The sequence below is a fragment of the Candidatus Centipeda massiliensis genome, from assembly GCF_900290285.1.
Taxonomy (GTDB): domain Bacteria; phylum Bacillota; class Negativicutes; order Selenomonadales; family Selenomonadaceae; genus Centipeda; species Centipeda massiliensis.
In genome coordinates, this window is record NZ_LT985756.1 from 288,357 (window position 1) to 343,639 (window position 55,283).

The following is a 55,283-nucleotide window of genomic DNA, read 5'->3' on the forward strand; positions in this document are numbered from 1 at the left end:
ATCAAATATACCTGCCTGCCATTCCCAATCGGAGGGACGCCAAAGTCCCTCATCCGTCGCGCTTCCCCCTCGTCGTATATAGGTGCTCAGGATTTGAGTTACTGCTGTGGAACGAGTCACAGAAAGAAGCTTTAAAAAGAATGCCGTATCTTCAGAGTTTGGCACGTCAAAAGGGAACGACAATTCGTATTCTTGAATCAGTGTACGTCTTATCAGCATTGCACTGATATGAAATGTCAAGCGAAGTTCCGTTCCTCCATGAAGATAATCTTCCACAAAACCTTCAACAGCCGACACCGGACCAACGAGAGCAGTTTTCCCATCCGGAAACCGCTCCTCTGTGCGCCCATAGACAAAATCCGCGTCTTTTTCCTCTGCACGCAGAAGAAGTCGCTCAATGGCATACGCATACCACAGATCGTCTCCATCCAAAAAAGAGATGTATTCTCCTCGCGCTGCCGCAAGACCTGTATTACGAGCTGCAGAAACGCCGCCATTTTCCTGACAGATAAGGCGAATACGCGGATCCTGTGTGGCGATCTCCACAACAATGGAAGCGGTATCATCCGCAGAACCGTCGTCTACAACGATCAGTTCCCAGTTCGAAACAGTCTGTGCCTGTACAGATACAATCGCCTGTTCAATCGTCTGCGCGACATTGTATGCAGGCATAATAACAGATACACGAGGGGACTTGCATCCTTCATACATTCTGTTTTCCATGTTGTATTTCCTCCACAGGACATCCGGTCATCGATCCTGTAAGATTGCCTGTATCCGCTCCGCAATCTGTGCATCGACTTCATCGAGAAACGCAAAGCGACGCCGATAGACGGCACGCTTGCGCGTCGGTACTTCCTCCATCGTCTTGCGCGGCAGTGTGAGAGGAAGTTCATAAAACCTCTTATCTTCGGTCTGCCAGCCGCCCGCCTCCTCCCAGAACCTGCCAAAATCCGTCTTAAGCTTGCGGTCACGGCGAATGTGGTTATTCGCGTAATACCCTGCATTCGATACGGCAAGGATACGCTGCACGCCGAGCGCACGCGCAACCGCCTGCGTCATGTAGAGGATAAGATTCTTTGTGCGGAAGCGATGTGCACGCTTTGTCATCTCACGGACAAAGTCCTGTGCGTCCTCGGTGTTCGGTCCCTGCATTGCACCAATGACCAGCGTTGGCTGTCCATCCCGCTGCTCAATCCAAAAGACGATCTGGTAAAGGGTCACATGATTGACCTCCATCATGACAGAGAGCAACCCTTCTTTGCGCTGACCGGGTGCGAATTTCAGATAAGCACACCAATCCATATCCGCATCTGCAGAGCGCCAAATCTCGTGTATGCCATCGTACCCAAGGCTGACAAAATCCTCGGGGTTCAGCCTGTCTTCGAGATAGGCGTAGTGTTCCCGTATGAGCTTCATGCGCGTGCTCACGGTAGACCCTGCATAAAAAAAGGATCGTGTCGCCTGCTCCAGAGGAAATGGATTGCGCGCATAAAGCTCTTTGCGCGCCTCCGTCTTCTGAAAGAAATCGTAGAGTTCGCGCAGCTGTTTCCGGTGCAGCAGACCGCGCACCATAAAGACGACGGCGCGGTGACGCTCGCGCGGATTTTCCCAGCGATAGGCACGACGCGCGACGGCACGGATCTCAGCAATCATGAAAAATCTCCCGTATGGCGGTTTGTCTTGTCAAGATAATACAGTTTTACATACTTTGCCATCGTATAGAAATAGTGGAACACCGCAAGAATAAATCCGATACGTCCATCGAGGAAGCCGCGTTTCAAGAAGTACATGCGAAAACTTGCCCACACAGGATGCAGAATCATATCGGCAAGATTCGCACGCCGCCCCGCATTGTAGGATTTCTGAGCTGCGAGGGTTGTATAGGTATTCAGCTTGCCTAGATAGTGTGTCCAGTCACGATAGGGATAGTGAACAAGATACTCTTCCCGCGGGAGTTTGACCTCCTGATAGGAGTGACATATCTTGGGATGAACAAGTCCCGTGACGCTCGTCCCCGCACGCGGCAACAGACGGACGACATAATCAGGAAACCAACCGCCATGGTGCAGCGGCTGCTCAAAATAGTAGCTCAGACGCGCGTTCGCGTACGCATATCGCCGATCATCCGCTGCAACAATCGACTTGATGTGCTCTGCAAGCCTCGGTGACACACGCTCATCCGCATCCAGAAAATAAATCCAATCGTGCGTCGCCTCTTGAATTGCAAAGGTCTGCTGCGCCCCCCAGTCGCCGGCGAGCGCACGCTGCACAACACGCGCCCCGAGGGAACGTGCAAGCTCCGCTGTCCGATCCGTGCTAAAATCGTCGATGACAATGATCTCATCAGTAAAGGAAACGCTGCGAATACAGTCCTCTATGTTCTGCTCCTCGTTCTTTGCGAGGATCAGTACCGATAGATTCAGAGCCATAATGCCGTCCTTTCCAGCCATCAGCTTCATTTCCCCGCGTTTCCGTCGATGATCTCCATAATGCGCACAGCAAAACGCGCGGGTGCATATTCATCGGCGGCACGTTGAAGCGCTTCATGCCAATGCAGTGCACGGCTGTCATATTCGTTAATAAAGGTCTCAAGTGCCCCCCCAAGCGCCGCCAAATCTCCGCTTGGAAACGTCATGCCGATCGAAAAACGTTCAAACACCTCAGGGTTCATGTCATCACTTGTAAGGACAGGTTTCTTAAAACCGATTGCCGTGAAGAGCATCGCCCCCCAATGATAACGGTAGCGTGGCGCAGAGTAAGGCAGGAGGAGTGCATCCACCTCAGAAATGGCACGCTGCCAGTCCGCACCAATCAGTCCGCGATGCAGAAATGTAATCCCCCGCCCCGCATAAGCGGCAATGATGCGCTCGAACTCTGCTGCATCCTCCGCATGCATCGTTGACCCCTGCACAAGCAGACGAACGGGACGTGTATAGTTCCCTGCAAGATAGACCTGCAGCAGATCCTCAAGGCGTTTCTCCCTACGGAACTGGCCGAAAAAACCGATCGTAATGGGTTCATCCGCTTTCACGGGGGGAGGCGGCACGACCTCGATATCGCGCGGAATAAAGGTCGGCGGCGGCATCAGGCGAATATTCGACCGCTGTTCACCAAAAATATTGTTGCCAAACGTAAGTACGACAGGATGGATATTCGTATGTTCGGAGAGACCGTCTGTAGCGCTGAGAAATTTCGGTGCCTCGCTCGGATTGATTCCATGCTGAATAAAGAGAACCGGCACAGGTGAACGCCGCAGGACACTCTGACGCAGCGCACGCAGATAGCGGTAGGTTGACGTGGGAATAATGAGTGCATCAAACGCCCCAGTCAAAGCCTCCTGATAGAGTGCGCGATACCAGCCGAAGCGCCGCCGCTCACGCTGCACAGAGAGAAACAGCTTGCGAATGCCACGCGCATTCGTATAGAGTACAGGAGCGCCTGGAAGATACCGCACAGGCACATGATAATCCATGCCGAACTGAAATTTCTCCGGCACATAAAAGATCACTTCATGTCCGAGCGTCTTCAGTTCATCCACAAGAATGCGGTCAAAGTCCACCTCATGTCCGCCGGGGGTCATGATATTTTCAAAGATGGCAATCTTCATGTATCTGTCTCCGTCCGTTCAGGCGCTCTCGCCTCCTGCGGCTCCCCTCACACAATCTGCCAGACTCCCGCCCTCATAGCGCACGCCCCTTACCCCTGCATTCTCTGCGGCCGCGACATCGCTCTCAGCGTCACCAAAGAGGAAAGAGGCGGCGGGGTCGATGTTATGCTCTGCGATTGCCTTTAGGAGCATGCCGGGTGCCGGCTTGCGGCAGTCACAGGATTTCGTATAGACGGGAATTTTCCCTTCTATATGGTGGGGGCAGTAGTAGAATGCATCGATGCGTGCACCGTGCTTTGCAAGTTCCCCATTCATCCAGTCATGCAGACGATGCACCGCCGCCTCGTCGTAGTAGCCGCGCGCGATGCCGCTCTGATTTGTGACGACGATGACGAGATATCCGTGCGCATTTGCCCAGCGGATTGCCTCGACCGCGCCCTCGGTCCACACAAAGTCCGCAGGGTCGTGGAGGTAATGCACATCGACGTTGAGTGTGCCGTCACGGTCAAAGAAGATCGCCTTATTCCGCATACGAAAAATACCCGCCTGCATGGAGGAAGTCGCAGTACTCCTTGACCGCCTCCTCCATCGGCGTGAAGCCGCCGTCATAGCCCGCCGCAAGAAGTGCGCTCGTGTCCGCCTGGGTATAGTTCTGGTACTTGCCGCGCAAAACCTCTGGAAAATCGCGGTAGACGATCCTGCCCTTGCCGAGCGCTGCAATGACGGCGTGCGCTGCCTCATTGTAGCTGTGCGCGACACCGGTACCGCAGTTGTAGATGCCGCTCACACCGCCATGCGTGAAAAAGTGCAGATTGACGCGCACAACATCGCCGACATAGACAAAGTCACGGCGCTGCTCGCCGTCCTCCAGACCGTCTGTCCCACGGAAAAGACGTGCTTCCCCCGTCTCCATGATCTGATGATAGAGCTGATAGAAGATCGATGCCATCTTCCCCTTGTGATGCTCCTGCGGCCCGTAGACGTTGAAGTAGCGGAGTCCGACGATGGGACTGCGCGCCTCGGGGATCACCTGCCGCACATAGCGGTCGAACGCGAGCTTCGAGAACGCATACGGATTGAGCGCGTCCTCCGAGTGGTCGCCCTCGGTGAAGCCGTGCCTCCCACCGCCGTAGGTGGAGGCAGAGGAGGCGTAAAAGAACGGAATACGCGCCCCCATCGCGAAGTGCAGAAGCGCCTTCGAGTAGGAGTAGTTCACCTTCATCATGTAGTTGACATCGTACTCCATCGTATCCGAGCACGCACCCTCGTGAAAGATCGCGTCGATGTCCGTACCGTCGAAGTCATTTTCCTCGATCAGATGGAGAAAGTCGTCCTTCTGCTGGTAGTCGATGAAATGGAGCCCGCGCAGGTTCTTGTAGTTCTCGCCGTCCCCCAAGTCATCGACGATGAGGATATCCTTATGTCCGCGCTGATTGAGCGCATGAACGAGATTGCTGCCAATAAAGCCGGCACCGCCCGTAACGATAATCATAGATGTTCTCCTTCCTGCCGGTCGAGCACCTGCAAGAGTTCCTCGCGGTTGACCGCATAGGTTCCAAGCTTCGAGACGACGACACTCGCCGCGAGGTTCGCCAGATACGCCCCATCTGCCGGCTTCAGGCCGCCCGCAAGCGCAAGGCCGAATACGGCGATGACGGTATCGCCCGCACCCGAGACATCAAAGACCTCCTGCGCCTTCGTCGGGATATGGACGACCTCCTCGCCGTGAATCAGAGAAAGACCTTTGGACGAACGCGTGAGGACGACGTTGCGCAGACTGAACTTGCGCATCGCGTAGCGTGCCGCCTTTTCAATCGCAAAATCCTCGTTTGCAATCGGTTCGAGCAGAATCTCATTGATCTCCTTGATGTTCGGGGTGAGGTAGTCTGCATCCTTGTACTTCGCCCATTGTGCCCCCTTTGGGTCAACGATGACGGGTACGCCATGATCGTGCGCCGCGCGGATGATGTGCTGACACGCGAACTCCGTACACGCGCCCTTGCCATAGTCCGAGATGATAACGCAGTCCATGCTCTCGTTGAGCTTTTGGTCAATGTAGGAAAGATACTGCTGTGCATAGTCGCCGTCAATCGGGCTGGCATCCTCAAAGTCAAGGCGGAGCATCTGCTGATGCCCTCCGATGATGCGGATTTTTGTCGTGGTCGGGCGATCGGTACGGATCAGTCCTGCATGATCGATGCCGCGCGCAGCAAATTTCTCAAGCAGACTCTTGCAGTGCGCATCGTCGCCGACATAGCCTGCGATGCTGACATTCGTTCCGAGAAGCGCGAGGTTGTGCGCCACGTTCGCCGCACCGCCAAGGGTCTCGCGCGTCCCCGTGACGTGCGTGATCGGCACAGGCGCCTCGGGGGAGATACGCGTGACCTCACCCGAGTAATACTTATCGAGCATGACATCACCGACGACGAGGATGTTGCTGCGCACACTCTTCTCCGCGACCGTTGCGCGGATCTTTGCCATATCCATGAGAACTCTCCTATCATTGAAATTATTGAACCATGTCAGTCAAATCCGTGCGCCTTGATGCCATCCGGCAGGACAGGGCGGACGAATCGCTCCGCCGCGCCCTTTGGCGTAAGAACAAACGCTCCATCCACCTGCTCCACAACGCGTGTCTCAAAATCCTTCGGGCGTGCAATCTCGTATGCCGGTCTCTCCGCGTTCTCCGTGAGCATCTGATCCGCGTATTTCAAAAGCAGTGCCGGCGGCATCCGCTTCATACACTTCATGTTCTCCTCACCCGCAAGCGGGCATTCGTGGAGGCGGCAGGGGTGGCACGGGACAGGGGCACGGACGGAGATACTCTTTGCGTCGTAGGGATAAAACCCCGGAATGGGCGACGCGCCAAACATGCAGAGGACGGGCACATTCATCGCCACGCCGACGTGCATGGGACCAGAGTCCGTCGTGATAAATAGGATACAGCGGCGAAGCAGTCCCGCGAGGACACCAAGGCTGACCTGCCCCGTAAAGATGTGTAGGCGCGGGTGATCCTTCTCCCGCATCTGTGCGCGGCACGCCGTGACCATCTCCACGTCCATTGGGCCGCCCATGACAGCGAGATGATAGCCGCGTTGGAGATATGTATCCGCAACCTCTGCAAAATAGCTGTCCTCCCAACGCTTCGTCCGCCAGCTTGCGCCGATGTTGAGTGCAATCACCTTGTCCCCCGGGGCGAAATGCTCCGCCCAGAGACGCTGTGCCTCCGCCTCGGCGGTGGGCGGCAGCCACATCTCAAGTCCCGCATCGACAACCTCGCCGATGACCCCCGCCGCACGCAGCGCCGCGTAGTGCGAGTGTACCTCGTGCATGATGGGGTGCTGATCGGGGCTGACATGATCGAAGAGCAGTGAGAAGCCGGGCTTGGCATAGCCGATGATTTTCTTCCCGCCGCTGAGCGATGCAAGCGCAGAGGAGCGCTCGTTGCGGTGCAGGTTGACGACGAGATCGTATTTCTTGCTGCGCAGCCGCCACGCAAAGCGCAGGGTACCGAGGAACCCCCGATCCTTCCCCTTCTTATCGATCAGCAGACATTCGTCGATGTGCCTGTTTTCCTGCACGATGTCCGCGAGAATCCGATCTGTGAGGAGGGTAATATGCGCCTTCGGATAGTTGTGCCGCAGCGTGTGCAGGATAGGCGTAACCAGCATAAGATCTCCGAGGTGCATGAGGTTGATGACGAGAATGTTTTGATACAAAGTCACTGTCCCTCCAACGAATCCCCATGCTCGATCAGCTGCCACGACAGCGTCCGCAGGATAGCCATACGCGTTCGCAGCAGTTCATAAGCGTCTGCATCATCCCCCGCAGCCGCCCCCGGCAGGAGTTCCGTACGTGTCCCACCGACCTCTCCCATAACATTCCGCGTCAGGAAGTAGTCACGGTTGAACGCTGCGCCCATATTGTCCTCCGTCAGCGGCGGGGCTATGGATACGTAGGAAAATCCTGCGGGTGCGATGAGTTCGATCAGGGTTGGCACAATATTCGTATGTCCTCCCACCACATCGGGCGGCAGGATCGCAGACGTAACGCCCTGCCCATAGAGGACAAAGGGGACACTCTGATACTCATACATCGTCGGTGTACGCGACGGATTCATGCGCACGGCATGATCCCCCGTAAGGACGAAGAGGCTGTCGGGGTACTTCGCCATCGTCTCATGTACGAAGTTCGTCACAATCTTATCCATGTATGCGTAGTGCCCCAACTCAAGCGCAAGCTGATCCGGATCGTCCACATTCGGCAGCTTCGCTGTCTCCGCACGTGCGTTTTCGAGATCGAATCCCTCCCCAGCAACGTCGATGTCGTAGGGCGGATGATTCGACACCGTCATGATGAGATGCACCGTCGGCGGCTCCTCTGCGAGGTGTGCCGCGAGTGCGGCAAAGAGCTGCGCGTCCGACGTGCCCCACGCATTCACCTTTTCCGCATGAAAATCCGGGTAGCCATAGAAATGGTCGAAGCCCTGCGCACGCGAAAAACGATCCATGCCCTCCCACGAGGGTACGCCCCCATACCAGAAGTCCACTGCATAGCCGAGCTGCTTGAACTGCGGTGCCATTGCCGTCGGATAGACCTCCTTGAGGCTGCGCGGCACATAGTTGACGTGCTGATTGACCTCGGACAGCCCCGTCACGAGTCCGGTAATCGCTATGGACGTAAAGTCCCCGTTCGGCATGAAGCGACGTGAGTAATACGCATTCGGCTCCGCCGTCAGTGCCTTGATCCCGTCCGCTGCGTGAAGGGCTGCATACTTTTCAAGCATCGGCCACTGCGCATAGGTCTCGCCGAGCACGATAAAAATGTGGCGCGGCTTCGGAATGCGTGCCCCCTGCGCCGTACGTGTGAGATACGGCGTGAGCGTATCCGTCGCGAGATCGGCGTGTCCCGCCGCCGCGCGTGCAAGCTCACGCACATGAGTCTTGTCCACACCCGCGATGTCACCGCCTTTGATCCGTTTCTGCATGGAGTATACGCGGTAGAGCGCCTGCCCATCATCGAGAATGCACTCGTTGAGGAACGCATCCCCCGTTCTCCCAGCATTCTCCCAGTTGATGCCGCCCCCGTATGTAAAGCTCCCGCCGAAGCGCACAAAGAGAAAGAACGCTGCAAAGATGAGAACAAGTCCCGACGAGAAAAGAGCGCGCTGCCCCCATGTGTGCAGCGTGGGGAGCGGGTGGGTTCCACGCGTACAGAGGAGATACCGCAGTGCATAGAAAGACAGCACGGTCAGGATAAGCGCGACGCCAAAGCGCCAGATGAATCCATACTCCTGCACCATCATCAAGAAGATGGCAGTGGTATCATCGTTCAGCCCCGCCGTCACCTGCAGGTGAAAGCCCGTCTGATACTGGCGATAGAACGGAAACCGCGCCTGAAAGAGTACGGCAAAGACAAACGCTGCGAGCGTTCCCCAGCCAAGACGAAGACGATGCAGCGCAGACGCAAAACGCGGCGCAATGAGGAGCGGCAGCGTAGCCAGGACAAATCCCGTCAGGGTGACGATGCCCGCTGTCTTGAGTGAGAGCCTGAGCCCCGTGACGAGCGCAAGCACGATATCCGCCGCGCCCGTCGAGGGTATCATATAGCTCGACATATACAGCATGAAGTACGCACGATAGACACAGAGCGTCAGCAAAATAAACGCAAACAGTTTGATATCGCGCTGTGCGGCATCATAGAACGCCTCCAAGCGTCCGCATGAGCGCCCGCCATATCGTTCGATACGCATTCTTCCGGTATACTCCTTCCCCACTGTATAGCAGCGGAGTCCTGTTTCTCTTTATCGGTCAAGCACCGCACTGATCTTCGCCGCGACCTCATCCACCATAATCGCCGCAAGGCAGTCCAGCCCCTTCGGGCAGGCGCGCTTCCAGCAGCCACGGCAGGGACGGTCGGCCTCGATGGCATTTTCAAGCTGTCCGTAGGGACCGTTGCGGTTTGCATCGGTCGGTCCCATCAGCATGACGGTCGGACGGCGCAGCCCTGCCGCGAGGTGGACGGGTCCCGTGTCGCCGCCGAGGACGAGTGCAGCACGTGTGAATATATGTGCGAGCTGCTTGAGATTCGTCCGCCCGACGAGATTGACGGGTGGGATCTCAGACGCGCGCATGATGTCCTGTGCGATGGTCTCATCCAAAGCGCCCCCGCCCACAAGCACAGGAACGTAGTGTGCGCGGTAGAGCCGATCACTGAGTGCCGCAAACTGCTCCGCCGGCCAGCGCTTGTTCGGCCAATTCGCACCGATGGCAAAGGCGACAAACCGCCGCCCCTCCTGCACGCCCTCACGCATGAGCAGCGTATCTGCCGCCGCTGCGTCCCGCTCGGAAACAGCAACGGGGAAGCGCACCTCGCGCACCACGCAGCCGAGCGCACGCGCGACATCCAGATAGCGCTCAACGATGTGCCCCTCGGCGTGCGCTCCGCGTACGGGTCGGCTCACAAGATGCGCGCCCTCGCGCATATTCGCCGTACCGATGCGCAGCTTTGCCCCCGCATTGAAGGCAATCGCCGCCGACTTAAAGAGCCCCTGCAGATCGAGCGAGGCGTCATAGCGCCGCGTGCGCAGGCGGCGGCGAAAGGGACCGATCTCGCGCAGAAATCCGCCAAAGCTGCGGAACTTCGCCTTCTCAAAGAGGATGATCTCGTCGATGTACGGATTATCCACAAGGATTGCGTGTGCCGCCTGCTCAACCACCCACGTCAGATGCGCCTCTGGGAACTGCTCCTTGATGGCATACGAAACGGGCAGGGCATGAATCACGTCGCCGATCGCGCTCAGCTTGATGACGATGATATTCTTCATGCCCTGCCCCCCTTTGTTGGTCACAAGTTTTCGTTATGCGCTGAATATAGGTGCCATTAAGATGGTGCGATACCCGGAGCGAACCCTAGTGGAGCAAACGGAGATAAGCGCACGTTCTGCCCCCTGCGGATTTCTTTCGTTCAAGCGAAGCGCGTTTGAAATCCGCAGGTATTTAGGCAGATAAGTGTGCGACCGTTTGCGTAACTAAGCGTTCGCGATGGGTATGCACCGCAGGAACATGACACAACACACCCTAATTCCGCCCTGCCCGCTCAATAATCCCCGTCGTCGACTTGCCCTCTACCAGCGGGATAAACGCCACCTCGCCGCCGTAGCTCTCGACAATGCGTGCCTCGGGAAGCGTCTCACGTGTATAGTCGCCGCCCTTCGCGTAGACCTCAGGACGCACCCTCGCAATCAGTTCCTCCGCCGTATCCTCACCGAAGATCACGACATAGTCCACGGACGCGAGTGCCCCCACGACCTCCGCACGATCCGCCTCACTGTTCACGGGGCGCATTTCGCCCTTCAGCCGCCGTACGGAGGCGTCGCTGTTCAGTCCGAGGATAAGCACGTCGCCAAGCGCCCGCGCCGCTGCGAGATAGCGCACATGTCCCGCGTGGAGGATATCAAAGCAGCCGTTCGTAAAGACGACGCGCGCCCCCGCCGCACACAGCGTCGCGGCGAAATCCTCAATTCTCTCATTTGGAATCAGCATATCCGTCTCCTCCTGCCGCAAGAACCGCCGCACGCAGCTCCTCCTGCGCCACCGTCGCCGTCCCGCGCTTTCGGACGGCGATACCGGACGCGATATTGCTGAGACGCGCCGCCGTCCGCGCATCGACGCCCGCCGCAAGTCCGAGGATCATCACGGCAACACAGGTGTCACCCGCACCCGATACGTCAAAGATCTCGCTGTGGTCGCTCACGGGAATATGCGTCGCCGAACCGTCTGCAAGGAAAAGCGTCATGCCGTCCGCACCGCGCGTGATGAGTACGCCATCCGCCGAAAGACGCGCACGCAGTTCATGCCCGGCCGCATAGAGTTCTTCCTCCGCATGAAATTCGCGCCCCAGTGCCGCCGCAAGCTCTGCATCGTTCTGCTTGACATAGCCAATGCCCTCATAGGCGAGAATATCATAGCGTGAGTCCACGATGCTCGGGATCCCAGCGCTCCGTGTTTCCTCAATAACCAGTTGGCGCACGCGCGCCGTCACCGTCCCCGACCCGTAGTCCGAAAGAACAACGCCGCGCACCTGCGGCAGCAGTGTGCGGATACGCGCGAGCAACGTCTCCTCCTCCGCCGCAGTCAGCGGCGCATGCCACTCGTGATCCACACGCACAATCTGTTGACTGACCGTCGCCCGCCCGCCCGCAATGATGCGTGTCTTCGTGATCGTCGGGCGCTTCTCGGCGCGGACAAACTCCGTACGCACCCCATTTTTGCCAAGCACAGCGCACAGCGCATCCCCACTGCGCTCCGTGCCGCAGACGCCCACGGCGTATGCGGTGCCGCCGAGCGTCGCTGCATTGTTCGCGACATTTGCCGCACCACCTGCAACGACGCGCTCCTCCCGCTGCCGGAGGACGAGCACGGGCGCTTCGCGTGAGATGCGCGCGATGTCACCATCGAGATACACATCTGCGACCATATCCCCGATCACAAGGACGGGCGTGCCCGCCATCTGTGCAAGCGCGTTTACCATGGCGTGAACTCCCACTTGATCTTCCACGAATCCTGCTCCGAACGGTAGCGCAGAATGATCTGCGAACAGTGCAGATCGTGGAACCAGTAGTAGTCCACGTCCGTCCACTTATGCGGATCCATCGCATACTTCGTCCCCACCCCGATGCGGTTGCGCTCATCGAGACGGTAGCTCATCCCCATCAGCAGCACCTTCGCGTAGTCCTCCTGATCGAACGCAAAGAGTGCATTTTGCTTGGTGCTCTTCGTATAAACACCGCCAATGTATGCGGCAAAGCGATCATTGAACTTCTTCGTCAGATAGGCACTCGCATTGAACCCCTGCACGCGTGAATGGTTGTAACTCTCGCGCGTAATCGAGTAGCCTGCAGCAAGATCCAATCCAAACCCATGGAACGGGATCGTATCGTGCGCTGCCGTTATGCCGTACTGCCAGTGATTGCTGTGGATCCCGCCGCCATACCAGCGCCCATACTCGGAGTAAAGGCGATAGGTGACCGGCGTCTGTCCGAGCCTCTTTGCGTAGCTGAGAGTGAGCGACGGCTCCTTCTTGATCCATTCGTCGTCCCCATCATCAAATACGCCATACGTCAAAAGGGCACCCTCCCCTTTATTGTTCCAGTCGAGATCATAGTGACTGCGCCAGCCCTTGTTCGACGTCACATAGAGATTCGCACGCGCCGCGACGCGCGGAGCAAGATCGTAGTCAAAGGTCTGCTCCAGCCAAAGCCCGTCATCGCTGTCATACCCCGCGCTTGGGAAATTGCGCTGCATGGGATTCGACGCGTCCACCTCGTAATGCTTCTTTGTAAAAATCACCTTGTTCTTGAGCCAGAACTTCACATTCGTCAGCACCATGCGGTTTCCGGGGTACAGCTCCGCGACATCCGCACTCAGATGGTAGTCGGGCTTTTCGGCGGGGCATTTCGTCTGCGTACCGTTGTAGACAACGATCTTGTCCGGATAGAACTCGAACCGCTTGCCCGTCATATAGTAGCCGCCGACCTTGCCGCTTGCCTCCGCCATCGTGCCCTCGCGCGTCTTGTAGTTATAACGGACACGGCAGCCGTCGAGCGTCACGCGCGACTGCCCCTCCGTGAGCTGAAGGACATGCGCACGGTCGGGAACAGAAACCTCGCCCGAGACCGTATTCCCCTCCACATAGTCGCCCTGAAAGCGCCGCGCCGCAAGCTGCACAATGTCCACATGCCCCTTTGCCGTGAACTCACCCGTGCGCTCGTCATAGGTCAGATCATCGCCCTCAAACGCGATTGGTGACGGGGCATCAGCCGTCACGGGGTGCCGCAGATACTGCTCCATCGCCGCCACATCCGCAAGCAGCTTCTTCTGCTCTGCTGTGAGCCGGTTCGCACGCTCCTCCCGCCGCTGGTTCTCGATAAAATCCAGATGCTGAAAGCCCGTATCCGTGTCTCCGCGATAGGCGGCATGAACCTCCAGCGGGAATACGGTACAGGCGGCAGTCAACGCGAGTAGGATGCGGGTTTTGATCGGCTCGGTCATCGGCGCGTTCTCCTGTCTTTGTAAAGTAGTTTGACGTTCTTATACTACATCATAAATGGAATTTTCGCAACTGAAAAGAACACAGCCCCAACGTCCGCCTGCAATCTCATACAAGATAAATTTGACGCAAAAAAATTTTTCTACTATAATGAATCCGAATCGAAAGGAGGCAATCAGCGTCATGCAGCGTTTCACGGTAGGCGGTTTCCTGCTTGCTGTACTTGTTTTTCTCACGAGTTTCAGTCTGTGCGAAGCAGCGGAGGATATGCGCTTCGTCGATGCGGAGGACGACACGGGCTACTATGTCGATGCCGCGAGCATTGTCCGCGTTTCCGATACGGAGCGCGATGCCGTCGTCGCCGTTGTCAAGGCGGACGAAAATCGCCGTTATCTGTACCGCACACGCCTCAACCGACAGGCGGGGACGTATCAGTTCGTCTCAACGCGCGTCGAGGTCTATGACACAAAAGAAGTTCTGCGCACGTCGCAGGGCATGGATGTACCGCAAAAATACACGCCGGCTTCGCCCCTTCGAAGCATTGCAGACTTTATCGAGGAGCTGCTGAACGAAAAGAAGCAGCCGTCCAAGTAGAGGAGGATCGCCATGCGAAAAAAAATCTGTGCGCTCGTACTGACCTTTGTACTTGCGCTCACATCCTTCGGCACGGCACTTGCGGCAGAACCGCCCAACGCCGTCCAGTCGAAACTTGCACTCATCGAGCAGGACACCTACGGACAGGAACAGACCGGTGCGCTCATTGACCGCATCAACCGACTTGAGCGCGACTACGACGGCAGCCACCGCACGGGCAGCCTGATGGCACGCATCGACGCCATCTACGACGAGGTCTATACGAACAGCACGACCCCGTCCGTCCTCATGAACCTCAACGCGATCGAGTGGAACATCAACCACGAGACAAGCCTGCGCCCCGTACAGGAGCGCGTCAGTGAGATGGAGGTCGCGCTCCTTGGAAAAACCGCCGAGGGCACCTTCAAAAAGCGCATCTCCGCGCTCTCGACGGCATCCTTCGGCACGAAGGACATCCCTGTCACGCCGGTCTCCGTTCCCGCGAACACCCTCGTCAAGATCGCACTCGTGACCCCCGTCAACGCCAAGAACCTCAAGGTCGGCGACACAATCGAATATCAGGTTGCGGAGGATGTCTTTGTCGGCGATGTCCTCGTCTTTACAAAAGGGTCGCGCGGCGAGGGCACGGTTACAAAGGTGAAGCAGGCAAAGAACTTCGGCCGCAATGCTGCCGTCGATATCGACTTCAAGAGCACGAAGGCGCTCGATGGCACCTACGTCACCACCTTCATCGGCGAAGAGGCGAAGAAGGAGATGCAGCACCTCGCCATGGCAGCGGGTGCATCGCTTGCGGGCATTGCCGTCCTCGGTCCCCTCGGCGTCGTCGCGGGCGCATTCGTCCACGGCAAGAACATCGACCTCCCTGCCGGCACCGAGCTATACATCCAGACACAGGGCGAGGCGACCGTCTACGGTGTAAATACCACCTACGACAGTGCCGCTCCGTTCCAGAGCACGGCGGCAGCCACCTCACACGATGGGATCTACGACAACAGCGTCTATAACGATAAAGTGTAAAGGAATCGCTGATAGAAAAAAGCTCACGCGCGGCGTGAGCTTTTTTCATGCACAGAATCAGCGGACGAAGAAGCCCGCGAGCCTCATATTCTCATCGTAAGTCATGCGGTAGATAACGGCGGTCGCCTTGTAGCCCACGGCAATCTCGCAGATGACATACCACTTGTCACCCTCCTTGCCCACCGTCATATACGGCTTGCCGACACCGCCGCGCGCGCCCCACTTCGGTGCGAACTGCGCCTTTGCACCCGTGACCTGCTCCGCCGTCAGATGCGGGCGAAGTTCCATTGTCGCCTCCGCCTTAAGTCCCGCAGCATCGTCCTGTTCAAAGCGCGTGATTGTCGCCATCATGTGCTCCTGCACGACTGCCGCGTCAAACGGTGTCTGTACCTGCTCGGCCTGTGCTGCGGCAGGTGCATCGGGTGCCGCAGCCCCCGCCGGTGCAGCAGCGGGTGCGCCCGCAGCATAGACTGTGGGCGCAGCAGTAAGTGCACCGCCCGCAATGAGTGCGGCGGCAAGGAAACGGGAAAGCATACGGAATTTCATAAACATCCTCCTCGCAAAAACATATCAACGGGAAATAAGATCCCCTTCATAGACCAACAATATTACTTCACGCACGAGAAGCACGCAAGCGACTCCACGCACTCGACAGTCACCTCACGGTAGAGATTTTTCAGCCGTACTTCGAGCTGTTCCTTCGTATCATACGGCGGTGTAAAAAAGCCCATCCTCGTATAGAGATGCTTCACGACGAACTCCGTGCGCGGGTTGCCGCCGAGCACAAAGACCGAGCCGGTCAGCCGCCCGCCGGGACGCAGCACGCGGTGCACCTCGCTCCACGCCGCCTCCTTGTCGGGGAACGCGTGAAAGCCGTTGATCGAGACCGCCGCATCGAAAAAGTTATCTTCGAACGTCAGCTGTCCGACATCGCCCTCCACGAACGCAACGTTGCGTACGCCGAGTGCGTCCGCACGCGCCCGTGCCGCCGCGAGCATCGCGGGCGAGTAGTCGAGACAGGTGATGTCCGCGTTCGGCAGCTCCGCATACACGGGCAGCGAGAGGCAGCCTGTCCCCACGGGCACTTCGAGCAGCCGCCCGTCAAAGCCCTCATGCGCCGCACGCAGGGCAAGCCCGACATAGCGGCTCACACCGTTTCTGTCCAGTCCCCACACGAGCCGCGAGACGAACTTCCCCGACCACGTCGAGTACGTCATCATCCCATCATAGAGATTCGCGAGCCGTCCCACCGAGTGATACGCCCCTCGGATCTTCTCATACCGCCGCAGTTCTTCGTCCATTGTGACATCCTTTCTCGCTGCTCATCAAAATGTATTCTATCATAAAATGCGCGTGGGTTCAAATCATAGAAAGAGCCTTGCGAATGTCTACCAAACGTGATACAATTTTATATAAGGAGATGATTCACATGGCAAAGACAGAAACACTGCATATCCGTCTCGAACCGGAACTCAAGTCTGCTGTCGAGGAGACCTTCCAAACGCTTGGACTCTCTGCTTCCGAAGCAATCAACATCTTTTTTCATCAGGTGCTGCTGCATGACGGTCTGCCGTTCGCCGTCCGAAAGCCACGTTTCAATCCGGAAACACTTGCTGCACTCCGTGAATCCGACGCGATTGCAAGCGGCAGCCATCCTGCAAAGTCCTACCGCAGTGCAGCCGAACTCATTCACGAGGCGCAGGAGGAAATTCGTGCTGAGTATTAAACAAACCTCGCAATTCAAAAAGGATTTGAAAGCCGCCATCAAACAGGGCTGCGACCTCGACCTCCTCGCCCACATCATCGACACACTTGCACGACATGAGCCGCTGCCGGCGCATCACCGCGACCACGCGCTGTCTGGCAGGTATCGCCATCATCGCGAATGTCACATCACCCCAGACTGGCTGCTCATCTACCAGATTCGCGAGGACACACTGATTCTCTCGCTCACCCGTCTTGGCAGCCACGCCAAACTCTTTCGACTCTGACCGCCCACTGTGCGGTCTTTTTTTCTGTGTGGGTTCAAATCCACGTGATATAGACACGCCCCTCATTCAGTGGTAAAATTTAGAAAACTACGGACGAAAACAACCGAAAGGAAGATGCACCATGCACGCGCGTTCCTACCTCACACTCATCCTCGCTGCAGCACTCGCAGCACTCACGGGCTGCGGCACGGACGCGGCAAAGGAAGCACCGCCGCCCCTCGTGCGGACGATGACGGTCGGCGATGCCGCCGCGTCGGAGGGCGGCTACACGGGCACAGTGCGCGGACGCTATGAGACGCGGCTCGCCTTTCAGGTCGGCGGACAGATCCTCTCGCGCAACGTCAACGTCGGCGCACACGTCCGCGCGGGCGACGTGCTCATGGTGATCGACGCACGCGACGTGCAGCAGCAGGCGAATGCAACGAGTGCCGCCGCCCAAGCCGCACGTTCGCGCTACGAACTCGCACGCACGGAACGCGCGCGCTACGAGCAGCTCTACGCCGCACAGGCAATCTCGGAGGCGATGCTCGACCAGTACCGCACAAACGAACGCGCCGCCGAGGCGGCGTACCGTCAGGCAGTCGCGCAGGACACGGCAAGCCATAACGCACTCGGCTACACGAACCTCGTCGCGGGTGCGGACGGCGTGATCTCGAACATCACGGCGGAGGAGGGACAGATCATCGCCGCAGGGCAGACGGTCATGACGCTCACGCAGGAGGGCGAGCGCGAAATCGAGATTGCCGTGCCCGAGAGCCATCTCGCAGAGGTCTCCGTCGGTATGCCCGCTGCCGTCGCCCTCTGGGCGAACAGTGCCGCCTACACGGGCACCCTGCGCGAACTCTCGCCCGTCCCCGATGCGGCGACGCGTACCTATACGGCGCGGATCGCCCTCACGGATGCGCCCGCCGACCTCCCGCTCGGCATGACGGCACGCGTCCGCCTCGGTGCATCCGTCCAAGAGGGTGCCGCCATTCCCCTCTCCGCGCTGTACCAGACGGGCGATACGGCGCAGGTCTACGTGGTCGAGGACGATGCGGTGCATCTCGTTCCCGTCACCGTCACGGCGTTCCGCACCAATGACGCCCTCGTCACGGGACTGCCGCAGGGCGCACGCATCGTAACGGCGGGTGTGCACCAGCTCCATGAGGGAGAGAAGGTGCGGACGAAATGAGAAACCTCACAGAGCTCTCCCTGCGCCATCGCGCACTCGTCTGGTACTTCATCATCGTCTTTGCCGTCGGCGGCATCTTTGCCTACAATGCACTCGGGCGCATGGAGGATCCCGCCTTTACCATCCGCCAGATGGTGATCTCCGCCGCATGGCCGGGCGCAAGCGCGGAGGAAATGCAGGAACAGGTCACGGACAAGCTCGAACGGCGTTTTCAGGACACCCCGGGGCTGAAGCAGATCCACAGCGAGACGCGCGCGGGACAGACCACGATCTATGTCCAGCTGCGCGACGATGTGGATGCGTCGGAGATTCGCCCGACGTGGCGCGACGTACGGAACTTCGGCGAGGACGTAAAGCGCGACCTGCCCGCAGGAGTCTACGGGCCCTACTACAACGACCGCTTCGACGACGTGTACGGCTCGGTCTACGCCATCACGGGCGCGGACTACAGCGATGAGGAGCTGCGCAGCATGGCGGAGGACGCGCGCCGCCGCATTCTCGCCGTCCCAAGCGTGCAAAAGGTCGAGCTGATCGGCGTGCAGAGCGAGCGCGTCTACGTCGAGATCGCCCTCGAACGGCTCGCACAGCTCGGCATCCCCCCGACCGCCATCACGGACGCACTCGCCGCGCAGGATGCGATGGCGACGAGCGGCAGCATCGAGACGGAGAGCGACACCGTACAGCTGCGCGCCTCGGGTGTGTTTGAAAACATCGAGGACATCCGTGCGCTCCCAATTGCGGCAAACGGAAAGGTATTCCGCCTCGGCGACATCGCAAGCGTCGAGCGCAAGGCGGTCGACCCATCCGAGCCGCGTATGCTGTATAACGGTGCGCCCGCCGTCGGCATCGCCGTCTCCATGGAGGCGGGCGGCAACATCCTTGCCCTCGGCGAAAACCTCAAAGAACTGACCGCCGCGATCCAGCAGGATCTCCCGCTCGGTGCCGAGCTGCACGAGGTATCAAACCAGCCCGCCGTCGTGCAGCACTCCATTCATGACTTCGTCGAAACGCTTGCACTCGCGATCCTCATCGTCCTCGCCGTCAGCTTCCTCTCGCTCGGACTGCGTACGGGACTCGTGGTCGCGGGCTGCATCCCGCTCGTCCTCGCAGGCACGTTCGTCGCCATGTATCTGCTCGGCATCGACCTGCACAAGGTCTCCCTTGGCGCCCTCATCATCTCGCTCGGCCTCTTGGTCGACGATGCCATCATCGCCGTCGAGATGATGAGCGTCCAGCTTGAGCGCGGCATGGGACGCTTTGACGCCGCATGCTACGCCTTTACCCAGACGGCGAAACCCATGCTCACAGGCACGCTCATCACCTGCGCGGGCTTCATCCCCGTCGCATTCTCCAAGGGCATGGCGAGCGAGTTCTGCGCCGCACTCTTCCCCGTCATCGGCATCGCCCTCGTATTAAGTTGGGTAGTCTCCGTTATGGTCGCGCCGCTCTTCGGCTATTATTTGATTCGCGTCCAAAAAATGGAGGGGGGCGTGCACGATCCGTACACAAGCCCCTTCTATCGGCTCTTTCGCCGCGTGCTCACAGCATTTCTCGCGCACCGCGCCGCCGTCCTCGTCGGCACCGTCCTCCTCTTTGCCGTGAGCCTTGCGGCATTTCCGCACATCAAACAGACCTTTTTCCCGCCCTCACTGCGCCCCGAACTTCTCGTGCGCCTGACCCTGCCGCAGGGCGCATCCATGCAGGCGACAGCGGCGGAGGCGGACCGTCTCGCGGGTCTCCTCGCCGCGCACAGCGACAAGATCCAGAACTACGCTGCCTACATCGGACGCTCCACACCGCGCTTCGTCCTTACCGTCGATCCGAAGGCGGATGCGGCGAACAGCGCCCAGTTCGTCATCACCGCGAACGATACCGCCGCGCGTGAGGAGCTCGCCGCCGTGATTGCCGCCGCACGCAGCGACGAACTCTCGGGCGTGCGGGTATCCACGCAGTACATCCAGACGGGGCCGCCCGCCGACTTCCCCATCATGCTGCGCGTCTCTGCGCCCACGACGGACGAAGTGCGCCGCGTCGCCGAGGAGGTCGCCGCCATCACCGCCGCCGATCCCGCCGCGACGAACGTCCATCTCGACTGGACGGAGAAATCCAAGACCGTCCGCATCGACTTCGACAAGGACAAGCTGAAACTCTACGGGATCAGCGCAAAGGCGGTCAAGCAGATGCTCTACACCGAGCTGACGGGCGCACAGGCGGCAGAGTTCTACACGGGCGACCGTACCATCGGCATCGTCCTGCGCCTTGTGGGGCGCGACCGCACGAACATCGAACGCCTCGGCGAGCTGCCGATTGCCACGGCGGGCGGCAGCGTCCCGCTCGCACAGATCGCCCACCTTTCCTATGGCGCGGAGGACGGCTTTATCAAGCGGTACAACCTGCGCCCAAGCATCATGGTACAGGCGGAGGTCAGAGAAGGCGAGGGCAACGATGCCGCGCTGCGCATTTACAAAGCGACCGAGGAGCTGCGCCGCAGCCTCCCCGCCGGCACGACCATCGAGACAGCGGGCGCGCTCGCGGACTCTGCCGACTCCATGCACTACCTCATGCAGCCGCTGCCCGCCATGATCTTCATCATCATGACCCTGCTCATGCTCCAACTCGGCAGCATGGGCAAGATGACGCTCACCCTCCTCACCGCACCAATGGGGCTCATCGGCGTTGCGTTTGCCATGCTCGTCACCGACTCCGCGCTCGGCTTCGTCGCCTACCTCGGCGTGCTCGCCCTCTTCGGCATGATTATCCGCAACTCCGTCATCCTCATCGACCAGATCAAAAAGCATGAGGAGGCGGGTGAGCAGCCCATGGACGCCATCATCGACTCCGCCGTCCTGCGCTTCCGTCCCATCATGCTCACCGCCGCCGCCGCCATCCTCGGAATGCTCCCACTCATGCGCAGCATCTTCTGGGGGCCCATGGCGGTCGCCATCGCGGGCGGACTGATTGTGGCAACGGTGCTGACACTCTTGGTGCTGCCCGTCATGTATGCCGTCGCGTATCGGGTGAGGGAGTAGGTGGTCAGAGCCATCAACCACGAAAAAGGAGGTCACTCCATGAACATCCACACAGACACCATGATTTCCATGACCGAAGCAAACCAAAATTTTTCCAAGGTCGTACAGCTTGTCGACGAAAAAGGAACTGCGGTCATTCTAAAGGACAATACGCCGCGCTACCTCGTTATCGACATCCGGCAACTCGGACATAGCGAAACCTTGCCGGATGCAGACGTGCTTGCCGTCTCTCGACAGCTGATGGAACAAAATAGAGCAGCTTATGAGGTGCTGGCACGATGATCCGCCTGACAAAAGGGCAGGTGCTTCAGATGCACGCAGAACTGATTGCCGCAACCGGCGGCAGCAGCGGTATCCGCGACGAAGCACTTCTCGACGCCGCCTTGGCAGCACCGTTTATGTCCTTTGGCGGCATGGATCTCTATCCGTCCCTTGAACAAAAAGCCGCACGCCTCGGCTATGGTCTCATCAAAAACCACGCCATGATCGACGGGAACAAGCGCATCTGTGCACATGCCATGCTCGTCTTCCTTGCATTGAACGGCATCCGTCTGCAATACACACAGGAAGAACTCTACACCATCATCCTAGATGTTGCCGCAGGAAAAAGCCCGCAGGAAAATCTGCGGACTTGGATCGAAGCACACAAAAAGACCTAGGGATGCACTGATAAATTCAGCGAGCGTTTCTTGACGCACCTTTTTTGACCGAACAGGACCCTTGGATCCTCTACATAGCTTTTGCAGCGTTAGGTTTGCCTTCTTGCTCGGACGAAAAAATCTATGCCAATCTGAGGGTCTATTTTATCAGCGATTCCTTAAGCGTCAAATTTATCAACAATTCCTATAGAAAAATCTCCCGACCGCTTCCGCCGTCGGGAGATTTTTATGTACCAGCCTCACTTTTTCTCATACGGATGAATAATCAGCGCACCATCCTTGTACTCGCCGATGTAGATGTCCTTCACCGCGCAGTCCGCCGCACGCAGCTCAGCGTTGAGCCAGACGCGATCCTTTTCGATGAGTTCGAGGATGTCCTCGTCCACCTGTCCGTCGAGGATGAGCGGATAGCGCGCGTTCTGCTCACCGTACTGGATCACGGTGAGCTGTCCGTTCGGCTCAAGGACGGCGCGTTTCACATCTTTGACGTAGTAGACCCCCGCCATACGGAGTTTCAGCATGATGTCATGCGCGAGCATTCCGTGCCGCATACACTCATCCATGAGGATCTTGCCGCGCTCGATCACCACGGCGGGACTGCCGTCAACGAAGTCCTTAATCATGCCGCTGTTCATCTTGAGATATTTCAGGATCAGCACGAGCAGTGTCCATGCGATCAGCACGAGCACGAAGTCCAGAATCGAGATGGCGTTGTTGTAGATCACGCCGCCGATGATGCCGCCGAGGACGTAGTTCTGCACCTGATCGGTCGCGGAGTTCGGCGCGAGGTTGCCCTTGCCGAGCAGGTTGATCTGAACGATGAGACACAAAAGACCGAGCGCGAGCTTGCCCAACATCAGAAAGTAGATCAGCATGTCAGTTCTCCTTGTCCACAATCTTCACATCGCGGTTTAGGAGATGCGTCCGCTCGTACTGAAACGAGGTAAAATCCGCATTGAACGTCACCGCATAAAACGTCCCCTGCACATCGACGAGCATTCCCTGTTTCAAATACGTCGAGTTGGTGCGGATCTTTTGCACGGGCACGTCCAGATCCACGCTGAGACTGTGGAGGAACTGCGCCATGCGCGAGGTCGCCTCCACATCGCTCTTCGTACGGTTGTAGTCGTTCCACTGCATACCGCCGAGGAATGCGACCGTGAGAAACAGAATGACGATGAGATCGCGGTAGCGCGTCGCAAGGCGGTTGCGCAGATATTTGATGCTCACGAACAGCAGCGCAGCGAGCGCGAGAAATGAGAGCACATACCAGACATTATCGCCGAACTGGCTGTGCGCCGTGATGTAGTCGTAGGTGTAAAAGTTCAAGTAATCCCCTCCTTTTCCGCCTGTAGATTACTACGAGTGGTACGGCGCGTCAAGTGTTTTACCGTGCAAAAATGTATTCAGTATGCGATTTTATTTTCTCCGTATCTTCTGTTATAATATTGAAATTATCCGCAGATAAAACGGAGGGACAAACCTCCGGAACGGATAATGAACCTATTTTCTGTGTATGATGGGATGTGTTCCGCATCCCGGCGGGAGTTGACGCCATGAAGGGTGAGCTGTATATCAAGGAAAAGCGGTGCAAGGGCTGCGGTATATGTGCCGCGTTCTGTCCGAAGCAGGTGCTCGAGGTAAGCCTGCTCGGCAAGATCACGCCCGTCCGACCCGCGGACTGTATCGCGTGTGGTCAGTGCGAGATGCGCTGTCCTGACTTTGCGATATTTGTGGAGCGGAGGGAGGAGCGCAAATGAGCAAGACGAAAGCAAGGCTCATGCAGGGCAATGAGGCGGTCGCCGAAGGGGCGATTGCGGCGGGAGTGACGTTCTTCGCGGGCTATCCGATCACGCCGTCCACGGAGATCGCCGAGCAGATGGCAAAGCTGCTGCCGAAGATCGGCGGCACGTTCCTCCAGATGGAGGACGAGATCGGCGCGATGGGCGCAATCCTCGGTGCGTCGCTCGCGGGTGCAAAGGTGATGGACGCGACGAGCGGCCCGGGCTTCTCTCTGAAACAGGAGCTGATCGGCTATGGTGCGTGTGCGGAGATCCCGTGCGTCGTGGTGAATGTACAGCGCGTCGGTCCCTCGACGGGACAACCGACCGCGCCATCACAGGGCGATGTGATGCAGGCGCGTTGGGGCACGCACGGCGACCACCCGATCATCGCACTCTCACCGTGGAGCGTGCGCGAGTCGTTCGATCTGGCGGTGCTGTCGGTGAACTATGCGGAGCGTTTTCGCACGCCCGTCATCCTGCTGACGGATGAGATCGTCGGGCATCTGCGCGAAAATGTCACGCTCCCGACGGCAGACGAATTGGACATCTATCCGCGCCGCCTGCCGAAAAAGACACGCGCCGAAGGCTATCAGCCGTTCGCCGTCGGCGAGGATCTTGTGCCCGATGTCGCGCGTTTCGGCGACGGCTGCCGCATCCACGTCACGGGGCTCCTCCACGATGAGACGGGCTTCCCGTCGGGCAGCCCCGTCGTCACGGAGCAGCTGATCCACCGTCTCCACGAGAAAATCAATCGTGTGGGTGAGGAGATCATCCACACGGAGGAAGCCTTTATGGAGGATGCAGAGTACGCCGTCGTCAGCTACGGTGGTACCGCGCGCACGGCGTACGAGGCGGTACGCGCGGCACGTGCCAATGGAATCAAGGTCGGCTTCCTGCGGCTCAAGACGATCTGGCCGTTCGCGGATGCCGCCGTCGGACGGCTCGCCGACCGCGTGAAAAGCATCCTCGTCGCGGAGCTGAACTACGGGCAGCTCGTGGGTGAGGTCACGCGCGCGGCGCACGGTACGCCTGTCCGCCCCTGCCTCAAGTACAATATGCTGGACTTCACGCCGCAGGAAATCACGGCGGCGATTCGTCAGATGAGTGAGGAGGTGCGGGCATGAGCATGGATACGACACAGGCGGAGATGCGCCGCAGCTTCGAGCAGTATTTTCGTCAGAACCGCCTCCCCCACCTCTGGTGTCCCGGCTGCGGCAACGGCACGGCACTCAAGTGCATTGCCGAGGCGATTGAGGGGATGGAGGGCTTTTCGCAGGACAACACCGTCATCGTTTCCGGCATCGGCTGTTCCTCGCGCGGCTCGGGTTATATGGATTTTGACACCGTACACACAGCGCATGGGCGTGCGATTCCGTTTGCAACAGGCATCAAGCTCGCGCGGCCCGAGCTGAACGTCATTGTCATCACGGGGGATGGCGATTGTACCGCCATCGGTGGTAATCACTTCCTCCATGGCTGTCGCCGTAACGTCGATCTGACGGTCATTCTCTTCAACAACAACATCTACGGCATGACGGGCGGGCAGTCCTCACCGACGACACCGCCGGGCAAGATGACGGCGACTGCGCCCTATGGTACGATCGACCGCCCGCTCGACGCGTGCCGCATCGCCGAGGCAGCAGGTGCGACCTACGTCGCACGCTCGACAGCGTTCCACGTCAAACATCTCACACAGATGATTGCGGGCGGACTCAAAAATCACGGCTTTGCCCTCATCGAGGCGATGGTACAATGCCCGACGGCATACGGACGCAAGAACAAGATGGGATCACCCGCCGCGATGCTCACATGGATGAAGGACTCCGCCGTCATGAAGGCGGCATGGGACAAGCTCCCGCCCGAGAAGCGCACGCCGGAGAAATTCCCCATCGGACTGCTCTACGAGTGCGCGGGCGAGGAGTACGGCATGGCGAACGCCGAGATTCAGCGGCGCGCGGGAGGGCTGTGATATGCAGAAGGAACTTCGTCTCTCAGGCTCGGGCGGACAGGGCGTCATCACCGCCGCCATCATCTTTGCCGAGGCGGCAACCGCGTGCGGCATGAACGTCGCACAGTCGCAGTCCTACGGTCCCGAGGCACGCGGCGGCGCATCCCGCTCCGAGGTCATTGTGAGCGACGGCGCAATCTATCATCCGCACGTCGAGCATCCCGATATTGTACTCGCCATGACACAGGCGGCGGCGGACAAGTACGCGGGCGATCTCGACCCCGCGACGGGCATCCTGATCGTTGACAGCGAGCTTGTGCCAAATGTGCCGCAGGCAGCACACATCGTCTCCGTTCCCATCACCACGCTTGCCATCGAGAAGATCGGCAAAGCCCTCTTTGCGAACATCGTCGCCCTCGGCGCAATCACGCGCGTCTCCGGCATCGTCCCGCTCGACGCCGTAAAGGACGCCGTCGCAAGCCGCGTCCCGCCGCACACCGTTGACCGCAATATGCAGGCATTGATGGTCGGATACGAGGCGGCGGCGGAGTAAGACACTTTTCCGAGCATGACAAAACCCGCTCACATTTCGTATGTGGGCGGGTTTTTGTATCGGTAAATCCAAGCATCTATCCTGAGTTTTCTTGACAGTGCACATATTTTGCACTATTCTATACAAGAGGAGTTGATTGGAATGTCGCAGACAAACGTCAGCATACGCATGGATACCGATTTGAAGGAACAGTTCAGCGCATTTTGCGCGGATATGGGTATGAGTATGACAACGGCATTCAATATTTTCGGCTCTACTCCAAAATTAGTGGAAAAGCTATTTTCAGAACAGAACAGGCGTGGCCAATTCCAATTTTCCTGCGACCAAGTAGATCATTGCGGCATAGCCTTCAAAGCTATGAAAACCTCTTGCCTTGCGCTTCGCCGCTTGAATCATTGCGTTGATTCCTTCGCAAATCGCGTTCGTCAGGCGCGTATGAAAATAGTTCAGTATTTCCTTGCTGTGATTCCTGAGCGTCAAGGCAGCATCCTTCATCGGTTTCAGTCGACAGCGTCGCATCCATGAATACAGCTTGTCCAGTCGCTCCTGCGCCTCCACCATGGAGGTCGACGCATAGAAGTCATCCAGAGACCGGACAATCCGAAAGGCACGCCCCGTCTTCTTGTACTGCTTGGAAAGTTCCGCTACCATTGTCCGTTGCTTGTCGGTCATGCGCCCTTGCGACACCATGAACAGTTTGCGGCGCAGAAACAGCTCCTTTTTCCGGCCGGACTCTTTTTGCTCATCCTTACGCACCGCATCCAAGGCTTTGAGCAGCACCTGTTTGACATGAAATTTGTCGATGGTCTGCTTGGCGTTCGGAAACACTTCCCGGACGGCGGACAGGTAGCTTGCGGACATGTCGCTGGTGACAGAATTGACGCTCTTCGTGTTGCCACCGTTCCTCTCCAGTTTTTCGCCCACGTTTTTGACCGCCGTTTTGTCGCGACCGGGTTCGACGTCGAAGACACGGCGCTTTACTGCGTCGACGGCGACGGTGACGTATTTGTGCCCATGACGAAAGGATGTCTCATCCATGGCGATGGAGCAGGTATCGGAAAGATCCATACGATTTACCGCGTCATGCACCCAATACGTAAGGATAGCGGCGAGCGACTTTTCGTCACAGCGAAGCAGACGGGAGGCTCTGGCACGAGGAACGTCTTGCAGGAGCAGCATGGCGTAGCCTTCGAACAGCAGGGTAAAGCGACTGTTCTTGCGCTCAAACGGCGCATTGACCTGCACTGTGCCGCATTTATCGCAGAGAACACGGGGACGCTTGCAGTGGACATAACAGGGATAAAACAGGCAGTCCGCATGACGCCAGATACGTTCCTTCGGCTCGTAGCCGTACCGTTTGGTCGGCGCACCGCAGACAGGACAGCACAGCGCAGCCGCCTTGTCTATGCCCACATGTATATGGATTGCCGGCTCTTCCTCGTTAAATTCTGCGCCTATGATATACCATGGAGCCTCTAGCCGCAGTGATCCTGCGAGCATCTTGTCAAAATTCTCGACCATTTTTCATCACCATAGTCGATTATACCATTTCCACTACTTCGGGAGTAGAGCCAAATTGGGAAANTCTGCGCCTATGATATACCATGGAGCCTCTAGCCGCAGTGATCCTGCGAGCATCTTGTCAAAATTCTCGACCATTTTTCATCACCATAGTCGATTATACCATTTCCACTACTTCGGGAGTAGAGCCATATTTTCGCGCGAAAGACGGTGCGGGAGTATCGCATCCCCTTTGAAATCGGCGGCGAGGCTCCGAACGTAGAGACACGCGAAGCACTCGATGAGGTGCGGCGAATGAAGGCAGATCCGAGTCTTGGCAAGCGCTACGCCGACGTTGATGCGATGATGAAAGATCTGCTTACATGAAGTACACGATTCGCCCGACCTCACGTTTTCAGAAGGACTTGAAACGTATCGCAAAGCGCGGCTATAACACAGAGTTGTTGACCGCTGTCATCAAGAAGCTGGCAAATGGCGAGCCACTTGCGCAAAAACATCGTGACCATGCGCTCACGGGAGACTACGCAGGCTGTCGGGAATGCCACATCACGCCGGATTGGCTGCTTATCTATGAAATTTCCGATGACACATTGCTGCTCTACCTAACTCGCACAGAGACACACAACGACCTGTTCAAAACGTAAAAGTGATTGATTCACTTCCCCTTGCGTAAGTACCCCACGAAAAAGTACGTTCTTGTGCCCTGCCCCTCCATACGCTATCATGCAACGATAGAAATGGAGGTTTTCTTTATGAAGACATTGATTATCGCCGCGCATCCGAACCTCGAAGAGTCCGTCATTAACAAGCGATGGCTGACAGAGCTGCGCAAACATCCTGACCTCTGTACGATCCACACGCTTGCCGCGTGCTATCCCGATGGTCGGATTGATGTGGAGCGCGAGCATCGGCTCATTGAGGAACACGGCGGTCTGGTCTTCCAGTTCCCGATCTACTAGTTCTCCTGCCCGCCGCTGCTCAAAACATGGTTCGACGAGGTGCTGACGCACGGCTGGGCGTACGGAAGAAACGGCGGGGATAAGCTGGAGGGGCGCAAGGTCGCACTCGCGGTCACAACGGGCGTACGTGCGGAGGACTACAGCATCGACGGACGATACCACTATACGATTGCGCAGCTGCTCACCCCGTTTGTATGGCGAAGCACGCCATGCTCGGCGAGCAGATATAGAATCGCCATCTTGTACTTGCCGCCAATCAGGGACAGCGTGTAGTGAAATCCCGTCTGCACGACCTCCGTCCCCTGCGGCACACAGCTTCCATGCTCCATAAAAATCCTCCCCAAGCCTTTCATAACCATAAGAAGAGCCGCCCTCTCTGCAAATTCGGGCGGCTCTTTTCATTTCGGATGCAGAACCTTGTTCATTATAGGGCAGGAAGACCGTATCCGTCAAGCTTGACGGAGCTTACTTCACACCCGCTCCATCAAGCGCTGTGCGGACACTCTTCTGTGCACGGCGGAGTTTTTCCATCTCCTCATCCGCAAGGCGCACTTCAAATGACCGCACGATGCCATCCTGAGCGATCATGCGCGGGATGGAGAGTGCGACATCCTTCATGCCGTACTCACCGTTCATAACGGCGGCGCAGGGCAGGATTGTATGCTCGTTGTAGAGAATCGCCTTGATGAAGCGGCAGGCGACCATCGCGATGCCCGTATTTGTAAAGCCCTTGAGATTAATGACATCGTACGCGGCTTGGATCAGTCCCTGCTCGACATCATGGCGGTTGAGTTTTTTCTCAAAATGGAAATACTCGTCGAGATGGTCGATGCCAAGCCCCGCGCAGTTGACAGTCGACCACGCGACAAAGGCATCGTTGCCGTGCTCACCGAGCACATAGCCGTGGATGTTCTTCGGATCCATCGCATAGTGCTCGGCGAGGATGTAGCGGAAGCGGTACGTCTCAAGCATTGTGCCCGTACCGAGGATCTTCGCGCGCGGATAGTCGAACTCGGTCGAGACAACGTAGGTCGCAACATCGAGCGGGTTCGTAATCATGATGACCATGGCGTCCTTCGTGTATTTCACGATCTCGGAGAAGATGGAGCGCATGATCTTCGTATTCGTGCTCGCGAGCTTCAGGCGATCAGGCGTCTCGCCCGGCAGGATGGAGGGTCCCGCCGTGATGACGATGAACGCCGCATCGCGGCAGTCCTCGTACGTCCCCGGATGAATCTTGATGTTCGTGCAGTACGGTGAGGACATGGCATGACTGGTATCCAGTGCCTCGCCGCGCGCGCGATCCATGTCGAGATCGATCAGTGCGATCTCCGAGGCAAGCTGGAAGTCCGCGATCTTGTTGAGCACGGCAGAGCCGACGTTGCTCGTTCCGATGATGACAACTTTTCCCCTGTTGACTGACATGACGATTACCCCCTAAAAATGCAAAAAAGTCCAAACGCTATGGTATGCGCTCGGACACTATGAACTCATGACGAACTGTGTGGAAGACAGCCATTTCATGATGGATTGCACTTCTTTTCGATAGAACAGTTCCCGCAGGATCTCCTGCCTCATCATAGTAACACCACAGGGAATCATTGTCAATGGATTTTTCACGGAGTTTGTCGTGTATACAGGATGGTTTTTATTGTCGATGGTCAATATGAAGCGACAGTTCACAGACAAATATTTTCGTGCTATAGGAATCGCTGATAAAATGAAGTCTGTCAGATTGGTACAGATTTTCCGTCCGATCAAGGAGACAAACCTAACGCTGCAAAGGCTATGTGGAGGATTTGTCGACACAGAGCGGGCGGAAAAGATGTGCCAAGATGGCAGTGCTGAATTTATCAGTGCTTCCTATAATACACGCAGGTGTTGTCACGAGCGGTAGGCGGTTAGTCTCCTCAAGAGAGGGGGCGATACTTGTGACTCTGTACGATTTTTTGTCGTTTATCTTCCTTGTAACGATCTGTATCGTAGCCTTGAGACCATAAGAATACCCGCCTGCAGTCTCCAACTCTAGGCGGGGTTCTTATAAACCACGTTTGATGAGGGGCTGACCGTTTACCGGCAACACCTTTTTTCTATGCTTATTATACGATTTTAGCGTGGGTTCGTCAACCCTTCTCCGACGCTGCGTTGTAGACATCCTTGAGCAAGGTCTCCTTGCGCAGGCTGCGGCATTTGCACGCGCTCTCCTCAGCGGGGACGCTGCGGATCGTCGCGAGCAGGATGTCGCCGATCATGGGGGCATCGTCGTAGAAAATCTGCGTAAGCGTGTCGTGTGACCACGGGCGGATGCCCTCGCCGTAGTTGACAACAAAGTACAGCCCCGCATAGCACGCGCCAATCTCGCGCGCGAGATAGACCTCAGGTGCAAGGCTCTGCCCGACGATGTCCGCGTGCCCCTTCAGCATGGCGATCTCGGCGGGGCTCTCAAAATGCCGCCCGTCTGTGACGGCATAAATGCCGCGGTCAAAGATACGCCCCGTATAGCGTTTCTTTGTCTCCGCAATGAGCGTCGTACGAAGTTCCGAGCAGAGTGCATCGCGCATCACAAGCAAATAGCGCCCGTCGAGCATGACATCCTTGCGTACGGACAAATCGAGATAATCGTCAGGGATAAGGAAGTCGCGCGGGTCAAGCAGGGGGTTCACCGTCCCCACGCCGCCCTCGGAGAGGATACGCCGCACGCCCGCCTCCCGCAGTACCCAGAACACCTGCCGCGACGCATCCGCACGCGTCACACCGCTGCGCCAGCCGTGCATACGGCAGGTCAGCACGCGCCGCCCCGCAACGGAGAACAGGCGGAATGCGGGACTCTCGCCATACGGCGTTGCGAAGTGCAGCCCGTCCGCAAGGATCTCCACATCGTCCGCCATCGACGCACGCGGGAAGTCGCTCGACAGCGTCCCCGAGCCGCCGATGATGGCGTAACCCGCCGCAGGAACCTGTTGCTCTGCCATACTAAAACCTCCGTATCACGCGATACTGCGTGTCGCGCTGCGCCGGCTCTCTGCCCGCGCCGCGGATCAGATCAATCATCTTCTTAATCGACATATTGTACCGCGTCCCCGCCGCACGCACGACATTCTCCTCGAGCATGATGCTCCCGAGGTCGTCCGCGCCGAAGCCAAGCGTCAGCTGTCCGATGCGCTCGCCCTGCGTGACCCACGATCCCTGTATGTGTGCAACATTGTCCATGTAAAGACGCGTGACAGCAAGTGTCCGCATATAGTCCCAACTCGAAGTCTTTTCCCCGCCGAGTGCGGTATTGCCCGGCTGAAACGTCCATGTGATGAACGCGCGGAATCCGCCCGTCTCCTCCTGCAAACGACGGATATGCTCCATGTGCTCCACGCGCTCCGCCATCGTCTCGCCGAAGCCGATCACCATGGTCGCCGTGGACTCCATGCCGATCTTGTGCGCCGTACGCATGACGCGCAGCCAGTCCTCCGTCATGATCTTCTTCGGTGCAATGAGCTTTCGCACACGATCCACAAGGATCTCCGCACCGCCGCCGGGGAGCGAGGCAAGCCCCGCATCCTGCAGACGACGCAGCGTGTCCTCAATCGTAATGCCCTCCTTTTCGGCAAAGTACAGAATCTCCGTCGCAGTAAACGAATGAATCACGATGGAGGGATAGCGGTCACGGATCGCACGCAGCATATCTTCATAGTAGGAAAGCGGCAAATCGGGGTGAATGCCGCCCTGAATCATGACCTGTGTGCCGCCCGCCGCCGCCGTCTCGCCGACCTTTGCGAGAATCTCCTCCATCGGCAGGAGGTAGCCATCCTCCGCGCCCACCTTCGTATAGAACGCGCAGAAGCGGCACTCGTTCACGCAGATATTCGTGTAGTTGATGTTGCGGTCGACGATGAACGTCACCGTATCGCCGAACCGCCGCCGCCGCTCCGCATCCGCCGCGCGTCCGAGGTCGATGGGGTCGCCGCTCGTGAGGAGGTCTGTCGCCTCCCGCTCTGAGATTCTCATGCGCCCTCCCCCACCGCAATCGGCTGATAGAATGTGTCGCGCTCCACAGGCACATAACCCGCCTCGCGAATCATCGCATCCAGTTCGCGCCGCGTGATGCCCGTCTGCGTCTGTGCACCCGCCGCATGAATGATCTTCTCCTCACCGATGGTGCCGTCGAGATCATCCGCGCCAAAGCCAAGGGCAAGCTGCGCAATGGGCTGCGTCAGCATGACCCAGAACGCCTTGAAATGCGCGACGTTATCGAGCACAAGGCGCGAGAGTGCAAGCATCTTCATATCCTCCCACGAGCCGACGCGCATGAGTTTCTTCTCCGCGCCGAGCGCCGTGTTCTCGGGATGAAACGGAAAGAGCATGAAGGCCTGAAAGCCACCCGTCTCGTCCTGCAGGTCGCGCAGGGCAAGCAGATGGTCAATGCGCTCCTCGACCGTCTCGATGTGTCCGTACATCATGGACGCATTTGTGCGGATGCCGAGTTCGTGCGCCGTACGCATACAGTCGAGCCACTCCGCACGCGTCGCCTTGTTCGGGCAGATGATTTCACGGACGCGATCGGAGAGGATCTCCGCGCCGCCGCCGGGAAGGGACGACAGCCCTGCCTCCTGCAGGGTGCGCAGGATGTCACGAACGGACGTCCCCTCCGTCTTTGCAAAGTTCACAACCTCCACGGGCGTGAATGCCTTGATATCCGCATGGGGAAGCGCCGCACGCACCTGCCGCACCACGCCCTTATAGTAGGAGAAGGGACGGTCAGGATGCAGCGCGCTCACGATGTGAATCTCCGTGAGGCGCGGTGTTTTTTTCGCCAGTTCCAGCACGCGAGCCACATCATCCGTTTCCATAATATAGCCGCGCGCATCACCCTGCTCCACTTGGAACGCGCAGAGCGGGCAGTTCGCGCTGCATATATTCGTGAGGTTGATGTGGCGGTTCACCGTATAGTAAACGTTCTTCCCGCTCGCTCGCTCCTTCGCCGCACGCGCCCACGCGGCGAGCGCGAGGAGGTCGTTGTCCTCATAGAGGGCGAGCGCATCCTCCCTCGTCAGCCGCGCCCCGCGCTCGGCGGCGGCACGGGCTTTCTTTCGATCACTCATGTACGATATTCTCTCCTTACAACACTCCCGCAAGTGTACCAAATGCGGCGGGATTTTGCAAATTCTCCGCGCTTGCACACCCGTGTTGCTTTGTGCTAGGATAGCAGAACTACAAAAAGGAGGATGTTCCGTGGCGCAGCTATCCCAGCCCATCACCTACCGCACACTGCTCGCGTTCGCCGTGCCGATGATCGTGTCACAGCTCTTTATGAATGTGAACTTCATCGTCGACGGCTTCTTTGTGGCGCACGCTGTCGGGACGGACGGGTTGTCGGCGATCAACATCGTCATGCCGTTCATCCCGCTCACGATCGTACTCGCGACCATGCTCGGCACGGGCGGCAGTGCCCTTGTCGCGGCACAGCTCGGCGCGGGCGAAAATCGCCATGCACGCGAAAATTTTTCCCTGCTTGTCCTCGTCTGCGTCATTCTCAGCACGATGATTGCTGTGCTCGGCATGACCTTCCTGCGCCCGATTCTCTACTTCTTCGGCGCGGACGATGCGCTCTATCCGCTCTGCGCTGTGTACGCCGTTCCGCTCTTCGTCTCGACACCGCTCACGATGGCAGGGCTGATCCTTGACATCTTCCTCGTTGCGGCAGGGCAGCCGCGTCTCGCGATGCTCTCCTCCTTCGTCGGCGGCATTGTCAATATGGTGCTCGACTACATCCTCCTCTTTGTCCTCGGCTGGGGACTGGAGGGAGCATCCATCGCCACAGCAACGGGCTACTCCATCTCCGCATTCGTAGGACTTTACTACTTCGCCATTCATCGGCGCGGCACACTGCGGTTCGTACGTCCCGTCTGGCGGCTGCGTGCCGTCCTCTCCGCGATGGGCAACGGCTCAAGTGAGATGGTGATGCAGCTCTCGATGAGCCTCATCATGATCGTCATGAACAACACGATAATGCGGCTTGCGGGCGCGGACGGCGTGGCGGCAATCGCCATCTCCGAGTACATCTCCGGGCTGCTCACGGGCATCTACATGGGCTATGCCGAGGGCGTCGCACCTCTGGCGAGCTTCAACTACGGCAAACGCGACACGCACGCCCTGCGCGGAATCCTGCGCCGCAGTCTCACGCTCATCGCCGCGTTCTCCCTCTTTACCACCTGCCTCAGCATCCTCATCGCCGCGCCGATCACAGGCATCTTCGCCGCCGCGGGCACGCACGTCTACGGACTCGCCGTACACGGCTTCCGCATCCACGCGACCGCCTTTCTCTTCCTCGGATTCAGCATGTACGGCTCATCGTTCTTCACCGCGCTCGGCGACGGGCGCACCTCCGCCCTGCTCTCCGTCTGGGACACACTCGTATGTCTGCTCGGCTTCCTGCTCCTCCTGCCGTACATCTTCGGCGTGGACGGCGTATTCATGGCGACGCCTGCCGCAGACTTCCTCGGCGCATCGCTTACATTCCTCCTGCTCTGGAACAAACGAAAGAAATACGGATATCTGTAGAGCGTACTGCCTTGACCCGCGTCAAGGCAGGTCTTGTTGCACAACTTTACCCGAAAGACCTATTGAAGCCGTAATACATCTATACTATCATAAAACAGATGAATATTCCCACAACAGAAATCACGGAAAGGAGCCGATCATGACGCTTCCCTACCAGTGCCCTGACTGCGGCACGGAGCTCGGCTATAAGGGGCTCTGCTGGCGGTGCAGGACAGCGGCGAATCGCCGTGCGGCACTCGCATGGACGCCCGAGGAGGTCGCGGCAAAGGAACAGGAGATCATCGCGCAGATCGAGGATGTCCCCGATGATTTCTGGTATCTGCTCTGCTGTCGCGGACGGCTCGTGCCGGAGATCCCACGCGCGGCACTTGCGGCACGTTCCTTCTGGCCATCGGCACTCTACTATCATGCACCGACGGATGTACGGGACGGACTGATCGCGGCACTGATGGAGACGGATGTCGCACATGAGGCAAACGAGCTTATGATGTGCCTCGGTATGCAGGGAGATGACCAATCCCTTGCGGCACTCCTCGCACTCGAACGTGCACCGCGCCCGTGGCGCGGGAAGCTGCACGTTGATCCCGCAGTCTATGCGCAGTGCGGCGGCTGGACGTTCGACGCAGAGGGGTGGCGCCGCACGCTGAACTTTGACACCTGCTATACGCTGGTGCATGCCGCATCGGAGGAGGAGCTTACCCGCTCGCCCGTCCGCATTGCCCGACCGCGGGAGGAGAACTGCCCGCACTGCGGCAGCCGCATGGCGGATATGCTCGTACTGGACGGGCGGGATGCGCGTCTGCACTTTCTCGGCATCGACGGCATTCTCACAGCGACCTGTTGTCCGAACTGCGTTTCGTATGAGGGACCGAGACTGAGCCGCTATACGCTCGACGGCGGCAGCGAGGTGCTTTCCTGCGAGAATGCAGGTGATACCATGTATATCGAAGAGGAGCTTGTCAGGATTTTTGAAAACGATCTCATCCTCGGCGAGACACCTGTTCCGCTTTTCTACGGCGCACGCTTCGAGGATGTCTGCACGCTCGGCGGCTTTGCGCTCTGGTGGCAGGACTGGGAATACACAACCTGCCCCGACTGCGGGCAGACGATGAAGTATCTCATGCAGATTCATTGGGATGCGCTGACGGACTATATGGAGGGCACGCTCTACATTGAGTTCTGCCCCGACTGCCGCATCGTCTCCATGCAGCACCAGCAGACCTGAGGAAACACTATGCGTGAAAAAGACTGTGCCGCACTCGAAAAAAAATGCCGTGCGCTGATCAAGCATCTCTGCCGTGAACAGATCATCCCATCCGATCGGATCGATATGAACACAGACCTTGCGCAGATGATCGTGCTGCTCCGACAGACGCTCCAAGATACCTACCCGAAGACAAAATGTAAACGCATGATGAAAAGCATCCACTATGCCAACGCGTTCGCCGACGAAGCGCTCAAACAGTGTGCTTTTCTGCTGGATGACATCGAACAGTATCTCGCACGGAACCATTTCTTAGACCATGACCGTTCCGTGGCATTCTTCAATCAAACGATCACGGCGGACGGATTTGCCGTCACACCAACCACTCTTGTGGAGACGATGCTGGACAGTCTTCTGCGCAGCAGGAACAAAGGATAACGGAAAAGGAGCCCCCTGATGCAAAACGGTTACACACCCAAGGACTTCGACAATCGCGTGATGGACAAGGCAACGTGGCATCTCGATAGTCTGCGCAAAAAGAAGCTGCCCGTGGACGAGATCACGGCGTACAACCACATCGCGATCTATCTGCGCTGGTGCATCGAGCACGAGCTGATGGCGGAGTGGTTTGTCCGTCAATATGGGGAAACCATCCGTGCCGTCTGCGAATATCCCGCCGAAACGGATCTGCGCTCCTTTCTCCGCGACGAACTGCACGGCGTTCTCAGGCGCGGCTTTTTCAGCGTGGAGGGCAAGGCATTTGCGCAGTATTACTACGACGGCGAGGCTCCCTCCTTCCCCTCGGACATCGACAATTATGCCCTCTCCTACTTTGGGCCTTCGCGTTACCACTCGAACGAGTTCAAACAGGAGGCTTACCTCTTTGTCCCATTCGATGAAAACTACTATGCGGCAATGGCGCGCCTCATCGCACAGCGATGGGACGCATGGAAGAGGAACACTCCCAAGACGAAAGAAGAGCGCCCACTGCGTAAAAATACAAAACCGGATGTGCGCACAGTTGCACTCATGCGCTATCTTGGCTGTGACTGCACATATTTCCCGCCGATGACAGACGATGATCCGATCACGGCGGCATACAGCTACGCCCGTCGGCTCGGCGTACGCGAAGGCTATGTTCCCCTCCTCATCGTCCCGAGCGATACGCTGTGGGAGATTCTGACGATGAATGCAGAAGCGGAGCGCGGGGACTTTGAGGACTACGATTTCGATGCCAAAGCGGTGGACGCATATCGCAAGAAAATCCTTGCACAGCCCATCGGGGACGGTACATCGATCCTGACGGAACGGCTCGGCGCGCGCTTCGAACTGAGCCGAGAGGAGGCACCGGACGATATGGAGGGAGAGGAGTGCCGTGAGACCGACCACTTTATCAGCTATTGGGACTACGAGACGCAGAAAACACAGCCGATGATTCTCGCCAAGCTCCCTATTCAGCATCCGTGGACGGTGTTTGCGTATCTGCCGTTCGGCGGGTGGAACGACTGTCCCGACACCGCCGCGCTGATGGCGGTATCGAAGTACTGGCACGAACGGCACGGCGCAGTGCCCGCCGTCCTCACATACGAGACGCTTGAGTACAGCGTGCCCGCGCCCGTGCCACAGGAGAGCGCATTACAGCTTGCACAGGAGCAGTATGCCTTCTGTGCCGACATTGTCGAGCAGGGTGCGCCCGGCATGACCGTCACGCGTCTCGCGCGCGATCTGAGGCAGTCAAACATCTGGTATTTCTGGTGGGACTAAGGAAGTAGAGGAGTTTTTCATGACCCTGCTCGAACAGTGCCAACGCTGGCACGAGAACAACGAATTTCAGAAGATCATCGCAGAGATCGAGGCACTCCCCAACGAGGAGCGCACGCCGGAACTGGACAGCGAATTGGCGCGCGCCTACAACAATGCGGCGAGCGCAGAGGATCGCGCGTACTTTGAAAAGGCGATCGGGCTCCTCGCACCGCATGCGGATTATTTCGCGGGCGACCACCTCTGGAACTTCCGCATGGGCTATGCCTACTATTACCTCGACCGTGAGGACTGCGCCCTCCCCTACTTCGAGGCGGCACTTGCCGCTCTCCCGGACGATGCGGACACGATGCAGATGATCGATGCCTGCCAAAAGCGGCTGCGTATCATCCACGCCGCACGAAAACCTCTGCTCTCCTCTGCGGCGATCAAGAAGCTTGAGGCGATGGACGACGGCTCGACGGGCTATTTCTACAAGATGCTGCACTATCTGGAGTCCTACATCAAGAACGGAACAATCAAGGGGAATTTTACACGCGAGGAGGCACGCGCCAATCTCGATATCGCGCTGTGGTATGCGTACGCGTGCAACAATATTGATGCCTACGAGTACTACTACCGTACAACGCAGTGGATGCCGGCGGCAGCGGCAAATGCAAAAGGCTGTGGGACATACTACTATCGCTACGCCGTCGCGCTCATGTACTGCGGACGACTGAACGATGCGCTGTGCACGGCAGAAAGGGGCGTATGTGAGGAGCCGGACTACCCGTGGACGTATCTGCAGCTCGGAAAACTACGCAGCCATTTCGGCGACCGTGACGGAGCGCGTGAGGCGGTGCAGAAAGGGCTTGCGCTCGTGCCGGACGATCATGAATTCCTGACGCTTGCGCGTGAGATCGAGGAGGGTGCGACCATCGAGCAGATGTCCTACCACTGGATTGATCCCACGTTTGATGAGGAGCTGCAGGAGGCGGCTGCATCGGGAGAAACACTGGGGCTGCGTGACGGCGTGGATGCCGATGGAGAAATGTACGATAAGCAGCGCGCCATCGCCTGCATGACGGTAAATGAGGCGGGGCTTGCGTATTTCCGCCAGCTTTTCCGTCCCGATCCGAAGAACTACGAGCGAAACGCGCCCTATTGCAGCTTCGACTATCCCGTGGGCGATACATCCGTGCGGCTCGTCTTTCACATGAACGAGGCAGGGCTGTCGAAGCGCAGCCCCGCATGGCTGTGCACGCAGAAGGAACGCCTCGACGACGGGCGCTGGCTGAGCCGCGTCGACGAGAGGGGCACGGGGGCACTGAGCGCAGTGCATTTTGAGCTGGACAATCAGGTCACGCTCGCGTACCAGTACCCGTGGCAGGAGAAGTGCGTCTACATTCCATTGGATGAGGACGGGAATCCGAGGGCTGAGGAGTAGAGTTTACTGCATACGAAAAAGGAGGCGCACGCCTCCTTTTTTGATGTTAGCTATCGTATGGAGTGGGTTCTGCTGTAATCTCAAACGGAATACGCCGGTCTCGTACGACCTTTACCGCAAACATCGTGAACGCATCAGCCATAGTCAGCCCCATCTTGCGGCAGGTTTCCTCCATGTTCCGCTTGAGATCCGCGTCCATTGAAAAACGGAGCATTTCGTCTGCCATATAAAATCCCCCTTCTTCATAGTCCCAGTTCCTCCTCAATCAGCACCAGCTCCATCGGGCGGTAGCTCATCTTCTTGTAGTGAATGGTGAGGGCGTTGCAGATGCGCTCAAGTGCCGCGCAGTCATAGCAGCGCGTGCCGTCCTTCGCGCAGGGCGTTTTCTTGCCCTTGCGGTGCGCGTTGCGCGGGGCGGCGATGCGGTGAATGCGATCGATGCCCGCCGCGATGTCGGGGACGAGCTTGTTGATGCCGACGACGAAGTAGGTCTTTTCATGCCCGAAGAGCGAGCCCGCGACACGGTTGCCCGCACCATCCATGTTGAGGATCTGCCCCTCTTCCGTGATGGCGTTCGCCGAGAGCAGGAACACATCTGTCATCAGTGCCTCGCGCCCTGCGGCGAGAAACGCTTCGATGCCGCCGACGTGCCCCGCGCGCGGCGGGTCGATTACCTCGTTGTGCTCACTCAGACGCTCATAGAGTGAAAGTGCCCGCAGCGTCTCGGAGTCGCCGAAGCCGACGCGCTTGCCGCGAATCTCGGCGGAGAGATAGTCCGCCGCCGCTGTGCGCTCCGCGAACCGCGAGACATCGTAGCGATTTTGGCGAAATGCCTCCACCGTGCGCACAATGCGCTCCTCATAAGCCGTGTCGGACATTGTTCCCACCTCCTTCGCATAGCCCTTGATGCCAACGTGTCACGAAGCGAACCCGTTCCCTCTCAATACGTCTCGATGATATTAAAATTCGAGTCGCACGCAGCAGGTGTGCGCCCGATCTCACGGATCACACGGATGATGTGATCCTCCGAGAGTGCGCGGGGGCTCTTCGCGCCCGCATCGTGGAGAATCGTCTCCTTGTGCACCGTGCCGTCGATGTCGTTCGCACCGAAGCAGAGCGCGACCTGCGCCACGGGTACGGTCAGCATCACCCAGTACGCCTTGATGTTGCGGAAATTGTCGAGCATCAGACGCGAGATCGCAATCGTCCGCAGATCGTCCCACATCGTCGTCTGCCGCACCGTCCGCCCCAGCTCCGTATGCGACGGCAGGAACGGGAACGGGATAAACGTCTGAAAGCCGCCCGTCTCATCCTGCAGCTCGCGCAGACGCAGGAGATGCTCGACGCGCTCCGCGATGGTTTCGATGTGCCCGTAGAGCATGGACGCATTCGTCTTGATCCCAAGTTCGTGCGCCGTTCGGTGCGTTGCGAGCCACTCGTCCGCCGTCGCCTTGTTTGGGCAGAGTTCATCGCGCACGCGATCCGTCAGTATCTCCGCACCCCCGCCCGCAATCGACTGCAGCCCCGCCGCACGCAGCCGCAGGAGCACCTCGCGCACCGTGCGCCCCGAACTCTTTGCAAAATGCGTGATCTCCACGCCCGTAAACCCCTTCAGATAGAGCGAGGGGAATGCCTCGTGCAGAGCTTTCAGCCGCTCCAAATAGTCCTCAAATGTCCACGCGGGGTGCAGCCCGCTCACCACGTGCAGCCCCGCCAGATGTGGGTCGCGCATCGCATCCGCGACGTGCGCCACCGCCTCCTCCACGCTCATCTCGTACGCGCCCGCATCCTCCGCGTCGCGCCCGAACGCACAGAACTTGCAGTGTGCGAGACAGATATTCGTGAGGTTCACATGACAGTTCACGTTATAGTAGACGATGTCGCCGCACTTCTCCTGCCGCACGCGGTCAGCGAGCGCACCAATCCATGCAATATCGCGGCACGCAAAGAGCCGCAGCCCATCCTCCCGTGTCAGCCGCTCACCATTCTCTATTTTCTTCTCAATCTCCAAGTATTCGCTATGCAATCTCTCTTCTCCTAAAATATATGATGGATTAGGATGTTCGACATACAGGGCGCATTTTCCTGCCATACATGACAAAGGAGCAGACCGCAGCCTGCTCCTTTGTCGTATATCCACTTACTTCTTCGGCGTAATCGCAAGCGCGCGCACGGGCAGTCCCGTTGCTCCCTCAATGTTCGGCCATGCGAGGAAGAGAAGCGCGCCCGCAGGCGCAACACGGTCAAGATTCGTCAGCACCTCGACCTGCAGCTTGCCCTGATCCAAGAGATAGCGCTCGCACGCGAGGTCGCCCGCCTTTGCCGCCTCTGCCGAGGCGTCCGTGTCGAGTGTCTCATGCCCGCTCGCCGCTGCATTGCGCGTTTCGTAGATGTACTTCAGCGCATCCATCGACCAGCCGGGGAAGTTCTCGCTGCCGTCCTCCGCCGTGCCGGAGATCGCGTCCATGTCCGGCCAGTGGCGGCTCCACCCCGTGTAGAGTGCGACGAACGCCCCATCTGGGATCGCGCCGTATTTCGCCTCGTACGCCTTGATGTCCTCCACCGTCACCGCATAGTGCACATCGTGCGCGACCTGCTCCGTCACGTCGATCACGCACAGCGGATAGAGCATGTGCTGCGCCCCGTAGGACTCAGCGAGCGGACGGTTGCGTACAAAATGCCCCGGGAAGTCGATGTGCGTCCCAAACTGCCCCGGGAACTTGAACGTCTGGATCAGGCAGTCGAGCATCGGATTGCCCCAGTCAAAGCACGTCTTTGAGAGCTCCACCGAACCCTCGGGGATCCCCGCCCAGCATGGGCTGTCATTGTTCAGCGGGTGCGTCAGATCCACCCACTCATACGCATCCGACTTCAGCTCCTCCAGTGCGTTCCACAGCTGATATCCCATATCCCCATCTCCTTTATTCTATAGCCCAATTTATATGTTATATGGCTGTAACAAATGTCAGAAAGCCTAAAATCACACCAATGAAATTCGGGACGATAAGGATAAAATCCTTTTTTGGCTCTTTCGTCCATCCATAAATAACCCAAATTAAACAGGAAATCGAAGCGGTAAGAGGCTGCCACGGTTGAGCCTTTACCCCTTCTAAATTAGCGATAATTTGAGGAATATAGGTGATAAACACAAAAACACCGATAAACGCTCCGATTGAACCCACGATAAGATTGATTTTCTTTTTTTCCATAAATTACCTCCATTTTTATATAACTTACATGTTTAATATATTATCATAGGCCTTGCATTTTTTCAAATTAAATTCTTTTATGGCGTTGACAATCTTCTGAAGTTTGACTATACTAAAGATAGTTAAGGAGGATTCAGCGGCAGCCTGATTCAGGACAGGCAGCCCCTCGTATGATCCGTAAGCATACGGGCAGAGTTCTCCGGAGTTTCCACAGTGTTGACCGACGGTTGTTGGAGAGGGAGTCGGCTATGCAGCTTCGCTGGCTGAGCGAAGGGCGCATGGCAGGTGTTCCCGGATGGACTGGGAGGAGATTCCGATGGGTCATTGAGTGGCCGCAGGGTGTCCGCACAGGTGGATCGAGTCTCAGCGCGCGATGAGACGGTGTGTCAGAAAAGGTGCGGCAAGGAGGATGCGGCAGCCCGAAGAGGACGGGCACAGGGACGTACAAAGCGCGCATCAGAAGATTGTTTTCCCACGAGTGGAGTTGTGGCGTGTGCGCTGCTGTACGTCAAGGTAGTTTCTCAGCGTTTTGGAGGAAAGTTCCTCATCTCGTGCTAGCCGGGGCGAGGAATGAAGCGAAGACCGTTTGGATGCAAGAGAGTTACCTATCACTTCCCGTATTTTCCTCAGACCGCCGACAGGTGACGAGAAAGCCTGTCGGCGGTTTTGTATTGTATACATGATGTTCGATACGTTTAGGAAGCACTGATAAATGCAGCCGCGCAATCTTAGGCGCATCTTTTTTGCCCGCACGACGTCCGCGATCCTCCACATAGCTTTTGCAGCGTTAGGTTTGCCTCCTTGTTCGTACGAAAAATCTACGCCAATCTGCAGGACTGTTTTATCAGCGATTCCTTTACATTCTGTATTTCTATGTTATAATATTTTCGTTATTTTTTCTTCATCTAGGTAAAGGACAGGTGGTTATCGCATGAAAGATTCGCACAACGAGTTCATGCAGCACGAGTTGAGACTTCCCGAGCTCACCGTGCGCGGCATGCTGCTCGGCGCGATCCTCACGATCATCTTCACGGCCTCGAACGTCTACCTTGGGCTCAAGGTTGGACTGACATTCTCGTCGGCGATCCCGGCGGCGGTCATCTCGATGGCGGTGCTCAAGATGGCGAAGGACGCGAACATCCTTGAGAACAACATGGTGCAGACGCAGGCATCGGCAGCGGGTACGCTGTCCGCAATCATCTTCATCATCCCCGGTATGCTCATGATCGGCTACTGGCAGGGCTTTGAGTTCTGGCAGACGCTCATCGTCTCGGCGTGCGGCGGCTGTCTCGGCGTGCTCTTCACGATCCCGCTGCGCCGCGCGATGGTCGTGCACAGCGACCTCGCATACCCTGAGGGCGTTGCCGCCGCAGAGATCCTAAAGGTCGGCAGCCACACGAAGGACGACGGCAAGTCCGAGTCCGGCATCAAGGAAATCCTCTCAGGCAGCGTAGTCGCGGGTGTCATTGCTTTTCTCACGAACGGTCTGCAGGTTCTCGGCAGTTCCCTCTCGGCGTGGTTCCACGTCGGGCGCGGCATGACGCAGCTGCCGCTCGGCTACTCCACCGCGCTCGTGGGTGCGGGCTACCTCATCGGCATTGCGAGCGGACTTGCCATGCTGACGGGAATCGCTATCGCATGGGCGGGATTCGTTCCCTACTTCACCATGACAGAGATGCTGCCCGACGGCATGACCATGCAGAAATTTGCGGGCACTGTCTATCAACAGAAGGTGCGCCTCATCGGCGCAGGTGCGATGGGCGTCGCTGCGATCTGGACGCTCATCACACTGGCTCGCCCCGTCATCGACGGGGTGAAGGAAGCAATCGCAGGGGCACGTATGGATGATACGGAAAAAGACATCCACCGCATGGATACGGACATGACGATGCGCAGCATCATGCTCGTCTTCGGCGTGACCGTTATCGGACTGCTCGGCATTTTCTACGTCTTTGTCTCGCCCGAGCACATCCCGCCAAGCCAAAAACTTATCTTCACCATTGTCGGTGTCGGCGTTGCCGTTCTCATGGGCTTCTTCGTCGCCGCCGCCTGTGCCTATATGGCGGGACTGGTCGGCACGTCCTCCAGCCCGATCTCCGGCATCGGCATTCTCGGCATCATCGTCGCCTCGCTCATCATGTACTCCCTCTGCGCCTCGTTCGGCATCTTTGAACTGCCCGGCGGAGAGAAGTTCGCGACGGCGACCGCCATCTTTACCACCTCGATCATCCTCGCGATTGCGTGTATCTCGAACGACAATATGCAGGATCTCAAGACGGGCTGGCTCGTCGGAGCAACGCCGTGGCGCCAGCAGGTAGCACTCCTCATCGGCTGTGTGGTCGGTGCGCTCGTCATCGCGCCCGTGCTGAACCTCCTCTACGAGGCGTACGGCTTCCCCGGTGCGATGCCGCGCGCGGGCATGGATCCCGCACAGGCACTCTCCGCACCGCAGGCGGTGCTCATGACCACCATCGCACAAGGCATCTTCTCCAGCAAACTTGCATGGGAGTATATCTACATCGGCATCGGGCTCGGCGTGGTGCTCGTCCTCATCGACCTCTTCCTCAAGCGCACGACGCGCAGTCTCTGTCTGCCGCCGCTCGCCGTCGGCATGGGCATCTATCTCCCGCCCGTCATCCAGACGCCGCTCGTTGTCGGCGCGATCCTCGGTTACTTCCTCAACCGCCGCCTGCGCAACAGCGGCGGCTCGAACGCCGAGGCAGCAGGTCTTAGGCGCGGCACACTCTTCGCCTCGGGGCTCATCGTCGGTGAGTCCATCGTCGGCGTTCTGCTCGCAGGGGTTATCGTCGTCTCCGTTTCAAACGGCGGCGGCGAGGCACCGCTCTCCATCGCCCCCGAGGGCTTTGCCGACACTGCCGAGATGCTCGGTCTCCTCGTCTTCCTCGGCATCCTCGGCCTCTTCAGCAAGGTTGTTCTGAGCGGAAAGAAATCCGCGTAACTCCATACAACACGACAACACGCCGGCAGAAATGTCGGCGTGTTCTTGTATAAAATAAATGTATTATGTGTTACAATACCCCCACAGGTCAAATTTCTGCACATACGTCCACAGTCGTCTCAGACCAAAGGAGGCTGCCATGCACCTATTGTTTCGCACGCTCCTCGCCGTGCTCGCCCTTCTCTGCTGCGCCCTGTCCACGGTGAGTGCAGGACCCGCGCCCGCACTCACGCGTGTCGAGCCCATCGCACTCTGGGCGGAGGCGACCTCCCCCGTTGCGGTAGAAGCGGACTATCCGAACCGCCTGCCCGAGGGCACGGTGTTCCGTGGGGAGAATCTTTTCATTAAGACACGCTTTATCGGCTATCCTGCGTGGAACTTGCTGACCTATCGGAGCGGGTCGGAGACGGGGCGCATACTGGACTACAGGGAAGTCGCGCGCACACCGCTCACGGACGATCTGCGCGTGATCGTCGGGTATGAGCAGATCGTCAGCATTCCGTTTGCAGAGATCGGCACAGCGGAGATCGACCTCTGCATTGCCGCTGCCGATGCGGGGAGCGGCGCACCGAGCCATGCCGTTGTCCGAGGAGTACAGACAGAGAAGTAGTATGTAGGGATTGAGGGAAAAACATGAACATGAGGGATGAATTCGAGCGCATCATGCGGGAGCAGCGCGAGATCGCACTCGCGACGACAACGGACGGGCTGCCGCACGTGCGCATCGTGAACTTCTACTATGCGCCCAAGGAACGCTGTGTCTACTTCGCCACGTTCAAGGACAATGAAAAGGTCGTCGAACTCGCGGCGAATCCGAACACCGCCTTTACCACTGTCCCACACAACGACACGAACGAACACGTCCGCGCGAGCGGCAGAGCCGTCAAGTCTGCGCACACCGTCTACGACCTCGCGCCACTCTTTGCGGCGAAGATCCCGCGCTATCAGGAGACCATCGATGCCGTCGGCGACGACCTCATCCTCTACGAGATCACGGTCGATATGGCGGTCGTCACCGTGGACATGAGGCACATCGAGCACATCCGGCTCTGAAACGAACAGCAAACGGGGCAGGCGTACGAAGTTTTACCGCTTCGCACGCCTGCCCCGCTTTAATTTCACTTATTTGCGTTTCTGCGGATGCAGCTTATCATTTTGCGTCCCGGGATGCGGATTGCGGAAATTCTTCGGATGCTTCCCGTCAGGATAACGAATCTCCTCCAATCGAAGGAATCGGTTAAACTTTATAAGGGCACCGTCCGTCGAGTACTCGGGCACATTCTCAAGGAGCTGCAGCCCCCACTCGTCCGCGCCCATCTCCTGACTGAGCGACATCTTGCGCTCCCAGAGCGTATCCACGAGGTTGATCCCGATCTGCCGCGCCGTCATCGCAGAGGCAGAGCCGCCGAGTGCACCGAGAATATTCGAGACGATGTTCAGCCCGTACTGCTTGTCATAGCTCTCAAGATGATCCTTGCCCGCCCAGTGCCCGAACTCGTGCGCCATGACAAACGCGACCGCAGAGGTACTGTAAATGTGTATCCCGTTGAGGGGACGCATACGGTAGTAGCTGATGTAACCGTCGTTCTGATAGGTGTCCATAAAATTTACCATCGAGTCCGCCATATAGCCGTACCCGCCGGGGAGCATAAACGCATTGGGAACGTCACTGTGGTACATCTTCATCGGCGCGAGCCAGCGTTTGTGCACGCCATCCTTCCAGTTGAGGTGTTCGGGGTTCGACGCGATCAGACGCTGCTGGATCGTGATGAGATCATCATCCATCGCAACATCGTTCTTCTCCTCATAACGCTCCACCGCCGCCCTGCCGATCTCGTGCTCCTCCGCGCTCGTCATAAAATGCGCCGCTGCAGAGGAAACGAATGGTGCTGGCTGCACCGCAGCACACAGGGACATGCCGAATGCAAGCCCCACGGCAAGCATACACTTCTTTTTCGTATTCATTCCACACAACTCCTTTGTAAACATCCTCCCTCTCCGTAGGGAGGTTTTTTGATGCTGCCCCGCGCCCCTTGCCGCACTCCTTTCCTGTATTTCGGGGTTCCCTGTCACGGAAATAGCGTAGGGTATCATGAGAACGATGTTTTGTCAACCGTGATTTTTGCAGACACAAAAAAACCTTCAACAGCAGTTTGTTGAAGGTTGAGAGAATCCGTTTCCTTGCGGGGATGTGGTTTTAAAATAGGATGAGACGGAGATCCTCAGCGAGGTAATCTGCGGGTTTCCGTCCCCTTGCGGGAATGTGGTTTTAAAATACGTGCAGGCGGGGCAGCGTGCGCCTACGGTGACGTACCAGTTTCCGTCCCCTTGCGGGGATGTGGTTTTAAAATTAAAAGGGGATTTTGCCAAACAGAACGCCCAATGGCTGTTTCCGTCCCCTTGCGGGGATGTGGTTTTAAAATCCTTGCGGCTGGAAGCCTTGCTGTGCCTGCCTCAAAATGGCACTTTGCGGCGCGGATGTGTTTCCCCTCCTTTTTGCGTCGATGATGCGTTCTAAAAACCTTTGCCAAGGTTGCGGCTCTAAGTGCGGCGCGGATTTCATTTTTGAGTATAGCACATTGTCCCTCTTTCTGCAATCCCTCCACGCCTTTGGACGCTAAAGGAAGCACTGATAAATTCAGCACCGCCATCTTGACGCATCTTTTTTGCCCGCACTGTGCCCTCGATCCTCCACATAGCTTTGGCTATGCGTCCGGTTTGCCTCCTTGTTCGGACGAAAAATCTACGCCAATCTGACGGACTTCATTTTATCAGCGATTCCTAAAAAATGATAACATCCTCGACGTGACGATCTCCGACACCCCACGAGCGGACGGAGGTGTGGTTGGCGAGGAGGTAGATGCGCAGGGAGTCGGTGCGTGGGTCGATGAGGCGCGTTGTGCGTGCGATGAGGTCGTCGTATTTCCGCGCGGTGAGGAATGCCTCGAATGCGGATTTCTGTACGCGCACGCCGTAGCGTTCGAGGCATTTCACCATTTTCGTCCGCCACTTGTCATCGGTGATGTCGTAGATGATGAGGACGATGCAGCGGCGTTCGTCTGCGGCGCAGAATTCGCTCTCGTCGTAGTCGTACTCCATACGTCTCACCTCATCGCAGCCGCACGGGCTCATAGATGTCGGCGTTCTCCGCCATGAGTGCCTGTGCATACTGCCGTGCCATGGTGAGGGCGAAGGGAGAGCCTCTGAGGAAGACCTGCCGTTCCTGCCGAAAGACGTTGACATGGCGGGTGGACTCAAGCCGTCCGAAGAAGTATCCGCTGCGCGAGAGCCATGTGACGGGGATGCCGAGGCGCAGGAGTTCGACGATTGCCTTGGAGGAGACTTGTACGGTGTCGATGAGGGTGAGCCCCTCAAGGGATTCGGCGGGGATCTCCATGATACATTCCCGATTGCGTCCGACGGTGAAGTTGCCGCCGCGCTTTTGGATGTATGCGCCTTCCTCGGTGATGTAGGCAAAGCTCATGGGGCGTCTCCTTTCCACGCGGGTTTCTTTGTCCCCCTTCCCCACGCAAGCAGGGGTGCGGGGGGACAGACGCTTCGCTGTTTACTCGTGGATTTCGAGAGCTTCTTCGAGCCATCCATTCAGTGTGTGGTAAAGATCGCGGATTTGGTTGATGTTGCTCCCGTAGACGAGGCTGAGCATGTGGGCGAATACGTTCATGAGTTTTTCCGAGCCCATGCCCATCCGTTCTTGGAAGACTTCTTCAGTGACGTTCGTGATCTCATGGGCAACTGTGTTGCGCAGGGAGTTTGCTGTCCTGACTTTGTCCAGATCCTTCAGGAGCATGGTGTGCAGGTTGGCATTCCGTGCGAGGTTCTTTTCCTGCATATAGCGACAGTAGTGGTCGAGCAGGAAGAAGGAGAGGGATCGGTCGCTGTACCTGCGCGGCAGTTCCCGATCGAGATGTTTGAGGAAGTCCGGCATCTGCTCATCGAGTTTGTCTCTGACAAGCACGATTTCGCCATTTTTCCTCTTTTCACAGACGGCGACAAGGGTCTGTTTTGCCTGTTTTCTGACGTATTCGTTCAGGAATTCGTAGAGGAACGGGACAATGCGGAGCATGAGGTTGGACAGTTTTCCGTTTTCCTGATCGAGCTGCATGACGAGGAAGTATTCAACGAGGCTTTCCTCTTTGTAGCCCTTGAAGAAAAAGAGTTCGGTGTTCCGATAGCTGCTCAGGATTTCGCGTGCCTCTGCAGGCAGGAGTGCGACGCGCTTTGCCGCATGGCGCAGGAGCACCTTTGCCTCCTCGGGGACACGCGGGCTTTGCTCAGCGAGCATGAGGGCGGCTTGGTACTCGTAGGAGCGAATGAGTGCGACGATGCGGTTGCGCTCGGAGTAGTAGCGGAAGACGGAGAGGGGCGGCTCCTCAAGACGTGATTCTGTCTCAGGCTCGTTGTCATAGTTGCTTGCGATGAGGTCCTGTATCTCCTTTTCCGTCATGACCATTTTATGATCGTTTGCCGCCCGAACGGGGGTAACGGTCTGTATGCCGATGCAGCGATCATTGTCTGCGGCAAGGATGGCGAGGATGGTTTTGATCTGCGGCGTGCCCGAGCTGAGGTTGAGCAGGATCTCATGATCGGGATATTTCTCCAACAGATCTGCGACCGTCTGCGGCAGTATTTGACTGAATGCCTCATAGCGACTGGGGTCGACGATGTCGGTGTAGATCGGCGGGTCAATGATGCAGTCGGGGGCTACATGTTTGATCGCGGTGGTGTAGCGGTGGTCGTTCTGCTCGGTGTCGCCCATCTCCTTGGTGAAGAAGAGGAGAACACGCTCCGGCTGATAGTGGCGCACGATGTGTAAGCAAGCACCGTCGTGACAGTTTTTGATGGGATCGGTGCTCCCAATAGGTGAGAACAAAATTCGCTTCATCTCGTTCATCCTTTCCAGATATGTGTCTCTACCGCGCCCATGCCGAGGGCGGTTTTGATGCCGATTCCCGCGTAGGGGGCAAAGGCGAGGAGTGTGCCGAGGATGCGGCGCACCATGTCGTTGCCCGCGAACTGCAGTGCGATCTGTCCGCGAAAGCCGCGGATGGTATACCCCTCGACGGAGAACGCTGCAGAGCGCAGTGCATAGCGCGTGAGACGCGTATGCACTGCAAGGATCTGCGCGAGGTCGTCTTCCTCGATGCGGATGTCGGGACAGAATCTGTTCCACCGTGCGAGGAGGCTCTGCAGGATGAGTGCGCTCTCGGGCAGGATGATGTATGCGCCGCCCTGTTTGAAGCTGGTCGGTGTGAGAAAGTGTATCTCTGCACCGCGGGGTGCGGTCTCCGCGCGAAAGTATTCATCGGCGATGTCCTGATAGCTGCGCTCCTCTACGCATTGTATGTTTTGCACGTCGACGGTGTAGCCCTTTTGCCTGAGATGGATGTGCTCCAAGCTCTGCAGTACCGCGCCGATGATCTCGCCCGCTGTGCGGTCGAGTGTGCCGATACGCCAAATGACGCGCTCCCGCGCTCTGTCCCAGCGGATGCACTGGCTGTAGGGGCGCAGGTTCTCTGTGTGCAGGTAGGCGGCGTAGTCCTCCGGCAGCTGCTCGATGAGTGCGCCGTGGAGGATGGAGCCCATGGAGGAGGGGGCACGCGCACCGTCGGGCAGGCGCAGCTCCGCCTCAAACCGTCTGAGCATTGCCAACTCCTGTGATGGAGCAGAGCCCCATGAGCCAGTCCTGTGTATCCATGCGCGCGAGTTTCAGTGTGCGTGGGCTGATGGCGCGGTCGTACTGACGATGTTTGTGTGCGCGGAACATGCTGTCGAGTGCCGTTTTGATGAAGTTCTGTGCCTCGTTGTCGCTGTCCGCGAGCGCGTAGATGAGGGTCTTGGCGAGGAAGCCCGTTCCTCCGCCGATGAGGATGTCGGCACGCGCCGCATCCGCGAAGACCTCGGGGTATCTCCTGCCGAATACGCTTTCCTGCCGCCGCAGTCCGTCGGCGGTGCAGGTATGCGCCATGGCGATGATCTCGTCGAGGCTGCGGATGCCGAGGGTGCTGAGCATGGCGCGGTCAACGGTGATGGAGAAGCGAAGCCGCCGCCCCGCAGGGATGCACTCACGAAAGAGGGATACTTTGCTCTCACCCGCGCCCTCGTCCATGCCGGTGGTCGCGTCGAGTTTCCGCAGGATGACGGTGTCGGTCTCGCCCTCCGCGCAGACGGCATCCCCAACGCGCAGGCCGCGCATGGCGCTGACGACGGCGTTGTGTCGCGCTCCGCGCACGCGCAGTGTATGGAGCAGCTGGATCTCGAGATCCTGCATGATTTTCTGAAATTCTTTCTTTTTCCATCGTGGATTTTCAATCACGCGTTTGCAGTCCTGCCAGACGCTCCGATATTTCTTCGGATCGCGGGAGATGAGCCCGTAGAGGATGCCTGTGCGCAGTGCACCCTTGATCGAGCTGCCGGGGATGTAGGGACGGCCGTCCGCGAGGATGGTCTGACTGATGATGTCGTTGAGGGTGTCCTTGTCCCCATCGGTGAGCGGATCTGCCACAGCTCGCCGTGCAGCGACGGCGGAGAGCTCCTCCTCGGTGACGCCGCGTGTGAGCAGCCACTCGCGCAGGTTGTCAAATCCGAATGCACCTTTCCGAACATACGCGATGAATGGGTCGATGAGGCCGTGCCGATCCAGGAGGTCGATCCACCTGCGCTCGTTCGGAAATGCGGCTTCGCGCGTCTCGAAGTTGTAGAGGTACTCAAATGCTTTGTAGGTCTCGCCCGAGCCTGTGTGGACGGGGCCGATGCACTCGAGTTCGTAGTCCTGTCGGATGATGTCGCCGCTCATGCTGTCACCCCCGCATAAAGTCCATAGCCGTAGCGCCAGACGGGATGTCCGTCGTGCGTCCCCAATGTGCTGCATGTGCCGCCAATCCGCACAGGAAAACAGGAACCTGCGTCGAGGAGATAGACGCTGTTCTTCTTCTCGGCGGCATGGGTCGGGTAGCTGATGAAGCCGCCCGCACGGCGCAGCCGATATGCCCCTGCCTTGACGGCGGCGAGGTCGTCCGCTGTCGGGAGGACGGGCGCGAGTGCGAGCTGCCACGGGGCACTGTCCGCTGCGAGCATCTCTCTGAGTGCTGCGAGGTCGCCGCCATCGTCCGCGTCCATGTGGATGATTTCACCGACACGGAATTTGCCATAGCCGCTCGTACGCTTGCCGCCGATACCGGCCATGCCGAGCCACGCGAGGAGGCGGTGCAGCCACGCGCCCATCTCCGCGTCCCGCACGCGGGCAATGAGGAAGAGCCCTGCGCGGGCGGCAAAGGTGAACTGAGCGACGTAGTAGGGCAGAGGTTCCTCGCCGCGCGTGTTCACACGCTGGCACAGGAACTCGATGCCGAAGTCGGCGTCAAAATCGTTCTCCTCGAACGGGATGCCGCGCTCCATGGCGCGGATGTAGTCCTGCATACGGCTCGCACGGATGTATTTGAGTTTTTTCTGCTTTTTACGCAGGGTGGCGTTCGCGCAGGTGGTTTGGTAGTCCTCGCGCTGCTCCCGTTCTTTGCGCTCCACACGCAGGACGGGGCGCGGGAGGAAGAGTGCCATCGCGCCGTCGCTTTTGCGGCTCTGCCACGGCAGGAGGTCGGAGAGACGCAGGTCGCCGCGCTCGACTTCCTCCGCAAGGCGTACGAGGCTCGCCTCCTCCCCTGCGGCGGCGAGCTCGGCGCAGAGCGCACCAAAGAGGGCATCGGCGGGGTACTCCATGCACGCCTCGTCCAGTCTGCCGCCGCGCCCCGGCTGTCCAAAGTGAACGGCCGTCTCGAAGTGGAGCGGATAGATCACATAGCTCACATGGATCCGCCACCCTTCTGCAGGAGATCTGTGATGGCATCCAGCTGTGCTGCATCCGGTCCCTCACCTGCGAGTGCGAAGTGCTCGACGGCGAACGCTCGGAGCGATACTCTGCCGTACCCGCGCGATCCGTGCCCGCCGAGGTAGTCCATCTGGAGGAGGCGGAGCCCCTTGCCGAGGATCTGCATATCCTCCATGAGTTCCGCCGGACGCTCGATGTTGTATATGAGGGTGAATGCGAACTCGGTGCCCGCCGGCAGACGTTCGATCTGACGCGGGTTCGCGACGGCGGTCGCACGGTTGATGCTGTTCTCGAATTTGATCTCGCCGATGTAGGTGTCGAGCTCCATGCTGCCAAACTGGGCGAGGGACTCCGGTGTCATGCGGATGTCTGAGAACTGCAGACGCGCTGCCTGTCCGCCTCCGCTGCCCTGTGCGGCACTGCCAAAGAGCCGCCGAATCTGCGGGCTGTCCTTATCGATGTCGTTGAGCACGTAGTCCTGCGTGGAGCAGCTGCGTGCGAGGAGGGTGCGGATCTTGCCCTTGAGCGAGCTGCCGGGGATGATGGGCTGCTTCGTCAGCGGGTCGCGGATGAACTGTTTGTCCACTGCGCCGATGGGCGCGAAGTCGGACGATGCACCGATGTGCATGCCTGTCTCGACGCGGAGGGTCGCTGTCACTTTTAGTTTCCCCACGAGTATGCTCTGATTTCCCTGTGCCATGGTCAGTTCTCCTTCCCACCGTAAAATTTGTGATAGGCGACAAGCGCCTCGATGTAGCGTGCAAAGTCGTTGTATCGCTTCATGTCCCTGCCGATTTTGTCGAGGCAGTCCCACAGGCGGGCTTGGTCGACGAAGTCACGCACGGCGCTGTTGCGTGTCGCCTGATAGGCGAGCTTGACCTTTAGGAATTTGACCTCCTTGGCAAGATCCTCGCTCAGTTCCTCTGCGTTCGGATGGACGGCGCGATAGACGGTGACTTTGTTCGTCAGCGCGTTTGCCGCCGCGAGGAATTTGCGGATCTGGCTCTTGGTCAGCTCAATCTCATCGCGATGGTTGCGCTTGAGCTTCTTGATGATGCCCTCTGCGATTGCGGCGATGTCCTGTACGGGTGCGGCTTCTGCTCGTGTCTCAGCCATTTGATCCCTCTCCCTTCTCTCGGATGCTGTATATGATCAGCTGGAATGCGGTTGACAACTGTCTGCGCTCTGCCGGGTCGCGGTACCACTCGTAGAGCTGCGTACGCACGCGCCGATATGCCTCCTGTGCGGGGCTCTGTGCCGGAGGAGCGAGCCGTGCGAGTGCGTAGGCAAAGCGTGCGAGCTGGATCTGTCCGTCCTGCTCCAAAAGGGTGAGCAGCCGATAGACAGCACTCTTGCCGAGGCTCAGCCGCTCTCCTTTCGCCCCCTCTTCAAAAATGCAGTTCGCACGCAGGAAAGCGAGTTTCTCCCCGCAGACACGGT

At 58.2% G+C, this 55,283-nt stretch carries 60 protein-coding genes and 3 pseudogenes (2 of these 63 cut by a window edge); 24 read left to right on the plus strand and 39 right to left on the minus strand.

Going from position 1 to position 55,283, the window contains the following annotated elements; all coding sequences use genetic code 11:
* From C8273_RS09915 to C8273_RS09975, 13 genes are all read right to left on the minus strand, one after another.
* Positions 1-723 carry the 5' portion of a glycosyltransferase family 2 protein gene (locus C8273_RS09915; RefSeq protein WP_106627546.1) on the minus strand. It extends 258 nt beyond the left edge of the window, so 723 of the gene's 981 nt are visible here — the first part of the coding sequence; it begins with the start codon at positions 721-723; the stop codon falls past the left edge of the window.
* Between the two features lie 27 nt (positions 724-750).
* On the minus strand, positions 751-1,656 hold the full coding sequence (locus tag C8273_RS09920) for a VirK/YbjX family protein (RefSeq protein WP_106627547.1): 906 nt from the start codon (positions 1,654-1,656) through the stop codon (positions 751-753).
* Entirely contained in the window at positions 1,653-2,453 is an 801-nt protein-coding gene (locus tag C8273_RS09925) for a glycosyltransferase family 2 protein (protein WP_407695415.1), read from the minus strand. The genes C8273_RS09920 and C8273_RS09925 overlap by 4 nt, the downstream gene beginning before the upstream one ends.
* Before the next feature lie 5 nt (positions 2,454-2,458).
* A complete protein-coding gene (locus C8273_RS09930; protein ID WP_106627548.1) occupies positions 2,459-3,610 on the minus strand; it encodes a glycosyltransferase family protein in 1,152 nt (383 codons plus the stop codon).
* 18 nt (positions 3,611-3,628) lie between these two features.
* Positions 3,629-4,141 (minus strand): D-glycero-alpha-D-manno-heptose-1,7-bisphosphate 7-phosphatase, encoded by a 513-nt coding sequence (locus C8273_RS09935; protein WP_106627679.1) that lies wholly within the window; start codon positions 4,139-4,141, stop codon positions 3,629-3,631.
* Positions 4,131-5,102, minus strand: coding sequence for an ADP-glyceromanno-heptose 6-epimerase (rfaD, locus tag C8273_RS09940; RefSeq protein ID WP_106627549.1), 972 nt, complete (start codon positions 5,100-5,102; stop codon positions 4,131-4,133). Before rfaD ends, C8273_RS09935 begins: the two co-directional genes overlap by 11 nt.
* Positions 5,099-6,097 (minus strand): D-glycero-beta-D-manno-heptose-7-phosphate kinase, encoded by a 999-nt coding sequence (gene rfaE1 / locus C8273_RS09945; RefSeq protein WP_106627550.1) that lies wholly within the window; start codon positions 6,095-6,097, stop codon positions 5,099-5,101. Before rfaE1 ends, rfaD begins: the two co-directional genes overlap by 4 nt.
* Before the next feature lie 35 nt (positions 6,098-6,132).
* On the minus strand, positions 6,133-7,329 hold the full coding sequence (locus C8273_RS09950) for a glycosyltransferase family 9 protein (protein WP_199821075.1): 1,197 nt from the start codon (positions 7,327-7,329) through the stop codon (positions 6,133-6,135).
* 2 nt (positions 7,330-7,331) lie between these two features.
* Entirely contained in the window at positions 7,332-9,362 is a 2,031-nt protein-coding gene (locus tag C8273_RS09955) for an LTA synthase family protein (protein WP_106627552.1), read from the minus strand.
* Positions 9,363-9,413: 51 nt separating this feature from the next.
* Positions 9,414-10,436 carry a glycosyltransferase family 9 protein gene (locus tag C8273_RS09960; protein WP_106627553.1) on the minus strand — a complete coding sequence of 341 codons (1,023 nt, stop codon included), beginning with the start codon at positions 10,434-10,436 and terminating at the stop codon, positions 9,414-9,416.
* Positions 10,437-10,689: 253 nt separating this feature from the next.
* Positions 10,690-11,154: a D-glycero-beta-D-manno-heptose 1-phosphate adenylyltransferase gene (gene rfaE2, locus C8273_RS09965; protein WP_106627554.1), complete on the minus strand. Its 465-nt coding sequence runs from the start codon at positions 11,152-11,154 to the stop codon at positions 10,690-10,692.
* Positions 11,138-12,142, minus strand: coding sequence for a bifunctional heptose 7-phosphate kinase/heptose 1-phosphate adenyltransferase (locus C8273_RS09970; protein WP_106627555.1), 1,005 nt, complete (start codon positions 12,140-12,142; stop codon positions 11,138-11,140). Before C8273_RS09970 ends, rfaE2 begins: the two co-directional genes overlap by 17 nt.
* Positions 12,136-13,662 carry an LPS-assembly protein LptD gene (locus tag C8273_RS09975; protein WP_106627556.1) on the minus strand — a complete coding sequence of 509 codons (1,527 nt, stop codon included), beginning with the start codon at positions 13,660-13,662 and terminating at the stop codon, positions 12,136-12,138. Before C8273_RS09975 ends, C8273_RS09970 begins: the two co-directional genes overlap by 7 nt.
* Before the next feature lie 181 nt (positions 13,663-13,843).
* Between C8273_RS09975 and C8273_RS09980 the strand changes: the two genes are divergently transcribed.
* Together C8273_RS09980 and C8273_RS09985 are read left to right on the plus strand one after the other, a co-directional pair.
* Positions 13,844-14,254 carry a hypothetical protein gene (locus tag C8273_RS09980; RefSeq protein WP_106627557.1) on the plus strand — a complete coding sequence of 137 codons (411 nt, stop codon included), beginning with the start codon at positions 13,844-13,846 and terminating at the stop codon, positions 14,252-14,254.
* A 12-nt stretch (positions 14,255-14,266) separates the two neighbouring features.
* Positions 14,267-15,271: a hypothetical protein gene (locus C8273_RS09985; protein ID WP_106627558.1), complete on the plus strand. Its 1,005-nt coding sequence runs from the start codon at positions 14,267-14,269 to the stop codon at positions 15,269-15,271.
* A gap of 57 nt (positions 15,272-15,328) precedes the next feature.
* Here C8273_RS09985 and C8273_RS09990 read toward each other — a convergent pair whose 3' ends face one another.
* On the minus strand, positions 15,329-15,817 hold the full coding sequence (locus C8273_RS09990; protein WP_106627559.1) for a DUF3887 domain-containing protein: 489 nt from the start codon (positions 15,815-15,817) through the stop codon (positions 15,329-15,331).
* A 62-nt stretch (positions 15,818-15,879) separates the two neighbouring features.
* Positions 15,880-16,572 carry a class I SAM-dependent methyltransferase gene (locus C8273_RS09995; protein WP_106627560.1) on the minus strand — a complete coding sequence of 231 codons (693 nt, stop codon included), beginning with the start codon at positions 16,570-16,572 and terminating at the stop codon, positions 15,880-15,882.
* 128 nt (positions 16,573-16,700) lie between these two features.
* Here C8273_RS09995 and C8273_RS10000 point away from each other — a divergent pair, with 128 nt between their 5' ends.
* The 6 genes from C8273_RS10000 (at position 16,701) to C8273_RS10025 (ending at position 22,124) form a co-directional block, all read left to right on the plus strand.
* The gene (locus C8273_RS10000; protein WP_159060762.1) at positions 16,701-16,997 is read left to right on the plus strand and encodes a type II toxin-antitoxin system RelB/DinJ family antitoxin; all 297 of its coding nucleotides are present in this window, start codon (positions 16,701-16,703) and stop codon (positions 16,995-16,997) included.
* Positions 16,984-17,262, plus strand: coding sequence for a type II toxin-antitoxin system YafQ family toxin (locus C8273_RS12755; RefSeq protein ID WP_199821078.1), 279 nt, complete (start codon positions 16,984-16,986; stop codon positions 17,260-17,262). The genes C8273_RS10000 and C8273_RS12755 overlap by 14 nt, the downstream gene beginning before the upstream one ends.
* Positions 17,263-17,383: 121 nt before the next feature.
* Positions 17,384-18,436, plus strand: a complete 1,053-nt coding sequence (locus C8273_RS10010; RefSeq protein WP_106627563.1) for an efflux RND transporter periplasmic adaptor subunit — start codon at positions 17,384-17,386, stop codon at positions 18,434-18,436.
* Positions 18,433-21,465 (plus strand): efflux RND transporter permease subunit, encoded by a 3,033-nt coding sequence (locus C8273_RS10015; protein ID WP_106627564.1) that lies wholly within the window; start codon positions 18,433-18,435, stop codon positions 21,463-21,465. Before C8273_RS10010 ends, C8273_RS10015 begins: the two co-directional genes overlap by 4 nt.
* A 39-nt stretch (positions 21,466-21,504) precedes the next feature.
* The gene (locus C8273_RS10020) at positions 21,505-21,747 is read left to right on the plus strand and encodes a type II toxin-antitoxin system prevent-host-death family antitoxin (protein WP_106627565.1); all 243 of its coding nucleotides are present in this window, start codon (positions 21,505-21,507) and stop codon (positions 21,745-21,747) included.
* Positions 21,744-22,124, plus strand: a complete 381-nt coding sequence (locus C8273_RS10025; protein ID WP_106627566.1) for a type II toxin-antitoxin system death-on-curing family toxin — start codon at positions 21,744-21,746, stop codon at positions 22,122-22,124. Before C8273_RS10020 ends, C8273_RS10025 begins: the two co-directional genes overlap by 4 nt.
* Positions 22,125-22,363: 239 nt before the next feature.
* On the opposite strand, the gene C8273_RS10035 is transcribed toward C8273_RS10025, so the two are convergent.
* Complete coding sequence (locus C8273_RS10035; protein WP_006305618.1) at positions 22,364-22,999, minus strand: DUF421 domain-containing protein; 636 nt, start codon at positions 22,997-22,999, stop codon at positions 22,364-22,366.
* Position 23,000: 1 nt separating this feature from the next.
* Positions 23,001-23,453 (minus strand): DUF3290 domain-containing protein, encoded by a 453-nt coding sequence (locus C8273_RS10040; protein ID WP_006305617.1) that lies wholly within the window; start codon positions 23,451-23,453, stop codon positions 23,001-23,003.
* Between the two features lie 227 nt (positions 23,454-23,680).
* Here C8273_RS10040 and C8273_RS10045 point away from each other — a divergent pair, with 227 nt between their 5' ends.
* The 4 genes from C8273_RS10045 to C8273_RS10060 are packed head-to-tail and all read left to right on the plus strand — an operon-like array spanning position 23,681 to position 26,409.
* Positions 23,681-23,884, plus strand: a complete 204-nt coding sequence (locus C8273_RS10045; RefSeq protein ID WP_106627567.1) for a 4Fe-4S binding protein — start codon at positions 23,681-23,683, stop codon at positions 23,882-23,884.
* Entirely contained in the window at positions 23,881-25,032 is a 1,152-nt protein-coding gene (locus C8273_RS10050; protein ID WP_106627568.1) for a 2-oxoacid:acceptor oxidoreductase subunit alpha, read from the plus strand. Before C8273_RS10045 ends, C8273_RS10050 begins: the two co-directional genes overlap by 4 nt.
* Positions 25,029-25,877, plus strand: coding sequence for a thiamine pyrophosphate-dependent enzyme (locus C8273_RS10055; protein WP_106627569.1), 849 nt, complete (start codon positions 25,029-25,031; stop codon positions 25,875-25,877). The genes C8273_RS10050 and C8273_RS10055 overlap by 4 nt, the downstream gene beginning before the upstream one ends.
* A gap of 1 nt (position 25,878) precedes the next feature.
* Positions 25,879-26,409, plus strand: coding sequence for a 2-oxoacid:acceptor oxidoreductase family protein (locus C8273_RS10060; RefSeq protein ID WP_106627570.1), 531 nt, complete (start codon positions 25,879-25,881; stop codon positions 26,407-26,409).
* A 282-nt stretch (positions 26,410-26,691) separates the two neighbouring features.
* On the opposite strand, the gene C8273_RS13245 is transcribed toward C8273_RS10060, so the two are convergent.
* Entirely contained in the window at positions 26,692-27,930 is a 1,239-nt protein-coding gene (locus C8273_RS13245) for an ISL3 family transposase (protein WP_159060757.1), read from the minus strand.
* A gap of 210 nt (positions 27,931-28,140) precedes the next feature.
* On the opposite strand from C8273_RS13245, the gene C8273_RS10085 reads away from it, so the two are divergent.
* The 3 genes and pseudogenes from C8273_RS10085 to C8273_RS10095 form a co-directional block, all read left to right on the plus strand.
* Complete coding sequence (locus C8273_RS10085) at positions 28,141-28,296, plus strand: hypothetical protein (protein ID WP_234344008.1); 156 nt, start codon at positions 28,141-28,143, stop codon at positions 28,294-28,296.
* On the plus strand, positions 28,293-28,574 hold the full coding sequence (locus C8273_RS10090) for a type II toxin-antitoxin system YafQ family toxin (protein ID WP_106627571.1): 282 nt from the start codon (positions 28,293-28,295) through the stop codon (positions 28,572-28,574). The genes C8273_RS10085 and C8273_RS10090 overlap by 4 nt, the downstream gene beginning before the upstream one ends.
* A 108-nt stretch (positions 28,575-28,682) precedes the next feature.
* Positions 28,683-29,021: pseudogene (locus C8273_RS10095) on the plus strand (NAD(P)H-dependent oxidoreductase); the annotation flags it as partial.
* Positions 29,022-29,050: 29 nt separating this feature from the next.
* On the opposite strand, the gene C8273_RS10100 reads toward C8273_RS10095, so the two are convergent.
* Complete coding sequence (locus C8273_RS10100; protein ID WP_234344034.1) at positions 29,051-29,218, minus strand: hypothetical protein; 168 nt, start codon at positions 29,216-29,218, stop codon at positions 29,051-29,053.
* A gap of 136 nt (positions 29,219-29,354) precedes the next feature.
* A complete protein-coding gene (locus C8273_RS10105) occupies positions 29,355-30,314 on the minus strand; it encodes an L-lactate dehydrogenase (protein ID WP_106627572.1) in 960 nt (319 codons plus the stop codon).
* A gap of 295 nt (positions 30,315-30,609) precedes the next feature.
* Between C8273_RS10105 and C8273_RS13250 the strand changes: the two are divergent.
* Positions 30,610-30,754: pseudogene (locus C8273_RS13250) on the plus strand (ABC transporter substrate-binding protein); the annotation flags it as partial.
* Positions 30,755-31,012: 258 nt separating this feature from the next.
* Here C8273_RS13250 and C8273_RS10115 read toward each other — a convergent pair.
* The 3 genes from C8273_RS10115 to mqnE (C8273_RS10125) are packed head-to-tail and all read right to left on the minus strand — an operon-like array spanning position 31,013 to position 33,982.
* A complete protein-coding gene (locus C8273_RS10115; protein ID WP_106627573.1) occupies positions 31,013-31,861 on the minus strand; it encodes an MTAP family purine nucleoside phosphorylase in 849 nt (282 codons plus the stop codon).
* A 1-nt stretch (position 31,862) separates the two neighbouring features.
* Complete coding sequence (gene mqnC / locus C8273_RS10120; RefSeq protein ID WP_106627574.1) at positions 31,863-32,888, minus strand: cyclic dehypoxanthinyl futalosine synthase; 1,026 nt, start codon at positions 32,886-32,888, stop codon at positions 31,863-31,865.
* Positions 32,885-33,982 (minus strand): aminofutalosine synthase MqnE, encoded by a 1,098-nt coding sequence (gene mqnE / locus C8273_RS10125; protein WP_106627575.1) that lies wholly within the window; start codon positions 33,980-33,982, stop codon positions 32,885-32,887. Before mqnE (C8273_RS10125) ends, mqnC begins: the two co-directional genes overlap by 4 nt.
* A gap of 130 nt (positions 33,983-34,112) precedes the next feature.
* Between mqnE (C8273_RS10125) and C8273_RS10130 the strand changes: the two genes are divergently transcribed.
* From C8273_RS10130 to C8273_RS10150, 5 genes and pseudogenes are all read left to right on the plus strand, one after another.
* Positions 34,113-35,441 (plus strand): MATE family efflux transporter, encoded by a 1,329-nt coding sequence (locus C8273_RS10130; protein WP_106627576.1) that lies wholly within the window; start codon positions 34,113-34,115, stop codon positions 35,439-35,441.
* Between the two features lie 139 nt (positions 35,442-35,580).
* Positions 35,581-36,666 (plus strand): hypothetical protein, encoded by a 1,086-nt coding sequence (locus tag C8273_RS10135; protein WP_106627577.1) that lies wholly within the window; start codon positions 35,581-35,583, stop codon positions 36,664-36,666.
* Between the two features lie 9 nt (positions 36,667-36,675).
* Positions 36,676-37,083, plus strand: a complete 408-nt coding sequence (locus tag C8273_RS10140; protein ID WP_106627578.1) for a hypothetical protein — start codon at positions 36,676-36,678, stop codon at positions 37,081-37,083.
* Between the two features lie 42 nt (positions 37,084-37,125).
* A pseudogene (locus C8273_RS10145) lies at positions 37,126-38,409 on the plus strand (DUF4253 domain-containing protein); the annotation flags it as partial.
* 19 nt (positions 38,410-38,428) lie between these two features.
* The gene (locus tag C8273_RS10150) at positions 38,429-39,832 is read left to right on the plus strand and encodes a tetratricopeptide repeat protein (protein WP_106627580.1); all 1,404 of its coding nucleotides are present in this window, start codon (positions 38,429-38,431) and stop codon (positions 39,830-39,832) included.
* A 46-nt stretch (positions 39,833-39,878) separates the two neighbouring features.
* Here the strand turns inward: C8273_RS10150 and C8273_RS10155 are convergent, their stop codons facing one another.
* The 5 genes from C8273_RS10155 to C8273_RS10175 form a co-directional block, all read right to left on the minus strand.
* Entirely contained in the window at positions 39,879-40,058 is a 180-nt protein-coding gene (locus tag C8273_RS10155; RefSeq protein ID WP_106627581.1) for a type II toxin-antitoxin system RelB/DinJ family antitoxin, read from the minus strand.
* Between the two features lie 16 nt (positions 40,059-40,074).
* Complete coding sequence (locus tag C8273_RS10160) at positions 40,075-40,710, minus strand: LUD domain-containing protein (protein WP_106627582.1); 636 nt, start codon at positions 40,708-40,710, stop codon at positions 40,075-40,077.
* Positions 40,711-40,772: 62 nt separating this feature from the next.
* Complete coding sequence (gene mqnE / locus C8273_RS10165; RefSeq protein ID WP_106627583.1) at positions 40,773-41,858, minus strand: aminofutalosine synthase MqnE; 1,086 nt, start codon at positions 41,856-41,858, stop codon at positions 40,773-40,775.
* Between the two features lie 114 nt (positions 41,859-41,972).
* On the minus strand, positions 41,973-42,740 hold the full coding sequence (locus C8273_RS10170) for a cyclase family protein (RefSeq protein WP_106627584.1): 768 nt from the start codon (positions 42,738-42,740) through the stop codon (positions 41,973-41,975).
* Between the two features lie 37 nt (positions 42,741-42,777).
* Positions 42,778-43,041: a SemiSWEET family transporter gene (locus C8273_RS10175; protein WP_106627585.1), complete on the minus strand. Its 264-nt coding sequence runs from the start codon at positions 43,039-43,041 to the stop codon at positions 42,778-42,780.
* A 931-nt stretch (positions 43,042-43,972) separates the two neighbouring features.
* On the opposite strand from C8273_RS10175, the gene C8273_RS10180 reads away from it, so the two are divergent.
* The 3 genes from C8273_RS10180 (at position 43,973) to C8273_RS10190 (ending at position 47,053) form a co-directional block, all read left to right on the plus strand.
* Positions 43,973-46,000, plus strand: a complete 2,028-nt coding sequence (locus C8273_RS10180) for an OPT family oligopeptide transporter (protein ID WP_106627586.1) — start codon at positions 43,973-43,975, stop codon at positions 45,998-46,000.
* A gap of 139 nt (positions 46,001-46,139) precedes the next feature.
* Complete coding sequence (locus C8273_RS10185) at positions 46,140-46,610, plus strand: hypothetical protein (RefSeq protein WP_106627587.1); 471 nt, start codon at positions 46,140-46,142, stop codon at positions 46,608-46,610.
* A 23-nt stretch (positions 46,611-46,633) separates the two neighbouring features.
* Positions 46,634-47,053 (plus strand): pyridoxamine 5'-phosphate oxidase family protein, encoded by a 420-nt coding sequence (locus C8273_RS10190; RefSeq protein WP_106627588.1) that lies wholly within the window; start codon positions 46,634-46,636, stop codon positions 47,051-47,053.
* 69 nt (positions 47,054-47,122) lie between these two features.
* Here the strand turns inward: C8273_RS10190 and C8273_RS10195 are convergent, their stop codons facing one another.
* The 11 genes from C8273_RS10195 to cas10 all read right to left on the minus strand — a co-directional run.
* On the minus strand, positions 47,123-47,965 hold the full coding sequence (locus tag C8273_RS10195) for a M48 family metalloprotease (RefSeq protein ID WP_234344009.1): 843 nt from the start codon (positions 47,963-47,965) through the stop codon (positions 47,123-47,125).
* A 335-nt stretch (positions 47,966-48,300) separates the two neighbouring features.
* Positions 48,301-48,651 carry a hypothetical protein gene (locus C8273_RS13500; protein ID WP_407695416.1) on the minus strand — a complete coding sequence of 117 codons (351 nt, stop codon included), beginning with the start codon at positions 48,649-48,651 and terminating at the stop codon, positions 48,301-48,303.
* Positions 48,652-48,781: 130 nt separating this feature from the next.
* Positions 48,782-49,099: a CRISPR-associated endonuclease Cas2 gene (gene cas2, locus C8273_RS10210; protein WP_106627589.1), complete on the minus strand. Its 318-nt coding sequence runs from the start codon at positions 49,097-49,099 to the stop codon at positions 48,782-48,784.
* 10 nt (positions 49,100-49,109) lie between these two features.
* Positions 49,110-49,484, minus strand: coding sequence for a CRISPR-associated endonuclease Cas1 (locus C8273_RS10215; RefSeq protein WP_106627590.1), 375 nt, complete (start codon positions 49,482-49,484; stop codon positions 49,110-49,112).
* Between the two features lie 81 nt (positions 49,485-49,565).
* Positions 49,566-50,903, minus strand: a complete 1,338-nt coding sequence (gene csm6 / locus C8273_RS10220) for a type III-A CRISPR-associated CARF protein Csm6 (protein WP_234344012.1) — start codon at positions 50,901-50,903, stop codon at positions 49,566-49,568.
* A gap of 5 nt (positions 50,904-50,908) precedes the next feature.
* Positions 50,909-51,664: a CRISPR-associated endoribonuclease Cas6 gene (gene cas6, locus C8273_RS10225; protein ID WP_106627592.1), complete on the minus strand. Its 756-nt coding sequence runs from the start codon at positions 51,662-51,664 to the stop codon at positions 50,909-50,911.
* Positions 51,648-52,814 carry a type III-A CRISPR-associated RAMP protein Csm5 gene (gene csm5 / locus C8273_RS10230; RefSeq protein WP_159060763.1) on the minus strand — a complete coding sequence of 389 codons (1,167 nt, stop codon included), beginning with the start codon at positions 52,812-52,814 and terminating at the stop codon, positions 51,648-51,650. The genes cas6 and csm5 overlap by 17 nt, the downstream gene beginning before the upstream one ends.
* Positions 52,811-53,821: a type III-A CRISPR-associated RAMP protein Csm4 gene (gene csm4, locus C8273_RS10235; protein WP_106627594.1), complete on the minus strand. Its 1,011-nt coding sequence runs from the start codon at positions 53,819-53,821 to the stop codon at positions 52,811-52,813. Before csm4 ends, csm5 begins: the two co-directional genes overlap by 4 nt.
* Complete coding sequence (gene csm3 / locus C8273_RS10240; RefSeq protein WP_106627595.1) at positions 53,818-54,543, minus strand: type III-A CRISPR-associated RAMP protein Csm3; 726 nt, start codon at positions 54,541-54,543, stop codon at positions 53,818-53,820. Before csm3 ends, csm4 begins: the two co-directional genes overlap by 4 nt.
* A 2-nt stretch (positions 54,544-54,545) precedes the next feature.
* Positions 54,546-54,959 carry a type III-A CRISPR-associated protein Csm2 gene (gene csm2 / locus C8273_RS10245; RefSeq protein ID WP_106627596.1) on the minus strand — a complete coding sequence of 138 codons (414 nt, stop codon included), beginning with the start codon at positions 54,957-54,959 and terminating at the stop codon, positions 54,546-54,548.
* Positions 54,952-55,283, minus strand: partial view of a type III-A CRISPR-associated protein Cas10/Csm1 gene (gene cas10 / locus C8273_RS10250; RefSeq protein WP_106627597.1) — the end only. 2,089 nt of this gene lie beyond the right edge of the window; the window shows 332 of its 2,421 coding nt (coding positions 2,090-2,421); its start codon lies off the right edge, out of view — the gene reads right to left on this strand; its stop codon occupies positions 54,952-54,954. The genes csm2 and cas10 overlap by 8 nt, the downstream gene beginning before the upstream one ends.

Bases quoted from the DNA above. Each gene is read 5' to 3' on its own strand.
- C8273_RS10025 (WP_106627566.1), top strand. From the start codon at position 21,744: ATGATCCGCCTGACAAAAGGGCAGGTGCTTCAGATGCACGCAGAACTG.
- C8273_RS09970 (WP_106627555.1), bottom strand. From the start codon at position 12,142: ATGGTAAACGCGCTTGCACAGATGGCGGGCACGCCCGTCCTTGTGATC.
- rfaD (WP_106627549.1), bottom strand. From the start codon at position 5,102: ATGATTATCGTTACGGGCGGTGCCGGCTTTATTGGCAGCAATCTCGTT.
- C8273_RS09920 (WP_106627547.1), bottom strand. From the start codon at position 1,656: ATGATTGCTGAGATCCGTGCCGTCGCGCGTCGTGCCTATCGCTGGGAA.
- C8273_RS10115 (WP_106627573.1), bottom strand. From the start codon at position 31,861: ATGGCAGAGCAACAGGTTCCTGCGGCGGGTTACGCCATCATCGGCGGC.
- C8273_RS09975 (WP_106627556.1), bottom strand. From the start codon at position 13,662: ATGACCGAGCCGATCAAAACCCGCATCCTACTCGCGTTGACTGCCGCC.
- csm2 (WP_106627596.1), bottom strand. From the start codon at position 54,959: ATGGCTGAGACACGAGCAGAAGCCGCACCCGTACAGGACATCGCCGCA.
- C8273_RS10135 (WP_106627577.1), top strand. From the start codon at position 35,581: ATGACGCTTCCCTACCAGTGCCCTGACTGCGGCACGGAGCTCGGCTAT.
- C8273_RS10105 (WP_106627572.1), bottom strand. From the start codon at position 30,314: ATGTCAGTCAACAGGGGAAAAGTTGTCATCATCGGAACGAGCAACGTC.
- C8273_RS10045 (WP_106627567.1), top strand. From the start codon at position 23,681: ATGAAGGGTGAGCTGTATATCAAGGAAAAGCGGTGCAAGGGCTGCGGT.
- C8273_RS10215 (WP_106627590.1), bottom strand. From the start codon at position 49,484: ATGAGCTTTGCCTACATCACCGAGGAAGGCGCATACATCCAAAAGCGC.
- C8273_RS10055 (WP_106627569.1), top strand. From the start codon at position 25,029: ATGAGCATGGATACGACACAGGCGGAGATGCGCCGCAGCTTCGAGCAG.
- C8273_RS09955 (WP_106627552.1), bottom strand. From the start codon at position 9,362: ATGCGTATCGAACGATATGGCGGGCGCTCATGCGGACGCTTGGAGGCG.
- C8273_RS10155 (WP_106627581.1), bottom strand. From the start codon at position 40,058: ATGGCAGACGAAATGCTCCGTTTTTCAATGGACGCGGATCTCAAGCGG.
- C8273_RS10160 (WP_106627582.1), bottom strand. From the start codon at position 40,710: ATGTCCGACACGGCTTATGAGGAGCGCATTGTGCGCACGGTGGAGGCA.
- csm5 (WP_159060763.1), bottom strand. From the start codon at position 52,814: ATGAGCGGCGACATCATCCGACAGGACTACGAACTCGAGTGCATCGGC.
- csm3 (WP_106627595.1), bottom strand. From the start codon at position 54,543: ATGGCACAGGGAAATCAGAGCATACTCGTGGGGAAACTAAAAGTGACA.
- mqnC (WP_106627574.1), bottom strand. From the start codon at position 32,888: ATGAGAATCTCAGAGCGGGAGGCGACAGACCTCCTCACGAGCGGCGAC.
- cas6 (WP_106627592.1), bottom strand. From the start codon at position 51,664: ATGCTCAGACGGTTTGAGGCGGAGCTGCGCCTGCCCGACGGTGCGCGT.
- C8273_RS10000 (WP_159060762.1), top strand. From the start codon at position 16,701: ATGGCAAAGACAGAAACACTGCATATCCGTCTCGAACCGGAACTCAAG.
- mqnE (WP_106627575.1), bottom strand. From the start codon at position 33,982: ATGAGTGATCGAAAGAAAGCCCGTGCCGCCGCCGAGCGCGGGGCGCGG.
- csm6 (WP_234344012.1), bottom strand. From the start codon at position 50,903: ATGAAGCGAATTTTGTTCTCACCTATTGGGAGCACCGATCCCATCAAA.
- C8273_RS09985 (WP_106627558.1), top strand. From the start codon at position 14,267: ATGCGAAAAAAAATCTGTGCGCTCGTACTGACCTTTGTACTTGCGCTC.
- C8273_RS10195 (WP_234344009.1), bottom strand. From the start codon at position 47,965: ATGAATACGAAAAAGAAGTGTATGCTTGCCGTGGGGCTTGCATTCGGC.
- C8273_RS10035 (WP_006305618.1), bottom strand. From the start codon at position 22,999: ATGCTGATCTACTTTCTGATGTTGGGCAAGCTCGCGCTCGGTCTTTTG.
- cas2 (WP_106627589.1), bottom strand. From the start codon at position 49,099: ATGGAGTACGACTACGACGAGAGCGAATTCTGCGCCGCAGACGAACGC.
- rfaE2 (WP_106627554.1), bottom strand. From the start codon at position 11,154: ATGCTGATTCCAAATGAGAGAATTGAGGATTTCGCCGCGACGCTGTGT.
- C8273_RS10175 (WP_106627585.1), bottom strand. From the start codon at position 43,041: ATGGAAAAAAAGAAAATCAATCTTATCGTGGGTTCAATCGGAGCGTTT.
- C8273_RS10015 (WP_106627564.1), top strand. From the start codon at position 18,433: ATGAGAAACCTCACAGAGCTCTCCCTGCGCCATCGCGCACTCGTCTGG.
- C8273_RS10010 (WP_106627563.1), top strand. From the start codon at position 17,384: ATGCACGCGCGTTCCTACCTCACACTCATCCTCGCTGCAGCACTCGCA.
- C8273_RS09925 (WP_407695415.1), bottom strand. From the start codon at position 2,453: ATGGCTGGAAAGGACGGCATTATGGCTCTGAATCTATCGGTACTGATC.
- C8273_RS13500 (WP_407695416.1), bottom strand. From the start codon at position 48,651: ATGGCGGTGCTGAATTTATCAGTGCTTCCTTTAGCGTCCAAAGGCGTG.
- C8273_RS10140 (WP_106627578.1), top strand. From the start codon at position 36,676: ATGCGTGAAAAAGACTGTGCCGCACTCGAAAAAAAATGCCGTGCGCTG.
- C8273_RS09990 (WP_106627559.1), bottom strand. From the start codon at position 15,817: ATGAAATTCCGTATGCTTTCCCGTTTCCTTGCCGCCGCACTCATTGCG.
- rfaE1 (WP_106627550.1), bottom strand. From the start codon at position 6,097: ATGGATATGGCAAAGATCCGCGCAACGGTCGCGGAGAAGAGTGTGCGC.
- C8273_RS10170 (WP_106627584.1), bottom strand. From the start codon at position 42,740: ATGGGATATCAGCTGTGGAACGCACTGGAGGAGCTGAAGTCGGATGCG.
- C8273_RS10150 (WP_106627580.1), top strand. From the start codon at position 38,429: ATGACCCTGCTCGAACAGTGCCAACGCTGGCACGAGAACAACGAATTT.
- C8273_RS09935 (WP_106627679.1), bottom strand. From the start codon at position 4,141: ATGCGGAATAAGGCGATCTTCTTTGACCGTGACGGCACACTCAACGTC.
- C8273_RS09930 (WP_106627548.1), bottom strand. From the start codon at position 3,610: ATGAAGATTGCCATCTTTGAAAATATCATGACCCCCGGCGGACATGAG.
- C8273_RS10190 (WP_106627588.1), top strand. From the start codon at position 46,634: ATGAACATGAGGGATGAATTCGAGCGCATCATGCGGGAGCAGCGCGAG.
- C8273_RS09995 (WP_106627560.1), bottom strand. From the start codon at position 16,572: ATGGACGAAGAACTGCGGCGGTATGAGAAGATCCGAGGGGCGTATCAC.
- C8273_RS10185 (WP_106627587.1), top strand. From the start codon at position 46,140: ATGCACCTATTGTTTCGCACGCTCCTCGCCGTGCTCGCCCTTCTCTGC.
- C8273_RS13245 (WP_159060757.1), bottom strand. From the start codon at position 27,930: ATGGTCGAGAATTTTGACAAGATGCTCGCAGGATCACTGCGGCTAGAG.
- C8273_RS10100 (WP_234344034.1), bottom strand. From the start codon at position 29,218: ATGGAGCATGGAAGCTGTGTGCCGCAGGGGACGGAGGTCGTGCAGACG.
- C8273_RS09960 (WP_106627553.1), bottom strand. From the start codon at position 10,436: ATGAAGAATATCATCGTCATCAAGCTGAGCGCGATCGGCGACGTGATT.
- C8273_RS10180 (WP_106627586.1), top strand. From the start codon at position 43,973: ATGAAAGATTCGCACAACGAGTTCATGCAGCACGAGTTGAGACTTCCC.
- C8273_RS10090 (WP_106627571.1), top strand. From the start codon at position 28,293: ATGAAGTACACGATTCGCCCGACCTCACGTTTTCAGAAGGACTTGAAA.
- C8273_RS10050 (WP_106627568.1), top strand. From the start codon at position 23,881: ATGAGCAAGACGAAAGCAAGGCTCATGCAGGGCAATGAGGCGGTCGCC.
- C8273_RS10060 (WP_106627570.1), top strand. From the start codon at position 25,879: ATGCAGAAGGAACTTCGTCTCTCAGGCTCGGGCGGACAGGGCGTCATC.
- C8273_RS10020 (WP_106627565.1), top strand. From the start codon at position 21,505: ATGAACATCCACACAGACACCATGATTTCCATGACCGAAGCAAACCAA.
- C8273_RS09980 (WP_106627557.1), top strand. From the start codon at position 13,844: ATGCAGCGTTTCACGGTAGGCGGTTTCCTGCTTGCTGTACTTGTTTTT.